The sequence below is a fragment of the Cupriavidus sp. 01L46 genome (genome assembly GCF_056399905.1).
Genome location: NZ_JBFTSF010000087.1, coordinates 1 through 49,289, shown reverse-complemented (window position 1 = coordinate 49,289; position 49,289 = coordinate 1). Strand labels below are relative to the sequence as shown.

Genomic DNA, 49,289 nt, shown 5'->3' with positions numbered 1-49,289 from the left:
GCGCGCTACCTGTTTTGTCTGGAGCTTGCATGGCTGACTTCCTATCGATTCCGTTCGCGGTTTTCTCCGCGCCGCCGTCCGGCGGCAATTCTGGTCCCACCTCCATAGATTCCCACTCAGGTTCGCCGCCGGCGTTCTGGATTTCCCTGCGCCACGTCACCGTGGCGCTGCCCGACGGGCGGGTGCTGCTGGACGACCTGAGCGACACCCTCCAGCCCCAGCGCATCGGCCTGGTTGGCCGCAACGGCACCGGCAAGAGCGTGCTGGCCAAGGTGCTGGCGGGCCTGGTCACACCGGATGCCGGGCGCATCGTCAGGCATGCCACCGTTGCCTATGTGCCGCAAGACGGCAGCTTGGCACCAGACGCGACGCTGGCGGACGTCGCGGGCCTGACGCCAGCTTTCGATGCGCTCGCCCGGGTGGAGCGGGGCGAGCCGGAGGGCACGGATTTCGACCTGCTGGAAGGGCGGTGGGACCTGCGCGACCAGCTGCGGCTGGCCTGCGAGGCGGCTGGCCTGGGGCATCTGGAACCGGAGCGGCTCGCCCGCAGCCTCAGCGGCGGCGAACTCACGCGCGTGGCGCTGGTGGGGGCCTTTCTTTCCAGGGCAGATGGACTGGTRCTCGATGAGCCCAGCAATCACCTCGACCTCGCCGCCCGGCAATGGCTGCGCGCTCAGTTGCGGCGATGGCGCGGTGGCCTCGTGGTGGTCAGCCACGACCGCGAATTGCTGGAAGACATGGACCACATTGCCGCGCTGAAGCCGGATGGCTTGCGCCACTACGGCGGCAGCTACACGCTGTATGCGGCGCAGCGCGACGCCGAAGCCACTGCCGCGCAAGCCGAGCTGGAGCACGCGCGTACCAGCCGCAACTCGGCCTTGCGCGACTTGCGGCGCCAGCATGATGCCCATCAGCGCCGTGCCGCGCGCAACGACCGCGCGGGCAAGATGGCCAACCTGCCCGGCATCTACCTCGGCCGGCTGAAGGACGGTGCGCAGGCGCATTCCGGCCGCGAGCAGCGGCGCCAGCAGGAAACCCGGGCGACGCTGGACGATGCCGTGCAGCAAGCCGCGCAGCGCATCGAGCCTGGCCCGCCGGTGGCGCTGATGCTGCCCGGCGCGGTGGTCGCCGCGGGCAAGCGCGTGGTGCACGTGCAAGACGCGATCCTGCCGTTTCCGGCCGGCTCAAAGCCGCTCAACCTGACGCTCTCGGGCCCGGTGCGCGTTGCCGTGACCGGTCCCAACGGCTGCGGCAAAACGACGTTGCTCAAATTGCTGGCCAGCGTCGAGAACCCGGTTTCCGGCACCTGTGCGGCAGGCATTCCCAAAGCCTGGCTCGATCAGCAGGCGGCGACCCTGCTGCCGCCGGCGATGTCCGTGCTGGAGCGGCTGCGCGAACTGGACAGCCCCTTGCCGGAGGGCGTGCTGCGCAGCCATTTGTCGTTGCTCGGGCTGGGCGCGGCGCTGGTGCGGCAGCCTTCCGGCGTATTGAGCGGGGGCGAGCGCCTGAAGGCAGCCCTTGCCTGCGCCTTATGGGCCGCGCAGCCCGCCCAAATGCTCTTGCTCGACGAGCCCACCAATCACCTCGACCTGGATTCGGTGCGCGCGCTGGAGCAGGCCTTGAGCGCCTATCCCGGCGCCATCCTGGTGGCGTCGCACGACCGGCGTTTCCTCGATGCGCTGGGGTTGACTCACATGCTGGCGTGGCAAGGCGGGGACTGGCAGCTGGCGGCTTGCCGGTAAGCCGCGCTGGCTGGCGTCACCCTTGCGTGTCGTCGGGCGTTTCATCGACCGAGCGCACCGCCGCGCGCCGCAGGGCGTCCAGCGCGGCGCTGACCGCGATACGGCCAAAGCCGTCGTCGCGCCAGTACATGGACACCGAGCCAAAGCCCGCCAGCCGCAGCGGCAGGATGCGCAGGGCGCCAAGGTGCTCCAGGCGCCGCGCGGTCCGGTGCGAGGCCACGCMAATCATATTGCTGTGGTTGAGCAAGGTCAGGTTGAGGATGACCGAGTTCGACTCCACGCAATCGGCCGGCATGCCCTGGCCAGCCGCGTTCAGCGCCGACTCCAGCGTGTTGCGGATGGGCGTGCCGCGTGGCCACACGATCCACCGGTACGCCTGCAGGTCGGCCCAGCCCGGTTCGGCCAGCTCAAACAGCGGATGCCGCGGGCGCGTGACGAAGTGGATCGGCTCCATGTAGAGCGCCTCGGCGCGCATCTGCCCGTCCTGCAGTTCCGGCGCGGAGCGGCCCACCACGATATCGACCTCGCCCCGGGCCAGCTGCGCCATCAGCAGGTTCATGGTGCTTTCCACCAGCCGGACATGGGCTTTCGGCAAGCGCTGCAAGAGCGAGGTGACGGCTAGCGGCACGGTATCGGCAGCCGACGCGCCGGAGGTGCCGATCACCACCAGGCCGCTGCCGCCTGCGCGCATCGCCTGCATGTCGTCGCGGGCGGTATCCAGGTGCGCCTCGATGCGCCTGGCATGGGCAATCATCGATTCGCCATAGGGCGTGGGACGCAGGCCGCGCGCATGGCGCTCGAACAGCGGCAGGCCGATGTCGTCTTCGAGTTCCTTGAGCCATTTCGATAAGGCGGGCTGCGTGGTGCTGAGCGCCGCGGCCGTCTGGCTCATGTTTCCGGTCTGCGCCAGGCTAAGCAGCATCTGCAGGTTGCGCAGCCGGAGCCGCTGGGTCCAATCCATCAGGGTATTCCCTTTGAGGTATATCCATATCCATATGGATAAGAGGAATTTGTCATTTTACAAGGTATATCTCCGGGCGTATAAATCTTCCATCGCACCCCGCAGCCCACAGCGGCTGCTCAGCGCCCCGACCGGGCGATGAAATCGGAGACAAGGCCATGCCAGATGCAAAGAAGAGCACCGACCGTTCTGCTTCAGACCGTTCAGCCTATTACAGCCGCATCGGCCGCAACCAGATGGCGCCCCTGTGGGAATCGCTGCACGCGCTGGTCCCGCGCGAGCCGCGCCCGCAAGCGCAGCCGGCGATCTGGAAATACGCCGAGATCCGCCCGCTGGTGATGCAGGCGGGCGAGGTCATCAGCGCGGAAGAAGCCGTGCGCCGCGTGCTGGTGCTGGAAAATCCCGGCCTGCCCGGCAAGTCCAGCATCACCTCCACGCTGTACGCCGGCTTGCAGCTGATCCTGCCCGGCGAGATTGCCCCCAGCCATCGCCATACCCAGTCCGCGCTGCGCTTTATCGTGGAAGGCCGTGGTGCCTGGACCGCCGTCAACGGCGAGCGCACCACCAYGCATCCGGGCGATTTCATCATCACGCCGTCGTGGACCTGGCATGACCACGGCAACCCGTCCGTGGCGCAGGGCGGCGAGCCGGTGGTTTGGCTCGACGGGCTGGATATCCCGCTGCTGCAGCACCTGGATGCCGGCTTTGCGGAGAACTACCCCGAAGCCTCGCAGCCGGTGCTGCGTCCCGAAGGTGACAGCTTTGCCCGCTTCGGCCACAACATGCTGCCGGTGCGCCACCGCGTCACCGATCCCACCTCGCCAATCTTCAGCTACCCCTATGCCCGCAGCCGCGAGGCGCTGGACCAGCTCTACCGCAACGGCGAGCTCGATGCCTGGGATGGCGTGAAGCTGCGCTATGTGAACCCGGCCACCGGCGGCTGGCCGATGCCGACCATGGCTACCTTCATGCAATACCTCCCCGCCGGTTTCCAGGGCAAAACGTATCGCAGCACCGACGCCACCGTCTACTCCGTGGTGGAAGGGCGCGGCACCGTGCGCATCGGCGAGGCGCAGTTCCAGTTCGAGCCGCGCGACACCTTCGTGGCGCCGTCCTGGCAGCCGGTGCAACTGGCTTCGGTCGAGGACACGGTGCTGTTCAGCTATTCCGACCGCCCGGTGCTGTCCGCGCTCAACCTGTTGCGCGAAGAGCGCACCTGATCCGGCCCGGTTCCTYGGCTGCTTTTGCTGCCCTTGCCGCTTTTGCTGCCTTTTCCCATTTCCTTGCTTCTTGCCTGAGGTCTTCCATGTCTTTCGTCATTACCCCTCCCGCCGCCGTGGCCCTGCCGGTCGTTGGCACCAGCGACCAGTTTCCCGTGCGCCGCGTCTACTGCGTGGGCCGCAACTACGCCGCGCATGCCCGCGAGATGGGCTTCGATCCGGACCGCGAGCCGCCGTTCTTCTTCTGCAAGCCGGCCGATGCCGTGATCCCGGTCGCCTACGGCGAGACCCTGACGCTGCCGTACCCGGCCCAGACCAGCAACTACCACTATGAATCCGAGCTGGTTGCCGCCATCGGCAAGGGCGGCTCGGATATTCCGCTGGAACAGGCGCTGGAGCACGTCTGGGGCTATGCCGTGGGCCTGGACATGACCCGCCGCGACCTGCAGATGAAGATGCGCGAGATGGGCCGCCCGTGGGAAATCGGCAAGGCCTTCGACGCCTCGGCGCCGATCGGCCCGATCCATCCGGCTAGCGATGTGGGGCATTTCGAGCAGGCCGCGATCTGGTTGACCGTCAACGGCGCCGACAAGCAGCGTAGCGACGTCACGCACCTGATCTGGTCGGTGGCCGAGACCGTGGCGGACCTGTCCAGGTACTTCCGCCTGGAACCGGGCGACCTGATCTACACCGGTACGCCGGAAGGCGTCGGGGCCGTCAAGCCGGGTGACCTGATGGTCGCCGGCGTGGAGCGCCTCGGCGAGCTGTCGGTACGCGTGGCCTGACGGCGTCGAGATTCCGGGATTTMGAGAAAGAGGGCTTCACCGTGCAGATCTATAGTTTCTTCAACAGCTCCACGTCGTACCGCGTGCGCATCGCGCTGGCGCTCAAGGGCCTGCCGTACGACTACCAGCCGGTCAATATCCGCGTGGGCGAGCATCGCGTCCCGGACTATGTGGCGGCCATCAACCCCTCGGCGGTGGTGCCGGCGCTGGTGGATGGTGACTTCCACCTGKGCCAGTCGATGGCGATCATCGACTACCTCGACGCCCGCCATCCCGAGCCACGGCTGATCCCGCAAGCGGCGGAGCTGCGCGCGCGGGTGCTGGAGCTGGCCAATGTGATTGCCTGCGATATCCATCCGGTCAACAACCTGCGCATCCTGCGCTACCTGCAGGACACGCTGGGCGTGACGCCGGAGCAAAAGGACGCCTGGTACCAGCATTGGGTGGACGAAGGGCTGGGCGCGGTGGAGCGGCTGCTGGCGCAGCACGGGCGCGGCCCGTGGTGTTTCGGCGACCAGCCCACGCTGGCCGACTGCTGCCTGGTGCCGCAGATCGCCAATGCGCAGCGCATGGGCTGCCGTACCGAACGCTTCGAGCGCGCCATGGCGGTCTACCGCCATGCCTGCGAGCACCCAGCCTTCCAGCAGGCAGAACCTCAGCGGCAGCCGGACTACACGGCGCGCTAACCAACGCTACAGGGCACCCCGGGGCCGGATGGCCACCGGGTGCGCACCCAAGGAGACGAACATGAACAACACGCGCAGCACGGACCGCAAGGTGATCGTGGTCGGCGGCGGCATCGGCGGCCTGGCCGCCGCACTGGCGCTCGCCCGGCAGGGCATCCGCGTTGAATTGCTGGAACAGGCGGCCCAGATCGGTGAAATCGGCGCCGGCATCCAGCTTGGTGCCAACGCCTTTGCCGCGCTGGATGCGTTGGGCGTGGGCGAAGCCGCGCGCAAGCGCTCCGTTTTCACCGACTACCTGGTGATGATGGACGCGATCGACGCCACCGAAGTCGCCAAGGTGGATGTCGGCGAGCGCTATCGCCAGCGCTTTGGCAACCCCTACGCGGTGATCCATCGCGCCGATATCCACCTGTCCATCCTGGAAGCCGTGCGGGATCACCCGCTGATTCAGTTCCGCACCGCCACCACGGTGTGCGCGCTGGAGCAGGACGAGCGCGGCGTGACGGTGATCGACCAACACGGCGAACGCCACCAGGGCGATGCCGTGATCGGCTGCGACGGCGTGAAATCCGCCGTGCGCCAGGCCTTGCTCGGTGACGAACCACGCGTGACCGGCCACGTCGTGTACCGCGCCGTGGTGGATGTGGCCGACATGCCGGCCGACCTGCAGATCAATGCGCCGGTGGTGTGGGCCGGCCCCAACTGCCATCTGGTGCACTACCCGCTGCGCGGCGGCGAGCAGTACAACCTGGTGGTGACCTTCCATAGCCGCGAGAAAGAAGTCTGGGGCGTGCGCGATGGCAGCAAGGAAGAAGTGCTGTCGTACTTCGAGGGCATCCACGCCCGCCCGCACCAGATGCTGGACCGGCCCACCTCCTGGCGGCGCTGGGCCACCGCGGACCGCGACCCGGTGGAGCAATGGAGCTTTGGTCGCGCCACCATCCTGGGCGATGCCGCCCACCCCATGACGCAGTACCTCGCGCAGGGCGCCTGCCAGGCGCTGGAAGATGCCGTGACACTGGGCGCGGCCGTGGCCGAGACCGACGGCGATTTCGTGGCGGCCTTTGCCCTATACGAGAAGGCGCGCATCCCGCGCACCGCGCGCGTGCTGTACTCCGCCCGCGAGATGGGCAGGCTGTATCACGCCAAGGGCGTGGAGCGGCTGGTGCGCAATTCGCTGTGGGTCGGACGCACGCAGGACCAGTTCTACGACGCGCTGCAATGGCTGCACGGCTGGCGCGCGCAAGACTGCCTGGGCGGGGCGCGATAGGGGGGCGCCGGCCCGAAGTAACCCAAAGTGGCCAAAACAAGCAAAGAGCGGCCAAAGAGCCGCCAAAAAACGGCGAGCCGATCGCAAATCGGCCGCTTCGAAACACAACGCAGGAGACCGCTGTGCCCACGCAACCATCTATCGGCATCACCGAATTCATCGATCGCCAGCCGCTATCGGCCTTCCAGGTCACGATTGTCGCGCTTTGTTTTTTGATCGTCGCCATCGACGGATTTGATACCGCCGCGATTGGCTTTATCGCACCCGCGATCCGCGCCGAATGGGAGCTCACGCCGGCGCACCTGGCGCCGTTGTTTGGCGCCGGGCTCACCGGCCTGATGGCCGGCGCGTTCCTGTTCGGCCCGCTGGCCGACCGCTTCGGCCGCAAGAGCGTGCTGCTTTTCTGCGTGCTGTTCTTTGGCATCGCGAGCCTGGCCTCCGCGTTCTCCGGCTCGCTGTGGGGGCTGGTGGCGCTGCGTTTCCTGACCGGTCTGGGGCTGGGCGGCGCCATGCCCAATACCATCACGCTGACTTCTGAGTATTGCCCCGCCAAGCGCCGCTCCTTCCTGGTCACGACCATGTTCTGCGGCTTCACGATTGGCTCGGCCCTCGGCGGGCTGGCCTCGGCGAACCTGATCGAAGAGCACGGCTGGCGCGCCGTGCTGCTGCTGGGTGGCGTGCTGCCGTTGCTGCTGCTGCCGCTCTTGGTCTGGAAGCTGCCTGAGTCGGTCCGCTACCTGGTGCTGAGCGGCAGGCACCCGGAAAAGGTGGCGGCCATCCTGGAGCGGATCGCKCCGCGCGAGCGTGTCGCACCTGGCAGCATCGTGGTGGCGGACAAGCGCGCGCCCGGCTCGCCGGTTGCGCACTTGTTCAAGCCCGAACTGATGCGCGGGACCTTGCTGCTGTGGCTGACCTTCTTCATGAGCTTGCTGGTGATCTACCTGCTGTCCAGCTGGCTGCCCACCTTGCTGCGGGCGACTGGGATCTCGCTCAAGACGGCGGCCCTGGTCACCATGATGTTCCAGGTGGGCGGCACCCTCGGGGCCATCGTGCTGGGCTGGCTGATGGACCGGGCCAACCCGCACTATGTGCTGGCCGCAAGCTACGCGCTGGCAGGTGTGTTCATCACCGCCATCGGCAGCCTGACCACGGCGCCATGGCTGGCCGGGGTGGCGGTATTCGCCGCTGGCTTCTGCATCTCCGGCTCGCAAGTGGGCGCCAATGCCTTGTCGGCGGCCTACTATCCCACCGATTGCCGCGCCACCGGCGTGAGCTGGGCCAATGGCGTCGGGCGGATGGGCTCGGTGGTTGGCTCGGTTGGGGGCGGCACCATGTTGTCCATGGGCCTGACCATGCCGGCGTTGTTCCTGATGGTGGGAATACCGGCGGTGATGGCTGGCGCCACCATGCTCCGGCTCGGACGCCATCGCGCGGGCCAGGCACGGCGCATGGCGGTGGCGGCCTGAGGGCTTCCAGCGGCTACGTATGCGTTTCATCCTTGAGTATTCAAATGATAATCGTTATCATTTGAGATCTCGGGTTAGTGACACGATCTGAGTCAGCAAATGGGTTGCCGGACACGCCTCGTGTCCGGTTTTTTTGCGCCTCCGCCTTGCCGTGCCTTACCGTTCCTGCGTCTTAGCGTGCCCTTGCGCACGCACGCCGTGCCCGCGCTGCGCCGCTTGCGGTAGCATCTGGCCAGCGCCGGCAGCATTGTCGTCGCCGCGCGGGCCTTTTTTCGTTTTCCTTCGATCCAGCAGCCACCGATGCGGCTAGCGCGCATGGGGAAGCCAATGACGGCAGTCGGCAGGCCACCGCAAGACGCTACCTCGCCGGCACACGCCGAGAGGCTCGGTGCCGCTGCCGCCAGCGGCCGGCGTTGGGCATGGCTGCCAGAGCAGGGCGGCTGGAAATACTATGCGTTGCTCGGCGCCATCGGGGTCCTTGTCCTCGGCCCGCTGGGCGGGATCGCCGCGGCGTACATGAACTTCTCGCTCGGCTTCTTTGTCGGCGGGCAGGTGCTGGCGGGCATTCTCGGCTCCACGGTGACCTACGGCTATGGCGCGGACGGCCGCCATGGCGCGAACTATATCCAGACCATTGCCGCATCGGTCGCCGGCATGAGCGGCATGGCCGTGGTGGTCCAGGCGATGACCTGGATGGGCTTGCCCGAGCCGCCGATCTGGCAGTTGATGCTGTACATGCTTTGCGTGGGCATGTTCGGCGTGGGCGTGGGCATGTTGTACACGCCGATCCTGGTTGATCGGCTGCAACTCACGTTTCCCTCCGGGCTGGCGGTGGCCAACATCCTGCGCGCCCTGACGGACCCGGTGCTGCTCCGGCAGTCGGTGTCGCGGCTGGCCGGGGGCACGGCGCTGGGCATCGTCAGCGGCATCGGTGCGGCCCGCGTGGAGCGGCTTGCCGCGATCGATTTGTCCGCCTCCACCTTTGGCGCGGGCATGATCGTCGGGGCCCGCATCGGCGTGGCGGCGCTTGTTGCCGGGCTGGCGGGCCAGGCGCTGATCCCCTTCTTTGTCTCCATCGGCTGGCTGGCGCCGGGCGACCCCTTTCGCAAGATCACGTTCCTGATTGCGCTCGGCATGATCATGGGCGCCGCGCTGCTCGATATCTCGCTGATCCTGCTCAAGGTGTACCGGCATGGCCGGCAGCTGTCAGGCGGGATACGGCGCGGGCCTTCCGCGGCGGCAGGTGGCGCCAGCCTGTGGCGGATGGTGGCGTGGGTGCTGTTCTGGGGGCTCGCGGTGGTGGCGGTGGGCGTGGGCCTGCTGCATCAGCCCGCGGGCTACATGGTGCTGGCGGTGCTGCTGGTGTTCGTGTTCGCCATGGTCAACGGCATCTCGGTGGGCATGGTCGACCAGAACCCGATTTCTTCMGCCTTCGTGCTGTCCGTCATCCTGATGGCCGCGCTGGGTTTGCGCGACCCGAATGTGGGGCTGATCGCGGCGGCGGTGCTGCTGGTGTCGACCAGCGAGGCGTGCGACATGCAGCAAGACCGCTCCACCGGCTGGCGGCTCGGCACCAACCGCACCGTGCAGTTTCGCTTCCAGGTGGCGGGCATCGTTGCCGGCGCGGTGCTGGCGGTGTTGTTCGCCAGGCTGTTCATGCGGGCGTATCCGGCGCTGGCGCTCGACCAGACTGTGCTCTCGGCTGGCGCGCAGCCCCAGCACTGGGCTTCGGCCATGACTTACAAGATCGTCGGCGCGTTGCGCGGCCTGACCAACGACTTGCCGCACCAGCGCACGGCGGTTGTGCTGGGCATCGTCCTTGGGCTGGCCATCGCGGCGCTGCGCCTGCTGGTCAAGTCGTGGCCGCGCTACCAGCGCTTTGCCCAGGCGGGAAGGGGTGGCGGCGTTGCCGATTTCCTGCTGGATACGGTGGTGCTGCCGTCGCCCTATGCCTCGTCCTTTGGCGGATTTGTCAACTTGCCCACCTCGGCGTGGTTTGCGCTGGGCGGCGTCGTGGCCAGCGCGCTTAACAGCTTGCGCAAGCCCGAGGACGCGCCGGATGCCTTGCCCGAGGACATGAGCACGACATCACTGGTGGGTGGCGGGCTGATCGCAGGGGATGCGCTGGCAGCGGTCGGGCTTGGCGTTGCAGGGCTGCTATTTATGGCTTCGCGCTAGCGCGTGCGAGAAATCGATGGCCAGCCTGCCATCCGGCTCGAAGCGCTGCCCGGGCGGGCGGTCGCCGATGGCATGCTTGCGCTGCCGCGCCCCGTGTTCAATTCTCATAAGATGGGGTCGTGAGATGACGGTTTTTGGTGTTTGCGCCGGTCGCCCATGAAATCCATCGCCATTGGTTCACCGGCGACCCCGCGCGTGAGATCATGCGCTGGCATGCCCATGAACGCCACGGAGCTTCCCAGGACGCCGACACATTGAACGCCCTCGAAAACCCCTTGAACCTCATTGACGCCCCCGTCGCCGGCAGCACGCGGCGCGCCTGCGGAGCCCGCCGATGGTGATGGCCTGGTTGATCGCGCTTCCCTTGCTGGCAGCGTTGCTGTTGTTGCCGGTGCGGCGTCACGCGCGCTTCCTGGCCGCGCCCATCGTGGTGGGCACGCCGCTGATTGGCCTTGGCTTGCTGCTCAGCGTGCGCAGCGCGGTGTTCGAGGGCCGCGCCATTGCCTGGCKCCAGCCCTGGCTCGAGGACATCGGGCTAAGCCTCAGCCTGCGGCTGGACGGCCTGGCCTACGTGTTTGCGTTGCTGGTGCTGGGCATCGGGTTGCTGGTCATCCTCTATGCGCGCTATTACCTGCCGCGCAGCGAATCCACCGTACGTTTCTTCTCCCTGCTGCTGCTGTTCATGGCGGCGATGCTGGGCGTGGTGCTGTCTGGCAACCTGCTGCTGCTGGCGGTGTTCTGGGAGATGACCAGCATTGTGTCGTTCCTGCTGATCGGCTTCTGGTCCTATCGCTCCGATGCGCGCAAGGGCGCGCGCATGGCGCTGACGGTGACCGGCGGGGGTGGGCTGGCGTTGCTGGCCGGCGTGCTGTTGCTCGGGCATATCTGCGGCAGCATGGAGCTCTCCGTGGTGCTGGCCCAGGCCGGCACCGTGCAGCGCCACCCGCTGTATCCGGCGATGCTGAGCTTGATCCTGCTGGCGGCGTTTACCAAGTCCGCGCAGTTTCCCTTCAGTTTCTGGCTGCCGCACGCGATGGCGGCGCCCACGCCGGTGTCCGCCTACCTGCATTCCGCCACGATGGTCAAGGCTGGTGTCTTCCTGCTGGCGCGGCTGTATCCGGTGCTGGACGGCACCAACTGGTGGTTCTACATGGTCAGCCTCACCGGCCTTGCCACGCTGGTGCTTGGCGCGGGCATGGCCTTGCTGCAGCGGGACCTCAAAGGCCTGCTGGCGTATTCCACCATCAGCCATCTTGGCCTGATCACGCTGCTGTTCGGCCTGGACACGCAGCTGAGCACGGTGGCCGCGCTGTTCCACATCATCAACCATGCGGTGTTCAAGGCGTCACTGTTCATGGCGGCGGGCATCATCGACCATGAAACCGGCACGCGCGACCTGCAACGGCTGCGGGGCCTGCGCCCCTATATGCCGCACACGGCGTTGCTGGCCATCGTGGCGTCGCTTTCGATGGCGGGCGTGCCACTGTTCAACGGCTTCCTGAGCAAGGAGATGTTCTTCGGAGAGACGCTCGCACAGGGCTTGCTGGGCGATTTCAATTGGATCATCCCGGCGGCGGCGACCTTTGCGGGGGCGCTGACGGTCGCGTACTCGCTGCGCTTTATCTACGGCGTGTTCTTTGGCGGCGAGCCGGACGACCTGCCGAACTATCCGCCGCATGAGCCGCCACGCTCCATGAAGATCCCGGTGGAAGTGCTGGTTGCCATCTGCCTTGTGGTCGGGCTGTTCCCGGCGTATACGGTGGGGTCCTTGCTGGCGACTGCCGCCCTGGCCACGCTGGGCGGGCCGCTGCCGGAATACAGCCTCAGCCTGTGGCATGGCGTCAATCTGCCCCTGTTGATGAGCCTGGTCTCAATGGGCTGCGGCGGCGTGCTGTTCTTCTTGCGGCGCAACGCTTTTCATCGAACGCACGCGCGTTTTGCCCACCTGAACGCGCGCGATGCATTCGAGGCCGGCATCGACAGCCTGGCGCGGATGGCCGGCCGCGTCACCGGCGCATTCGAGACCGGCTCGCTGCAAGGCTACCTGGCGTGGATGCTGGCCGCCATGCTGCTGATTCCCGCCATCTTCCTGTCCGACCTGGACACGCTGGCTGGCCCGGTGCCAGCGATCCCGCTCGACCTCCTGACCGTGGCGGGGATGGGTTTGCTGGGGCTGGCGGCGATCGGCGTGGTGATTGCCCACAGGCAACGGCTGACCGCGCTTGTGCTGCTGAGCGCGTGCGGCTTGCTGGTGACGTTGCTGTTCACGCGCTTCTCGGCGCCGGACCTGGCGCTGACGCAGGTCTCGGTCGAGATCGTCACGATCCTGCTGCTGGTGCTGGCCTTGTACTTCCTGCCCGCCGGCCGGCCCGATTCGTCCTCGGTGGGCCGGCATGTGCGCGACGGCTGCCTGGCGCTGGGCGGCGGCACGTTGCTGGCCATCCTGGCCTACGCCGTGATGACCCGCCCTTACGACGCGATCTCCACGTTCTTCCTGGCCAACAGCGTGGAAGGCGGCGGTGGCCACAATGTGGTCAACGTGATCCTGGTGGACTTCCGCGGCTTCGATACGATGGGCGAGATCTGCGTGCTGCTGATCGCCGGCCTGGCGGTGCAGGCGCTGCTCAAGGGCATGCGCCTGACGGCGCCGCCAGCGGGGCCCAACGGGCTGCCGTGGTCGAGCCAGAGCCATCCCTTGCTGCTCGCCATCCTGGCCCGGCTGATGTTGCCGCTGACCATGCTGGTCGCGGTCTTCGTGCTGCTGCGCGGGCACAATCTGCCGGGCGGCGGCTTTATCGCCGCGCTGATCACGGCGGTGGCCTTGCTGCTGCAGTACGTGGCCAGCGGCGTGCTGTGGACCGAGGCGCGTATCACGCTGAACTATCGCGCGCTGGCCGGTAGCGGCATCCTGGTAGCGGGGCTGACCGGCCTGGGCAGCTGGGCATTTGGCTTCCCGTTCCTGACCACGGCCTTCGGCCATTTCCACTTACCGTTGCTGGGAGACATCGAACTGGCGACCGCCATGTTGTTTGACCTTGGCGTTTATTTCACGGTGGTCGGCACGACCTTGCTGATCGTGTCGCACCTCGGCGTGCGCGACAAGCGCATCAATGTCAACGGCAGTGTCAACGGCAGTGTCAATGCGAAGGAGGGGGACTGATGGAAGCCGTCTACGCCGGCACGGTCGGCATCCTGATGGCCTGCGGCATCTACCTGCTGCTGCGTGCGCGCACGTTTTCCGTGGTGGTGGGGCTGGCGCTGATCTCGTACGCCGTGAGCCTGTTCCTGCTGGGGATGGGGCGGCTCTCCACCGGCCGCCCGCCGATCATCGCCACGGGCGCGCAATATGCCGATCCCCTGCCGCAGGGCCTGGTGCTGACAKCCATCGTCATCGGCTTTGCCATGACGGCATTCGCGGTGGTGCTGGCCTTGCGCTCGCTCGGCATCACGGGCAGCGATCATGTGGACGGCAGGGAAGCGGGCCCGGCGCAGGGCGAGCCGCCGGCGGCCGGCACTCCCCGCGCCGACAGGGCGAGCAGCCAATGACCCACAGCCTCCAACTGTCGATTCTCCTGCCCATCCTGCTGCCGATGTTTGCCGGCGGCCTGCTGGTGGCCACGCCGGCGCGCTGGGCCCGGGCCCAGCGCGCGCTGAGCACCGCGGTCACGCTGCTGTTGCTGCCGGTCGCGGCCTGCATGGTCAGCGTGGCGGCCACGGGCGCCATCATGGTCGATCACATCGGGAACTGGCCAGCGCCGTTTGGCATCGTCCTCCAGCTCGACCGGCTGGGCGCCCTGATGCTGTTGCTGACCGCGGTGCTGGGCGCGGCCGCCGTGGTGGCGGCGGGCCGGGGCGATGCGCGCCTCGGGCGGCACTTCCATGCGCTGTTCCAGTTCCAGCTGATGGGGCTGAACGGCGCCTTCCTGGCCGGCGACCTGTTCAATCTCTTCGTCTTCTTCGAGATCCTGCTGATCGCCTCCTATGCCTTGCTGCTGCATGGCGGTGGGCGGGCACGCACCGGCGCCGGGCTGCACTATGTCGTGCTGAACCTGGCGGGATCGGCTTTTTTCCTGATCGCGATCGGCGTGCTGTATGGGCTGAGCGGCACGCTCAACATGGCGCATATGGGCGTGCGGCTGGCCGGCCTGGCGCCGGCCGATGTACCGCTGGCCACGGCGGCGGGCGTCATGCTGATGCTGGTCTTCGCGCTCAAGGCCGCGCTGTTTCCCATGGTTTTCTGGCTGCCCAAGGCCTACGCCAGCGCCACGGGCTCGGCTGCGGCGCTGTTCGCCATCATGACCAAGGTGGGCATCTACGCCATCCTGCGCTGCGCCGCGCTGGTTTTCGATGCGCCGGATGGCATGCTGGGCGTGTTCCTGCATGACTGGGTGTGGTGGCTGGCGCTTGCCACCATGGCGTTCGGCGCCCTCGGCGCGCTGGCCGCCCCGAACCTCAAATCGCTGACCTGCTACCTTGTGCTGGCATCGGTAGGGCTGCTGGCGGCCAGCGTGTCGATGCAGTCAGCGCAAAGCTGGGCGGGCGCGCTGTATTACCTGCTCAGCACCACGCTGTGCACGGCGGCGCTGTTCCTGCTGGCGGACGCGCTGGAGCCGGCGCCGCCTGCCGCCCCGGCGCGCGAGCCGGTGGCGGTGGTCCGTGGCTCGCGGCTGGCCGGCTTGCTGTTCCTGGTCGCGGCGGTGGCGGCGATCGGCCTGCCGCCGTTATCCGGCTTCATCGGCAAGGTCATGGTCATGCGCAGTGCCTCGCTGCCGGCGGCGGCCGTGTTGTGGCCTTGCATCCTGCTGTCCAGCCTGGCGCTGCTGATTGCGGTCAGCCGCACGGGCACGCGCCTGTTGTGGCGCCTGCCCCAGGATCACGATCCGGAGCGCCACGGCGCTTACCAGCGCATTGCGCCCGACGGCTGGAAACTGGGCTGCTGCGCGTTCCTGCTGGCCTGCAGCTTGGCGCTGGTCGTGTGTGCCCGTCCGCTGAGCCAGTATCTTGCCGACACGGCCGCCCAGTTGTTCGACCGTGGCGCGTACCTGCGCGCGGTGCTGCCGTCCGGGGGAGGCTGACATCATGTGGAAACGCATGTTCCCGCATCCTTGGCTCAGCCTGGCGCTGCTGGCGATCTGGCTGCTGCTGACCAATAGCGCATCGCCTGGCAACTGCGCGCTGGGTGCCTTCCTCGGCTGGGCGTTCTCGCTGCGGATCGGGTCGCGGCTCTGGCTGCCGCCGGTGCGGCTGTCTCGTCCCGACCTGATGCTGCGCTTGTTGGTGCATGTGCTCATCGACATCGTGGTGGCCAATGTGGAAGTGGCCATCCTGGTGCTGGGGCCGGTATCCCGGCTGCGCCCGGCCTTTATCCAGCTGCCGATCGATGTCGAGCACGAGCTGGCGCTGGCCGCGCTGATCAGCATCGTGTCGCTCAGCCCTGGCACCTTGTGCGCCGAACTCAGCGACGACCGCCGCCGCCTGCTGGTGCATGTGCTGGATCTTGATGATGAAGCCAGGCTGATCGCGCTGATCAAGACGCGCTACGAGACGCCGTTAAGGGAGATATTCGAATGCTTGCCGTCGTAATACCGATCTCGCTGGCGATCCTTGGCGTTGCCTGCCTGCTGGCCTTTATCCGCCTGGTGCGCGGCCCGGGCCTGCCCGACCGCATCGTGGCGCTCGATACGCTCAATATCAATGCCATCGCGCTGATCGTGGTGTTCGGCATCTGGCTGCGCTCGGCGCTGTTCTTCGAGATTGCGCTGCTGATCGCGGTGATGGGCTTTATCGGCACCGTCGCGCTGACCAAGTACCTGCAGCGCGGCGACATCATCGAACTCAAGTAACCGGCACCGGGAGACCCCATGGATTCGATGAGCCCCGTCGCGGAAATCGCCACCTGCGCGCTGCTGCTGATCGGCAGTGTCTTCACCCTGGTCGGCGCCATCGGCCTCGTCCGGCTGCCGGATTTCTTCATGCGCCTGCACGGCCCGACCAAGTCGACCACGCTTGGCGTTGGCGGCGTGGTGCTGGCGTCGGTGGTGTTCTTCAGCAACCAAGGCGACGGCCTGAGCCTGCATGAGTTGCTGGTTACCGCCTTCCTGTTCCWCACCGCGCCGATCGGCGCCCATATGCTGGCCAAGGCGGCCATGCAGCAGCGGCTGCCGGTGGACCCGCGCACGCGCGGGCGATTGTGGGATGCGCAGGACCGGGAGCGCGGCGAAGCGCCGGCGCAGGGCGTGGAGCCGGCTTCGCCCCGGGACGCTCAGGGCAACTGAGCGTGCAACCTTCGGCTTCTATCCCTGTTCCCACGCACTGCACCATCCCGCGGCAGCAACCTGCTTGTCGCCAAACAGCACGCAGCCGCCCGTTGCCGGGTTGGCGCCCTCCTGGAACAGCTGGCAGTTGGCGCAGGTCTGGCTGGCGGCATGCCTGGGATATTTCGCCTGGTCTACCTTGCGGGTATCCGCCTTGTAGCCCAGCTTGACCGCCTGCGGGTCGGCCTCGTCGAGCGTGGGCGCGGCGGCGTAAGCGCCACGCCAGGCCGGGACGGCGGCAAGGCTTGCGGCAACGGCCACCGGCATTGTTTTCAGGAATTGACGGCGGGAGGACATGGGGTTTCCTTTTTTCTCTGGGCCGGCGGATATTTTGCGGGGTGTTTCGGCATCCGGCCGGGCGATTGTGGCACAGGCGCTGCTGGCCCGTTGCGGGTTGAGGCGGCACCCACCCATCCGAGCGCTTCGCCGTGCCATATCTGTGGCAAACTCGGCGCTGACTTTTTTGTGCMTGCGCCGCTGGCACGCATTCAATCCCAGGCCCTCAAGCCCTTAAGCCCTCAAGCTCTATCAAGCCCATGACCGCGTCCACCAATACCGACACCCTCCGCCAAGCCCTGCAGGCGCCGCTGCCTTTGCAGCTCGCGCCCCTGATGGGCACTGCCTTTGCCGAGGCGGGCGAGGCAGAGCGGTTTGCCATCTATACGGAACCGCCGGAAGCGCCGGGGCGCGATGAGGTGCTCGCTGCGCTGCGCAGCCAGCTCGATGCGCACGCCAGCGACGAGCCGGCCGCTGGCGAAGTCCTCGACAGCGAGGACTGGGAGCCGGGCCAGGCATTCGAGATGGACATGGACACCGATGAGGTTTGCGGCCAGGTCCTGTTCTACCGCCTGATCCTCGCGCGGGACCTGGATCCGGTCGGGTACTGCGCGTTCGAGATCAATGCCGACGAAACCGGCGTGATCTTCGTCACGCTGGTCGAATCGTGGATTCGCCCGCCGTACCAGCCGCTTGGCCTACAGCGCGGCTTTGTGCAACTGCTGGCCAATGCCGTCTACGCCTTGCTGGGCGAGCTGGATGCGCGGCTGCAGGTGGCGGGCGAGCGCAGCGCGTCGTTCGAGGTGTTGCTGGGGCTGGACCAAACGTCCACTACGGGGGCGGCGCTGTTGCAGTCGGTCGCCGAGACGCTGAAGGCGTGGACGGTCGCAGCGGATGCTGCCGGGCGCGAGGCGCTGGGCATTACCAGCGTCCGTGTCTCGGTGCTTCCCGCCAGTTCGGCGGGTTGAGGCGAGGGCGGGGAACGCGCGGTGCCGCGCGGCGGCGTGTCGCATTTGGGCTGCCGCTTGTCGCATCCGGGTTTGGCCCGCCCAGGGCGTCTGAATAGACTCGTTGCTTCCATCCAGGGAGAACGCCATGTCATCTGCGCCACGACTGCCTTACCGATCTTTCCATCGACCTTTCCATCGACCTTTTCTGTCTTACGGAGCCCACGGGGCTTTGGCCGTCATCCTTGCCGCCCTGAGCTTCGGGACGGCCTTTGCGCAGGGCTGGCCTGCCCGGCCCATCACGCTGGTCGTCCCGTTCCCGGCGGCCGGGGGCACCGACCTTGTCATCCGGTCGATCCAGCCGCTGCTGCAAAAGGAACTCGGGCAGCCGGTCGTCATCGACAACCGTAGCGGGGCCGGCGGCACCATCGGCTCGACCTTTGTCGCGCGGGCCACGCCGGATGGCTACACCGCCGGGGTCGTCACCACCAGCTCCACGTGCCGTATCGCGGCGCGGCGCCGGCCTATACCGACCTGATGGGCGGGCAGGTCCAGTTGATGTTCGATAACCCGGTCGGCCTGGCGCCTTACGTGAAAGCGCAGAAGGTCACGGCCATCGCGACGACCGCGCCTACGCCGCTGCTGGCGGACGTGCCGACCTTCGCCAGGCAGGGCATTGCCAACTTCGAGCAGCAGCTCTGGTATGGCGTGGCCTTTCCCAAGGGCACGCCGCTGGCCATCGTCAGCCGCTTCAATGCGGCGCTGAACAAGGTGCTCTCGCAGCGCGATGTGGCGCGCGACCTGGCCACCAAGGGCGTTACCGCTCATCCGGGCACGCCGGCCGAGATGCAGGCAACGGTGAACAAGGACATTCCGTACTGGGGCGCTATTGCCAGATCCGTGGGGGCCACCGTTGAATAAGCCCGCCTCGATCAGCATGCCCACTACGCCCGGCGCGGTCACGGTCATGCGCGTGTTTGTGCGCGGTGCGAACGCGGCCCGTGGCGGCAACCCGGTTCCCCTTGTTGCCGATGCGCGCGGCATGTCCGACGCTGCCATGCAGCAGGTGGCGCTCAGCCATGGACATGAATCCGCCTTTGTCCTGCCGCCGAGCGATAGCCGATTCGACTGGCGCCTGCGCTTCTTTGTCCCGCAGCACGAGATGGAAATGTGCGGGCACGCCACCGTCGGCACGCTCTGGGCGCTGCGCCAATGGAAACGCTGGACCAGCCCCACGGCACGGGTGGAGACCTTGAGCGGCCCGGTCGTCGCCCGGTGGGATGAAGCGCACCAGCGCGCCTGGATCTCGCAGCCGCCCGTCAATCGCCGCGCGCTGTCGGAGCCGGAGCGCCAGCGCGTGGCCGACGTGCTTCGTTTGCCGGCCGGCGCCGCGCACTACGCCATGACCAACGCATCCACCAGCCGGGTCAAGACCCTGGTGGCACTGCCGGATGTGGCGGCGCTCAACCGGTTGCAGCCGGCTTTCGACGCGATGGCAGCGCTGTGCGAGTCGATCGGTTCCACGGGGCTCTATCCGTTTGCGATGGATGCGACGGCGCCGCACGTTGTGCATGCCCGGCAGTTCCCCAAATCCTCTGGCTACCCGGAGGACGCGGCGACGGGCATCGCCGCGGCCGCGCTCTGGGGGCATCTGATTGCGTCGGGCGCGTTTGCCAGCGACGGTGCTGGCTCGCAAGCGGTCACCGTCGTGCAAGGCGAAGCCATGGGCTGCCCGTCCGAGATCCAGGTGAGCCCTCGGTATTCGCCGGAAGGGGGGAGCGATGGTTGCTGGTTAAGCGGCAGCGTGGAATGGGAGGCGCCGTGAGCCATGCATCTCCGGAGGCCCGGCTGGCAGCCGCCGGCTTTGCATTGCCGAGCGCGCCCGTGCTGCGCGGCATGTATGCCCCTTCCTGCATGGTGTCCGGGCAGGAAGGGCGATGGATTGCCATCAGCGGCCAGAMCTGCCGGCAAGATGGGATAGCCATCGCGGGCATTTGCCACGGCGAGTACGACGTGGCCGACGCGCGCCTTGCCGCCGAAGTGGCCATGCTGAGGCGCTGCGGGATGCTTGCGGCGGCCAGCTGGACCGGGTGGCACAAGTGATGCGCTTGCGCGGCTTCATTCGTGCATCGGCGGATTTCGCGCACCATCCCGCGGTGCTGGACGCGGCCTCGGCCGTGCTGTGCGTGGCGTTTCCCGGCCAGTTGCTGCCTGCCCGCAGCGCGGTTGGCGTGGCGAGCCTGTCGAGCCATGCCTGGATCGAAATCKAGATCGATGCGTGGGCGCTGGCTGGCTAAACGCGTTGTCGGACGGCTGGCTAACGGGTTTGCTCGCCGGCCGTCCGCAGGAGCCTGGAGAGGTGCCCGCTGGTAGCGAATCCAAGCCGCTCGCTGACCCGGGCCAGTGAATGCCCCTCGCTCAGCAATGCCCTGGCATGCGCTGCCAGCAGCCTGCGCCGGATGCTGACGGGACTGGCGCCGTCCAGGCGGAGGGCCCCGAAATGCCGGCACGCGTGCAGGCTGTCGGGCGGCAGGTACAGCTCCCCGTGTTGTTGGCGGCCCGAGTCCGAGACGGTGAGGTGCGGGGCACAAACGGGAAGCAAGACGGCCGAACCCCGGACCAGCCTTGCGGCGCGGGAGTCCGCGAGGCCTGGGGCGCGATCGGAATCATGGCCTAGCGCCATCCACGCACTCTTGAGCTTGCCCAGGCGCGGCCACAGCAGCATGGCGCAATCGTGCGTATGCCATTCGAAGCGGTAGTCCGGCTGGCGGCTTTCGCGGAACGCGAATCCTTGGGCCGAGATCAGGGCAAGCTTTGAGGAGAGCGGCGCAGTGATGGGCATCGGAACGCGTTGCTGGTGTCGTGGCTTTCGAGCCTTTGCTCAGGTACGGGTGATCGATGCGCCACCATCCACCAGGGATGCGGTACCGGTCACGAAGGCTGAATCGTCGGATGCCAGGTACAGCACCGATCTGGCCAGTTCGTCCGCGCTGGCCACGCGCTTGAGGGCGTGGAGGTTGGTGATAAAGGATTGAGACTCCGCCGTGCTGTTCATGCTGCGGTACATGTCGGTGTCCACCGCCCCCGGCAGTATTGCATTGACACGCACCCCTTGTGGTCCGAACTCGGCGGCCAGCGCCTGGGTCAGGCCGATCAGGCCCGATTTGCTCGCCGCATAAGCTGCCACACCGGGGAACGCAAAGCTGTAGCCGACGAACGTCGAGGTGAAGATGACCGAGCCGCCGCCGTTCTTGAGCATCTGCGCGATCTGGTGCTTGGCGCCGAGGAAGGAACCCGTCAGGTTGATCGCGATGGCGTCATTCCAGCCCGCCTCGGAAACACTGGTGCTGGGACCGGATTCGCCCAGCGTGCCCGCGTTGTTGAACGCGACATCCAGCCTGCCGTAGCGCTCGACCGCCAGCGCAACCAGCGCCTCGGCATAGTTCTCCGCGCGCACATCGCCAGCCAGGGCGGTGGCGTCGCCGCCGGCCGCGCGGATCTGCGTGGCCAGTTTGTCCAGTTCGTCCTGGCGCCGCGCCCCGATGACGACCTTGGCGCCCTGGGCGGCAAACAGCTTCGCCGTGGCGAATCCGATGCCGCCGCTGGCACCGGTGACGATGGCGACCTTTCCGGCCAAGCGTTCCATGGCGTTTCTCCCGTTCGGCGCATGCGGAGGGCTCCGCCTGATTTCGCCTGGTTAAGCGAGTATGGTTGCCAAATGCGATTTCCAACAGGGCCGTATCGCAAAATTCACATAAGCGCATGACGCCATGCCGGCGCTGAAGGCAAGGAAGAATGTGCCCGCTGCCGGGTAAGAAAAGCCTGGCCCGTTTGAAAAGAGTTCCTATATTAGTAAGGCTCAAAGCATGGGGCGCGCTTCAGGCCGCCGCATGTGCACGCACGCGGGCGCCACGCCCACCAGGCGAATCCAGGACGAGGGCGCCACGCGTCCTCAATCCATCGGCACGTCCGTATCGGAGAACCACCATGGCTAACCCGAAGCTCGAGGTACTACCGTGGAGTCCGAGAGCTTTTCGGGCTTCACCTATCCGGAATTGCTCGATGTGTTTCCTGGCAAGACGCTGCTTGAGCGCACGTCGATGAACTCCTGGGATGACCAGAAGGTACGTGACGCGCTCGCGGCGAACGGGCGCAAGAAAGTCGTCGTCTCCGGCTTGTGGACCGAGGTGTGCAACAACAGCTTTGCGCTATGCGCGATGGCCGAGGGCAACTACGAAATCTACATGGTGGCCGACGCCTCGGGCGGCACTTCCAAGGAAGCGCACGACTATGCCATGCAGCGCATGATCCAGGCTGGCGTCGTCCCCGTGACCTGGCAGCAGGTGCTGCTCGAATGGCAGCGCGACTGGGCGCACCGCGACACCTATGACGCCGTGATGAAACTGGTCAAGGAGCATTCCGGCGCTTACGGCATGGGCGTGGACTATGCCTACACGATGGTGCACAAGGCCGAGCAACGGACCACCGACAAGCACGAGGCCCTGCCGGCAGTGCCCGCCCGCTGACTGCGCTTTGCCGAACCGGCGGGTGCCGCTTCGCCGCGGCCCCCGCTGCATGTCGTTGCCATCGACCGGAGCCTCGCCATGGATGCCACCGCCAAGCCCGAACTGATCCTGATGAACGGGCGCTTTGCCACGCTTGACCGCGCCAACCCGCAGGCCGATGCCGTTGCCATCCAGGACGGCAAGTTCGTTGCCGTGGGCACGCGGCAGGATGTGATGGCCCTGGCGCACAGCGGCACCCAGGTGATCGACCTGCATGGCCGCTGCGTTGTGCCGGGGCTGATCGACAGCCATATGCACATCATCCGCGGCGGGCTGAACTACAACATGGAGTTGCGCTGGGATGGCGTGCGCTCGCTGGCCGATGCCATGCGCATGCTCAAGGAGCAAGTGGCGCGCACGCCGGCACCGCAATGGGTGCGCGTGGTGGGCGGCTTTACCGACCAGCAGTTCGCGGAAAGGCGCCTGCCTACCATCGACGAGCTGAACGCGGCCGCGCCGGATACCCCGGTATTCATCCTGCACCTTTACGACCGCGCCATTCTCAATGGCGCCGCCCTGCGTACCGTGGGCTACACCAAGGACACGCCGAATCCGCCGGGCGGCGAGATCGTGMATGATGCCCAGGGCAATCCCACCGGGCTGCTGCTGGCCAAGCCGAATGCGACCATCCTCTATGCGACGCTGGCCAAGGGCCCCAAGCTGCCGCCCGAGTACCAGAAGAATTCCACGCGGCATTTCGTGCGCGAGGTCAACCGGCTTGGCGTCACCGGCGTGATCGATGCCGGCGGCGGCTTCCAGAATTATCCGGAGGACTACAGCATCATCGAGGCCCTGCATGCCGAAGGGCTGCTTACCATCCGGCTGGCTTATAACCTTTTCACGCAGAAGCCCAAGGATGAGCTCAATGATTTCAAGACCTGGGCCGGCAAGGTCAGGCCGGGGCAGGGCGACGACGTCTACCGGCACAACGGCGCCGGGGAAATGCTGGTCTATAGCGCCGCGGACTTCGAGGATTTTCGTGTCGAGCGTCCCGAGATGCCGCCCTCCATGGAGAGCGACCTGGAGCCGGTGATCCGGCTGCTGGCGGAAAACCGCTGGCCATGGCGGCTGCACGCCACCTATGACGAGACCATCTCCCGCGCGCTGGACGTCTATGAAAAGGTGGCAAGGGACGTGCCCTTCGACGGCCTGCACTGGTTCTTCGACCACGCGGAGACCATCACGGACCGCAACATCGACCGCATCGCCGCGCTGGGCGGCGGCATTGCCGTGCAGCACCGCATGGCCTACCAGGGCGAGTACTTCGTCGAGCGCTATGGCGCCAAGGCCGCTGAGAGCACGCCGCCCATCAAGCGCATGCTGGAGCGCGGAGTCAAGGTGGGCGGCGGCACCGATGCCACGCGCGTGGCGTCGTACAACCCCTGGGTGTCGCTGTCCTGGATGGTCACCGGCAAGACCCTGGGCGGACTCTCGCTGTATCCGCAGGCCAACCTGCTTGACCGCGAAGCCGCGTTGCGCCTGTGGACCGAGGCCAATACCTGGTTCTCCTCCGAACAAGGCAAGAAGGGCCAGATCCAGGCCGGGCAGCTGGCCGACCTGGCAGTGCTGTCGAGCGACTATTTCTCCGTGCCGGGCGACGAGATCCAGGACATCACCTCGGTGCTGACCATGCTGGGCGGCAAAGTCGTGTATGGCGATGGCGACTTCGGCAAGCTGGCGCCGCCGCTGCCACCCGCCATGCCAGACTGGGCGCCGGTGCGCGCTTTTGGCGGTTACCAGCCACGCCGAGCGCCGGGCGCGCAGACGCTGGCCGTGACGGCTGGCTGCGGCTGCGCGAGCGCCTGCGGCGTGCACGGCCATGCACACGCGGGTGCGTGGCAGTCCAGCGCGCCGGTGTCGGATTACCGCGGGTTCTGGGGCGCGTTGGGTTGCTCCTGCTGGGCATTCTGATTTCTGATAGCAGGGAACACCTTTTGCTTTTGGCCCGCACCACCATCCTGACCGGCGGCTACTTCCAGGGAGAAGCACCATGAAGCTGTTTCTTGTTTCGTTCGGCGCGGGGATTCTGGTCGGCATCATCTATGCGCTGCTGCAGGTCCGCTCGCCGGCCCCGCCCGCCATTGCCTTGATCGGGCTGCTTGGGATGCTGGTTGGCGAACAGGTGGTGCCTACCGCGAAGCGCTTGATGGCCGGCGAGCCGATCACCGTTGCGTGGTTCCGCTCCGAGTGCGTGCCCAAGATCAGTGGCGCGCCGCCCGCGCCGCCTGCGCCGGCACAGGCGGCGGCAACAGTGGCCAGCACAGGGGACAAGAGCGGCACGTAGTGCCGCTCCACGCGGGGCATGGCGCCAGGGACCTGGACTTATGTCCCGGCTTGCCCTTCTGGCTGGTGGATGCCATCTCGTGCCGCTCGGCTTCGCGCATCGGCTTGGCCATCTTCAGCGCTATGTCGAGCGAGGCTCTTGCCCGAAGCTGCTGCGGGTACGGATCTGTCCGTCCAGTCCGTGAATCAACAACTCGACCTGCTCGCGCTGGGCGTCGCGCGTGCCGGCCGCCACGGCGTCTTCCTGCGACGCGTGATGTGAGTTGGCATACCGCGCGCCCTCCTGGATCACGTCCCATCCGGAACCATGTGGCAAAACGTGGATGTTATGGGCTGTCATGACGATCTCCTGTGGGGGTCTTGCAGATAGCGGCTCACTCCATTCTGGTCCAGTGCCAGCACACGGCTATCGGAGATCGTCTGACTTTAGTCGTTGTGGGCGGGCGGGTCGCCGACCGGATCCGGGTGGATCTGCATGATGGCGTCGCGCTTTTCCAGCAAGTGGCGCTTGAGGATGGCGCCCAGCAGCTTGCCGTCACGCGCCTCCAGTGCCTTGATCATGTCTTCGTGATCATGCACGGCGCGGTCCCACTTGTCGGTCTGGTGGTTGGAGCGAAAGCGCAGCGMCTTCAGGCGGCGGTTGATGCCCTGGTAGGTCTGGCGCAGCGCGGTATTGCGCGCCGCCTCGTTGATGCGGTCGTGGATTTCCTGGTTGCGGCTGTAGTAGCCCGGCAGGTCGTTCTGCACGCGGCAGGCCAGCATCGAATAATGCAGCGCCTTGATCTCGGCCAGTTCGGCCGGCGTGATGCGCTCGCAAGCCAGCTCACCCGAGAAGGCCTCCAGGCCGCTCATCAGCTCGAACGTCTCCCAGACTTCCGCCTCCGTCATGCGCGAGACGCTGGCGCCCCGGTTAGGCGAGATGTCGATCAGGCCCTCCGCCGCCAGCACCTTGAAGGCCTCGCGCAGCGGCGTGCGGGAGATGCCCAGCGTTTCACATAGCTCACGCTCGTTGAGCTTCATGCCCGGGGATAGCACGCCTTCCACGATGAACTTGCGCAGGTGCTCGACTACCGTGTCGTGCAGCCGCTGGCGCTCGACCTTGGGGAGGACCGTGGCAGGGCGCGTGAGGTCGCTGCCAGATGGATTCTGCATTCAAAGTCCTTATCTTTGCGTTTTTCGCATTCTACTGCATCTCTTCGCAGGCACCCAAATTCGGGGTAAACACCCAGTGTTCAGGCCAAAACAGCGCTTGGAAGTGGTGCGTTTCGTCTGCTAAAGTATTTTGAATGCAAAATTCATAATTCACAAAGGAAGGACAATCCATGATCAAACTCGACTTCCACCCCGCCGGCCGCCACTTCCTGCAGATTCCCGGCCCGAGCCCCGTGCCCGACCGGATCCTGCGTGCCATGAGCTACCCGACCATCGACCATCGCGGCCCGGAGTTCGGCGCGCTGGGCCGCAAGGTGCTAGCGGACATCAAGAAGATCTTCAAGACCGAGCAGCCGGTCATCATCTATCCGGCCTCCGGCACCGGCGCCTGGGAGGCCGCGCTGACCAACACGCTGAGCCTCGGCGACACGGTGCTGATGTTCGAGACGGGTCACTTCGCCACACTGTGGAAAAAGATGGCGGAAGCGCTCGGGTTGAAGCCGGAATTCCTCGGGCTGCCGGGCATCGAAGGCTGGCGCCGCGGCGTGCAGGCCKACATGATCGAAGCCCGCCTGCGCGCCGACAGCGCGCACGCCATCAAGGCGGTGTGCGTGGTGCACAACGAGACCTCGACCGGCGTGACCTCCGATATCGCTGCGGTGCGCCGCGCGATCGACGCGGCCGGCCACCCGGCGCTGCTGCTGGTGGACACCATCTCCGGCCTGGCCTCGGCGGACTATCGCCACGACGAGTGGGGCGTGGACGTGACGGTATCGGGCTCGCAGAAAGGGCTGATGCTGCCGCCGGGGATCAGCTTCAATGCGCTGTCGCCCAAGGCCATCGCGGCCAGCAAGGCGGCAAAGCTGCCGCGCGCGTTCTGGGCCTGGGACGAGATCATCGAAGCCAACAAGAACGGCTACTGGCCGTACACCCCGAACACCAATCTGCTCTACGGCCTGTCCGAGGCGCTGGACATGATCCTGGAGGAGGGCCTGGACAACGTCTTCGCGCGGCACCAGCGGCTGGCCGAAGCCACGCGCCGCGCGGTGCGGGCCTGGGGCCTGGAAATCCAGTGCGCGGATGCCTCCGTGTACAGCCCCGTGCTGACGGGCGTGATGATGCCCGACGGCGTGGATGCCGACGCAGTGCGCAAGCGCATCTATGAACGCTTCGACATGTCGCTGGGACAGGCGCTGGGCAAGATCCGCGGCAAGATGTTCCGTATCGGGCATCTCGGCGACTGCAACGACCTCACGCTGATGGCCACGCTGTCCGGCTGCGAAATGGGGCTGAAGCTCGCCGGCGTGCCGGTGGCGGCCAGCGGGGTCGTGGCGGCGATGGAGTACCTGGCCTCGCATGCGGCTGGCCCGGTGCTGAAGGCCGCGGCATAAGCCAGCGCGGGAGGGCCGGGCGGCCTTCCTGAACCCGCGCAACGCAATAGCAAGCGAACAAGTGCAATCAGGCATGGCTTCACCCCTGGGGTGAGGCCAGGGACAGGTGTTGCCCAATTTTGCCGTTCGGCAGCCATGCCACCGCCTGTGCGCAGCAGCGGGAACCGGCCATAGAGCCGGCCGGCCGCGATGAATTTGCCTCGGCCCCGGCGCCCCGCCGGGCGGGCAGGAACAACACAACGGAGACAAACCATGAAGCGCCTGCGTGCAACCAGCGTCGTGCTGGGGATGCTATGCATCATGTATTTCATCACCTAGCTGGACCGCGTCAATGTGAGTACGGCCGCGGCCGGTTTTGGCCAGGAGTTCAACCTCAGCAAGACCGAAATCGGCCTTGCGATCATCTCGCCGGTGCTCTCGGGCTACCTGATCGACCGCTTCGGCAGCTGGGAGCTGCCGTTTATCGGCAGCATGGTGCTGATGGGCATCGGCGTGATCCTGGCCTTGCGCATGCAGCCAGAGAGCAAGTTCGAAACCGAGCCCGCGGATGCCGCGAAGCCGTTGCGCGCCTGAGCCACGCAGACATGCCAACCGACCCGCAAACCATGCGCCGGCGCTATCCCCATCTCTATTCCTATCCCGAGCAGGAGCTCGCCAGCCGCCGGTTGAGCTGATCCTCGCATGACACGGCGCACCGGCACGGCAACCCCTCCACACAAGCCCTGGCAGAAAGCCATGAACCAATCCTCCTCCCCGATGCTCGTCAAGCCGATCCATCTTGTGCCGTCGCCGGGCCGCGCCGGCCCGGCACTGTCGCCGCTCTCGGCCCGTTTGCGCAAGGAACTGCGCGGCGACGTGTTCTTCGACCGCGCCAACCGGGGCCGCTACGCCACCGATGCCTCGATCTACCAGATCACGCCCATTGGCGTGGTGGTGCCGCGGGACCAGGCGGACCTGCTGCTGGCGCTGGAGATCGCCCGCGACGAAAAAGCCCCGGTGCTGGCACGCGGCGCCGGCACCAGCCAGTGCGGCCAGACGGTTGGCGAGGCGCTGGTGATCGACAACAGCAAGTGGCTGAACAATGTGGTGGATTTCGATCCGGTGGCCGCTACCGTCACGGTTGAGCCAGGCATCGTGCTGGACCACCTCAATGCCTGGCTGAAGCCGCACGGCCTGTGGTTTCCGGTGGATGTATCGACGGGGGCGCAATGCACCATCGGCGGCATGGCCGGCAACAACTCATGCGGCTCGCGCTCCATCGAGTACGGCAACATGGTGCACAACGTGCTGGGCATCGATGCCGTGCTGGCAGATGGCAGCCAATGCCATTTCGGCTCGCTGAAGGCGCCCGTCTCCGATCCGCGCGTGGCGGGCATCCTGAATGGCTTGCAACGCATCGCCACGCGCGAGCGGGACGAGATTGCCGAGCGCGTGCCCAAGGTGCTGCGCCGTGTGGCCGGCTACAACATCGACCTGTTCGCATGCCAGAATCCGCGCGCGTATACCGACGACGGCTACGCCAATCTCTCGCATATCCTCGTGGGTTCGGAGGGCACGCTGGCTTATAGCCGCCAGGTCACGCTGAAGCTGTCTGCGCTGCCGCGGCACAAGGTGCTGGGCGTGGTGAATTTCCCCACGTTCTACCAGGCCATGGACATGACGCAGCATATCGTCAGGCTCAAGCCGGTTGCGGTGGAGCTGGTGGATCGCACCATGATCGACCTGTCGATGGAGAACCCGGCGTTCCGCCCCGTCATCGAGAGCGCCTTGTCCGGCGAGCCACAGGCCATCCTGCTGGTCGAGTTCGCTGGGGAGGAACACAGCGCGCTGCTGGCGCAGCTCGATGACCTGGCGGCGCTGATGAGCGACCTTGGGCTGCCCGGCTCGGTGGTCAAGATGGCCGACGCCAAGTCGCAGAAGGCGTTGTGGGACGTGCGCAAGGCCGGGCTCAACATCATGATGAGCATGAAGGGCGACGGCAAGCCGGTCTCCTTCATCGAGGATTGCGCCGTGCCGCTGGAGCACCTGGCCGAGTACACCCGCCGGCTTACCGCCGTGTTCCACAAGCACGAGACCGAGGGCACCTGGTATGCCCATGCCAGCGTGGGCACGCTGCATGTGCGCCCGATCCTGGACATGCGGCGCGACGGCGCGGCGCGCATGCGCGAGATCGCCGAGGAAGCGGCGGAGCTGGTGCGCGAGTACAAGGGCGCGTACTCCGGAGAGCACGGCGACGGCCTGTGCCGGGGCGAATGGGTGGCCTGGCAGTACGGCCCGCGCATCAACGCCGCCTTCGGCGAGATCAAGGCGCTGTTCGATCCGGACAACCGCTTCAACCCGGACAAGATCGTACGCCCGCCCAAGATGGACGCGCGCGAGAACTTCCGCTTTGCGCCGGGCTATGCCGCCTTGCCGCTCACGCCGGCGCTCGACTGGTCCGCATGGAACGTCAGCCGTAACCCGCTGACCGGCGAGGAGACGGCGCCCGGCACGGGCACCGACCGCGCCGGCGGCCTGGCCGCGGCGGTGGAGATGTGCAACAACAACGGCCACTGCCGCAAGTTCGATGCGGGCACCATGTGCCCGAGCTATCGCGTGACCAAGGACGAGCAGCACGTCACGCGCGGCCGTGCCAATACGCTGCGGCTGGCCGTGTCGGGGCAGCTGGGCGATGACGGCCTTGCCAGCCCCGAAGTCAAGGAAGCGCTCGATCTGTGCGTCTCCTGCAAAGGCTGCAAGCGCGATTGCCCGACCGGTGTGGACATGGCCAGGTTCAAGATCGAGGCGCGCCATGCCTGGGCCCGGCGGCACGGCATCACCCTGCGCGAGCGCATGGTGGCGTTCATGCCGCGCTATGCGCCCGTGGCGAGCCGCCTTGCCGGGCTGCTAGCGCTGGCCGATAGTATTCCCGGCATCTCCGGCGTGGTGAAGCGGGCCATGGGATTCGCGCCCCAGCGCTCGCTGCCGCGCTTCAAGGCCGCGTTCCTGTCGAAAGCCAAGGCAACGCACCAAGGCGGGGGGGCGCGCGAAGTCATGCTCTTCGTCGATACCTTCAGCAACTACATGGAGCCGGAGAACGCACTGGCGGCGCAGCAGGTGCTGGAGGCGGCGGGCTACACGGTGCATTTCAACCGCCACGAAGGCGAGCGCCCCTTGTGCTGCGGCCGCACCTTTCTAGCTGCGGGGCTGGTGGACCAGGCCAAGGAGGAGGCGCGGCGCCTGCTGGATGCGGTCAAGCCCTATGTCGATCGCGGCATCCCCATCGTCGGCCTGGAGCCTTCGTGCCTGCTGTCCTTGCGCGATGAGTTCCTCAACTATGGCTACGGCGACGAGGCCAGGAAGCTGGCCGCACAAGCCTTCCTGTTCGAGGAGTTCCTGGTGCGCGAGAAGGAAGCCGGCCGCCTCTCGCTCGATCTCGATGCCTTGCAGACGAGCGAGGCCGTGGTGCACGGCCACTGCCACCAGAAGGCATTCGACGCCTTCACCCCGGTGCAGGCCGTGCTGGGCTGGATCCCCGGCCTGAAGGTCTCCCCGGTGGAATCGTCCTGCTGCGGCATGGCGGGCAGCTTTGGCTACGAGKCCGAGCACTACGAGGCGTCCAAGGCCATGGCCGAGCTGTCGCTGCTGCCAGCGGTGCGCAAGCGCGCCGCCAATGCCATCGTGGTGGCCGACGGCACCAGCTGCCGCCACCAGATCCTGGACGGCGCCGACACCGAGGCCATGCACGTGGCGCGTGTGCTGGCGATGGCGCTGAAGCGATAGGGCGGGCCTGAGGCCCGCGCAGTTCACCGTAGTGCCGCTCTGGCAATGCCGCAATCGCTGCCTGAACCTGGGGCGTGGATGCGTTGAAAGCGTCAGATAGGGGCAGGCAAAGTCATCGTGATGCCCCTGCAGCGCGGTGGGTGATTTGGCGCGCCGCCAGTGCGGCCAGCGCGGGCGCCAGGGCAAAGCTGGCAAACAGCCAGGCGGCGGCGGACTGCGCGCCTGCCGTGCCGCCGGGGGTGATGAGCCCGGCTGCATTGGCGACCAGCCCCGCGACCGCCGCGCCGATCGCCATGCCGTAGAGCTGGACCGTGGTGATCGCGGCCGAGGCCATGCCTTCCTCGCCGCGCGGCGCCAGCGTCAATACATGTGTCAGCAGATGCGGCCAGCCGATGCCCACGCCGGCCCCCGCGCCGGCCAGTGCCAGGCCGCTCAGCAGCGTGCGCACCACCGGCGCGAGGCTTGCGCCCGCAGGCACGACCAGCGCCAGTGCGAGCAAGCTAGCCGCGCATAGCACCGGCCCCACGCGCAGCAGGCGCGCCGCGCGCTCGCCGTCCTGGCCGGAGGAGAGCAGCGCGCCMAGGCTCCAGCCGCCCGCCATGGCCGCGGTGAGGTATCCCGCGGCCAGCGGCGTGTGGCCGTGCAAGGTTTGCAGGAAATACGGCACGAAGACCTCGGTGGTGGTGCCAACCAGCAGCAAGGCCACACTGGCGTAAACCGCGCCCAGCGGCGTGCCGGGCTTGGTGCCACCGGTTGGCAGCAATCGCACTGGTGCGCGCCGGTCCCACGCCACCGCCATGGCGCCCAGCACCAGCCCTGCCACCATGCCGGCGGCCTGCCAGGCCATCTCGTCCGACAGGCTGCCCGCGGCCACCGCCAGCACGGAAGCCGCCAGCAACGCGATCTGCACAGCAGGAACGCTTGGCGCCGCGCCCGACGCAGCCGGCTTGCCGTTGGGCCGCAACTGCCCGGCCACCAGCACACCCTGCATCAGCGACACCGGCAGCAGCGCCCAGAACGCCCAGCGCCAATGCCCGACTTGCGCGAACAGCCCGCCGACAGCCGGCCCGCACAACGTGGCGACGCCCCACATGCCCGAGACCAGCGCCACGGCGCGCGGCCACAGCGGCGGGGCAAACACGACGCGGATCAGCGCATAGCTCAGCGCCGCCAGCGTGCCTCCGCCCAGGCCTTGCACGCCGCGGCTGGCCAGCATCCAGGGCATGGACGACGCCAAGGCACAGCCAGCGGAGCCCAGCGCGAACACCGCCAGCGCGGCGATGGACGCGCCGCGCGGGCCCAGCGCGGCCAGCAGGCGCACGGACAATGCCGCGCCGACGATGGAGGCCACGACGAAGAGGGTGGTGTTCCAGGCGTACCAGTCGAGCCCGCCGATGTCCTGCACCACCGATGGCAGCACGGTGGTGACAATGTGAACGTTGATGGCATGGAGCGCCACGCCGCCGGTCAGGGCCAGGGCGAGCAGCCCGTTCTTTGCGCGCAGCAGGTTGCGCCAGGTGCCGGTAGCGGCTTGGTCAGGAGACATTGAGAGAGGGGCGACAGGCTGGCTGTCATTGCCTTATTATCCAAATTAATTCTTGGATAATAAGGTGCCGCCTTCAATTACACAAGTATGTGCTTTGTAAATTCGGGCAAACGGGAGGCCCCCCCTTGCCGGCGTCGGCGTCCTACCGCAAGCCCGCGGCCCAATCCACCGCCGCGTCGAAGAGCTGCTGCCCCGGCGCCGCAAGGTTGCTGAACGTGTCGTTGTCTAGGAAGAACATGACGCGGCGTGCCGGGGCGATCGATTCATAGTCCATCGTCGCGCCCTTTTCGTAGGYGAAGATGGCGGCCTTCTCGGGCTGGCCATATAGCGTGGCGATGATGCTGGCACCCAGGCCGGGCTTGCCCCAGCTCATGCCGGCCTGGCGGTTGTAGACGCTGATCGCTCCGGCCGGCAGGCCCGCTGCCATGGGGTGCGGCGCATTGACCAGCCACACATAGCGCTCCTTCGGCGCCTCGCCAAAGTCCACATCGTGGCGCTTGCCGGTCATGGCGAGGTCGTCCAGCAAGTCGTTCTCCCAGGTCAGTAGCGGCTTGGGCAACTGGCGCCATCCGGCCGCGACGCGCTTGGCTGAGATGGTGGACGACATGACGATGAGATCCGCGTCGCGCGCTGCGTCGGGCGATTGATCCTGCTCAATCAGGCTGACCGCGTAGCCGCGTGCTTCCAGGTGCGATTTGATCTTCTGGTCGACGGGCATGTCGGGCCCTGCGGCCTGGACGATCAACGCGATCCTCTTGCCTTGCCCGTTGGGCTGCGCGGCGTGGGCGGACATGCCGGCACCGCAGGCGGCCACCAGCACGGCGGCGATCGCCGCGCGGAGCGCTCTGGCCATGACGCTGGCGCAGGCAGTGGGGCGGTAGTTGTCGAGGTGCATGGTGTCAGTCTTGCTCATCGGGTAATCGGGTAATCGGGTAATCGTAATCGGTGGCTCAGAATTCAAAGGTGGACAGGAGCGTGACCTGACGCGCATCGCCCACGGATACGAAGTACTTGTTGACGCTGGACGGGTAGTAGGTGCGGTTGAAGAGGTTCTTCACGTTGAGCTGGAACCTGAGCTTGCGCTGCCCGATCTTGGTCTCGTAGGTGGCGAAAGCGTCGGCCACGGTATAGGCCGGCAGCGTGAAGCTGTTGGCCGAATCGCCCGGGCGGTTGCCAACATAGTGCGCGCCCGCGCCCAGGCGCAGCTTGTCGCCGCCAAAGATCTGGCCGAAATCGTAGACGGCTGACAGGGACGCCGTGTGCTGCGCCACATTCCACAGGCGATTGCCCGCGTACAAGGGATCCTCGGTGGTCTTGGCGTCGATATAGGCGTAGCTGCCGATCAGGTTCCAGTGCTCGCCGATCTGGCCGGCCACGTCCAGCTCGATCCCGCGCGAGCGCGCGCGGCCGGAGGTGCGCCAGTCGGTCAGCCGGGTCACGTCGTTGTACTGGGACACCAGCACGTTCTTCTTGTCGATATTGAAGAACGCCAGCGAGCCGGTCATGCTGCCCGGAAGGTCCAGCTTGGTGCCCAGTTCCCACGATCGGGCCTCTTCCGGCAGCACGCCCGAGTCGATCACCACGCCGGAGCTGAGCGGCGCGATGGTCGAGGTTGGCTTGAGGGACTGGGTGTAGCTGCCATACAGCGACACGGCCTTGGTCCATTTGTAGACCAGGCCGGCGCGCGGCAGCCATTTGTTGCCGTTGATGTCGGTGTTGACGTTGAACGGACGGCCGCGTCCGGCGACCTGGCTGTATGACAGGAAGCGGGCGCCGCCCACCAGGATCCATTTCTCGCTCAGGTGCAGGCTGTCCTGGAAGAACAACGAGGTGTCGTGCAGCGTGTCCGTCTGGTCGCTGTCGCTCGCCGAGACCGTGCTGGATGGCGACTCCAGGCCGTAGACCGGGTTCAGGTAGTTGAAGGTGCGGGTGGTGTTCTGGCGCAGCAGGTCCGCGCGGTAGATCCTGCGGTACTCGCTGTCGACACCGACCTGCAGGTCGTTGCGCAGCCCGGCCACGGTGAAGTTGCCATCCACATAGGCAATGCCGTAGCTGTCCGTGCTCAAGGCGCCATGGGTGGCGTCGTTGCTGCGCGACAGCACGCCGGTGGTGGCGTTGACCCCGAACACGCGCAACTGGTTGGCGTCGTAGCTCTCGCGGTTGTAGCTGTACCCGAAGTGTCCTTTCCAGTCGGCATTGAACTGGTGGTCGACCGCCAGCTGCACCAGGTGGGACTGCCCGTCCATGCTGTTGAACGGCTCATCCAGCCGGCGCCGGCTGGGGATGGCAAGGGGCTCGTTGGTCTTCGGGTCGATGGCCGTGCCGCGATCGAACGGATACAGGAACTTGCGGTATTCGTAGGACAGGACCACCTGCGTGTCCTTGCCGTACCAGGCCAGCGAGGGCGCTACCAGCGTCTGGCGATGCTCGCCGAAGTTGCGCCAGTATTGCTCGTTGACCTGGTCCACCACCAGCCGATAAGCCAGGCCCGAGGTACCGATGGGGCCGGTGGAATCCAGCGTGGCGCCCGCGCCGTTCTTGCCGTGGCCATAAGTGGAGCCGAGCACGGAGATGGCGTTGTATTGCTGCAGCATGGGCCGCTTGCTGACGATATTGATCACGCCGCCCGGATCCATGATGCCGTACAGCAGCGAAGACGGGCCCTTGAGCACCTCCACGCTGTCGGCCGCCGCGTTGAGCCCGCGGCCCTGAATCAGCGGCATGCCGTTGTGCATCACCGAGCCGTCGCGATTGCCGCCAAAGCCACGCTTCATGATGGTGTCCTGCGTGCCGGCCAGCGTATTGCCTTGGGTGATGCCGCTGACGTTGCCGAGCGCGTCGTCCAGGTTGCGGGGGCGCTGATCGCGAAGCGCCTGCGCCGGCACCACGTTCACTACCTGCGGGGCGTCGAGCAACGGCGTGTCAGAGCGCATCACGGATGCCGTGGGCGCAGGGCGGTAGCTGTCTTCACGGGCAGCATCGGCGCGCACGGTGACCGGCGGCAGGGCGGCCTCATGGCCGCTCGCGGCAGGTGCCGTTGCCGAGGGCTCGATGCGCCTGACCAGCGCATAGCCGCCATTGGCCTGCGCCACGGCGGCCAGGCCGGTGCCTTGCAGCAGTTGGGCCAGMGCATCCGGCACGTTATAGCGGCCGTGCAAGCCCTTGCTTTGCAGGCCGGCGGTGGTTTCCGTGGGGAAGGCAAGCAAGATGCCGGCTTCGCGTCCCAGGCGGTTGAGCGCGCCCTCCAGCGGGCCGGCGGGGATGTCGTAAGCCCTGGCAGCGGCTGGCGCCCCAGGTGCGTCCGCCGCCCACGCCATGCCGGGAAGCAGGCTGGCCGTGGTGAGGCCCATGGCGAGCGCGGCGTGCCCGATGGCGGACGCTAGCGTCTGCCGCTTGAGGCGGCCGAAGACGCCGGCGTTTTGATGAGGTTCCATATTCGATGGCTCGGTGGAGGATGGAAGATGTGGTGCGCTTACCTCCTATGTCACGCGAGAATCAAGAACAGACCACCTCCGGCAAAGATTTCTTCGGGGAAAGGAACGGATGCCTGAAGCTAAGATCGCGCAGGCCGCACGGTTGCCCAGTAGCGTGTCATGAAGCGGATTTCCACCGGCAGCGTGGTACGCAGCATATCGAGGACGCGGTCGGTATCCGCCAGCGGGTACGTGCCGGAAACGCGCAGGCCGGCGATCGCCGGATCGCAGTGCAGCAGCCCCGGACGATGCCGGCCGAGTTCGGCCAGGAACCGGTCCAGGCGCATGCCGCTGGCCACGAGCATGTTGTCGACCCAGGCGGTATCGGCGTCGTTGGCCTGCGCGGGCTCGCCGATTGCCGTGCCGGTGAAACGCGCCTGCTCGCCGGCTTGCAGCGTGCGTGCCAGGCCATGCCCGTCGCGCGGGCGGATGGCCACGGCGCCTTCGAAAACGGCGACGCGGCTGGCGTCGGGCTGCAACCGCACCGTGAAACGTGTGCCGAGCGGTTGCAGTTCTCCGTGCGCTCATCCGCCACCCATTCCCGCCACGGTGTGCGCTCTTGCACCATCCACGCGCCGCCGCCGGCAAACACCAGCAGCGCCAGCGTCTTGACGGCCTCGCGGCGCCGGGGTGAGCGGGGCGGCGCCAGCGTGGCGTGGGCCACGGCCGAGGCCTGCGGCGACGAGAGCGCGCGCAGCCTGCCATTGACCGCTTCGATGCGTTGCCAGGCGCGGGCGTGATCGGGGTGGGCTTTCAGCCACTGCTGCCAGGCAAGCGTCGTGGCGTCGGTGGCATCCTCGGCTTGCAGCGCGAGCAGCCATTCGACCGCGCGCGTGGCGACCTCAGGGGGAATCCCCGTGGGTGTGTTTAGCGGCATGATGTCAAGCCACCGGCAGCGCGAAATAGCACTGCGTGCCGGCACGGACGAGGTAGCGCTTCACGGTAGTCACGGAGATGCCAAGCTGCGTGGCGATCTCGGCCTGGCCAAGGCCGTCAAGCTGCGAGAGCAGGAACGCCCGCTTGACCGGCGTGGGGAGGCCGGCCAGCAAGCGGTCGATTTCAAACAAGGTTTCCAGCAGGATGGCGCGGTCCTCGGGCGAGGGTGCCAGCGGTTGCGGCAACTGCGCCAGCGCTTCGAGGTAGGCGCGTTCGATTTGCTCGCGCCGCCAGTGATTGGCCAGCACCCGCTGGGCAACGGTGGTCAGAAACGCGCGCGGCTCCTGGATCGCGATGGCTTCTTCGCGGGCAAGCAGGCGCAGGAAGGTGTCGTGGGCCAGATCCGCGGCGCGATGCGTGCAGCCGAGCTTCTTGCGCAGCCAGCCGCACAGCCAGCGGTGGTGGTCACTGTAAAGCGTGAGCAAGTCGCGCTGACGCGGAGAATCGGCGGCCGGCATGGGCACTGTCTACTCGGGAGGGGGTGCGCGGCACCGGACAAAATAAATGAGAACGATTCTCAGTATAACAAAGCGGGGATGCCCGTGGCAATGGCCATCATGGCCGCTGGTGAGGGGGAGGCGCGAGCCGGGCAGATGTGCTGTGTGAGTGGCCTGGGTGCGCGAGGGCGCACCAGCGCATGGCCGGGCGCCGGGCGGCGCCCAGTCGATCCCACTGAACCGGGATCAGCCGGTATCAGTCTGGATCAGCCGGTATCAGACGGTATCAGCCGGGAGCACCCATGGCGGACTGCAGGTAGTTTTGCAGGCCAACCTTCGCGACAAGCGCCAACTGCGTCTGGAGCCAGTCGATGTGCTCTTCCGTGTCGTCCAGAATCCCGACAATGATTTCCCGCGACACGTAATCGCTGACGGATTCAAAGTACTTGATGGCTTCTTTACAACTGGCTTGTGAAACAAGTTCAAGTTTCAGGTCGCAGGCCAGCATCTCTTCGGTATTTTCTCCAAGCAGCAGCTTGTCGAGGTCCTGGAGGTTCGGAAGCCCATCGAGCATGAGGATGCGCTCAACGAGCTTGTCCGCGTGCTTCATCTCTTCAATCGACTCTTCATACTCGTGCTTGCCAAGCGCGCTCAGGCCCCAGTGCTTGTACATGCGCGCGTGCAAAAAGTACTGGTTGATTGCAGTTAATTCATGCTTCAGCTGGCCATTGAGAAGTTGAAGAACCTTCTTGTCGACTTTCATGATATTGATTCCCAGTAGCTGATTAAAAACTGGATAATTCAATCAATATATTAATTTCAGTGTCCTGGAAGGCAAGGTATTAATTGAATCGATTTTTTAATATTGCAAATGCTAATTGCTCTGATTTTCATTGTGGTTGGCGCCCCACGGCGRCTTTGCCAGCGTCTCCCCAGATGAATCCTTGCATGGCGGCGCGCGCCATGCCGCCGGGGGCGAGGGTGGTGCCGGCGCGCCGGGCGATCTTCAGCATTGTGCGGGCAGCATCTTCACGCGCGACCTTGCTGCACCTTGCCGAAGGCGCATCAGTGCGTTGGGGAGGCGCGCCAGTTCGTCGGGGTTTCGGTGCGGGCGCCGCCGGAGGTCGTCAAGGTGGCCGTGGCGCGATGGCGGATGGCTGCGTAGGGCGTCCCGTCGAACGTGCCTGCCGTGCGCTCCAGGTGGATGACGTGCAGGATGTACTGGCCCCGCCACGGGAACTTGAAGCGGACCAGGCCCTGGCTGTCGGTCGCCACTTCGCGGGTCCAGGCATTTGGCGCGATGATCCGCACGTCGGTCGCGGGAAGCGGTGCGCCCTGAAACACCACGCGGAACTCCCCGGCCTTGCCCGTCGGCAGGATATCGAGCGCCTGGATCGTGTCGGGTGGCACCGCGGGCATGCCTGCCTTGGCCTCGCCCAGCAGGCGGGCGTAGAACATTGGCTTGACCACGCCGATCCCCGCATGCGTCCAGTCCTTTACGGCGTACCGGCCCTCGCTGGCCACGACGGCACCACGCTGGGCCGGCATGGCAAAGCTGAAGCCTTGCGGGCCACGGGTGGCATCGAGCGCGACGGTCTTGCCGGTGCCGTCCGGGGCGCTGATTTGCGGCGCGGGCATTTCGTCCAGGCGCCCCGGCGAGCGCTCGCGCAAGCCTTCCTCGAACTCGCCGAAATAGAGGTGCGCGAGGGGCTTGCCGGGCTCCAGCCACAGGTAATGCGCGCCTGCCGGCGCCGCCAGGGAAATGCCGGCAAGCGTCAGGGCGATGCGCGCGATCACGCCCGGACGGCGGCGGGCGCTACGGACACTATGGGTGCCATGAGTGCTATGAGTGCTATGGGCCAAGGTGGTCATCATCATCATGTCCTTACTGGAAACGATAGCGTGCGGTCAGCATCGCGCTGCGCGTGTCGCCCGGGAGCGCGCCGGAGAAGGTCGGCGAGATGTAATAGGTCTTGTCGGTCAGGTTGCGCAGGTTGAGCGTCACGTCCCAGGTCTTCTGGCGATAGTAGACCGCGGCATCGAGCACCACGTAGGCCGGCACGCGGTACAGGTTCAGGCTGTCGGCGTAGCTGTCGCCTTTATAGGTCAGGCCGAGGCCGACCCCCCAGCCGTGCAGCGCCATTTGCTGGAAGTCGTAGGTGGTCCACAGGCGTCCGCCGGTGCGCGCCACGCCGCTCGGGCGCGTGCCGGCGATGCTGCGGTTGGCGACGCCCATCTGCGCGTTCGAGGCCAGGGCATTGGATTCGACCTTGACGTTCTGCACCACAAAGTTCGCCAGCACCGACCAGCCGGCCACGGGCCGCGCGGTGACTTCCAGCTCCAGCCCGCGCGAGCGGTCGCGTCCGTCGGGGGTTGGGTTGAGCGCGCCGGGCAGCGTGATGTAGTAGTTCTTGCGCTCGGTCTCGAACAGCGCGACGTTGGTCTGCAGGCGTCCGTCCAGGAAGTCCGCCTTGACGCCGATCTCCTTTTGCAACGCGCTCTCCGGCTGCGGGCTCAGGGCCGCAGGCTCGGTGGAGACGTTGATGAACTTGCTGGTCGAAACCCCGGCATAGAAGGACAGCGATTGACGGGGCTGCCAGATGGCGCCGAGGGAGCCGGAAGTCAGGTTCTGGGTGTCGCCGATGGAGCGGAAGGCGATGCCCTGCAAGCCCACGTCGCTGAACTTCACGCGGTCGGTCCGCACCGCCGCACGCAGCTTGAACTGCTCGCCAAGCGCCAGCTGGTCTTGCAGGTAGACGCCAAAGTCCTCTTGCTTGAGCTTGCGGTTGAAGCCCTGCGCCGGCACCGGCGCGAGGCCGTTGAGGGTGGTCTCCGGCACCACCGGCGCGTTGATATTGAGGATATTGGGCAGGTTGTAGCCCGTGCGGACCGTGTCGATGCGCGTATCGGAGTATTCCAGGCCGAACAGCACGGTGTGATCGACCGGGCCGGTGCGGGTCTTCCAGACCAGTTCGTTTTGCACCAGCGCGAACTGGCTGTCGTCCACCTGGGTGCGCACCGCGCGCCCGGTCATCTGGTTGGCGGCATTGCCGCCGTTGCCGCCGGCATTGCGCGTCATGTTCAGGCCGCGCTCGTCGTAGATAAAGGCGGTGCGCATGCTGAGCGCGGGGTCGATGTGCCAGTCGTGGCTCAGCGTGACCCGGTCGATGGTCTGCCGGGAGTCGTTGAACGGGCTGTAGTAGCGCGAGTCGCGCGGGGCCGAGGCGATGTTGCCCTGGGCATTGAACACGATGCCGTAGTTGTCCGGCTTGACGCGGATATCGCGGTGGTCGTAATCCAGCGTCAGCGTCTTGTTGTTGTCATACGCCCAGCTCAGCGAGGGCGAGACCTCCTTGATGTCGCGCGACAGTCCGCGGTAGCCGTCGCTCCTTTCCACGTCGGCGATCAGCCGGGTGGCGAGTTGCGAGCTGACCGGCCCGCCCACGTCCACGTACGTGCCCCAGGTGCCGAAGCTGCCGCCGAACGCACCGATCTCCGCGCCGAACTTAGCGAGCGGCGCCTTGGTGACGACGTTGACGGTGCCGCCGGGCTGGCCGGAGCCGTACAACGCCGAGCCTGGGCCCTTGAGCACCTCGATCCGGTCCACGTCGTACATGGTGCGGTAGTAGCCGTTCTGGGTGGGACCGTCGAGGTAGCCGTCGCGCAGGAAGCGCATGCCCAGGCCACGGATGGTGTAGTTGTTGGCGAAGCCGTAGCCGCCAGCCAGCAGAGGCTGCACACCGGCGGAGTTCTGCAGCGCGTAGTTCATGTCCACCGCGCCTTGCTCGCGCAGCACGCTGTCGGGAATGACGGTGATGGCGGCCGGGATGTCGCGCAAGGGGGTGTCCGTCTTGGTGCCGGTCGTCACCGTGTCGCGCAGGCTGCCGGGCGCCACCTTGCCGGCGGAGGTAGTGACCTGGGGCAGGGTCTGTTCGGCCTGCGAAGCCTGGGCGCCCTGTGCCCGCGCTGCCAGCGGCAGGCCGGCGATCAGCGCGGAAGCCAAGGCCGCAATGGCGTGTGGGCGTGGGACGAAGCCGGGACGGGAAGCACGTGACATGAAAGAGAAACTCGCGGAAAAGTTGGCTGGATGCAGAGCGTGAAGAACCCGCTCGCAGAGGGCTGGCAATGCCATCGGAGCAGAAGACAGCGGAGGTTAATGCGAATCATTCTTGTATTCAATGGAAGTTCACGCGGGTGGGACATCTGCCCTGCGTCCACAGGCGGTTTGCCGCGTGAGCATTAGCCTTGCGGGCGTTGCGCAAGGGCTGCGGGACATATGCCCCGGTACCGATAGGTAGCGGATAGATAACTTTTCCTGCCAGGCCGAGGCGGCGCCGCACGTTGCGCTTTTCTTGGTAACGAGAATCAGTTACATTTCGTTTTTCGTGTCGTCAGCGCAGGCGGGTCTTCGTTGTCCGCATGCCTGGAATCCATCACCCATGTCGCCCAAGCTATTACTTTTGCTCGCCTTCTTCCCGGCCTACCAGGCCTGGGACCTGAGTCAGATCCACCTCACCGGCGGCGTCAATTACCACCTGGTGACAGAAGCCATCGCCACGCTGGTCTTCGTGTGGATCCTCTATCTGTTTGTGCGCGAACGGGAGCGCGCCGCGCGTGACCTGGCGGAGTTGCGCAACGCGGCGCACGCGCGCGAGCGCGCGATGGCCGAACGTGGCGACGCTGCCCGCGTTTCGACGCGCCATTTCCTGCAGCTGATGCAGGATCAGTTCGAGGCCTGGAAGCTGACCCCGGCGGAAAAGGATGTGGCGCTGCTGCTGGTCAAGGGGCTGTCGCTGGAAGAGATCGCGGCGCTGCGCGAGAGCCGCGCCAAGACGGTTCGCCAGCATGCCGCCAATGTCTACGCCAAGGCGCAACTGGAAGGGCGCCATCAGCTCTCCGCGTATTTCCTCGAAGACCTGATGGCGCCGGCCTGAGCGCGGTGAGCGCCGATGCCGATGCCGATGGCACTATCCGCTGCGCGGGTCATGCTGACCGGCAGGATGCCGGGCTGCGCATCGACCGTTCGCGGCGTTCAGCGGCCAGGCGAAGGCGGCACCGGAAAATTGGCCACCACGATGCGCCGCTGGTCCTGCGCAACCAGGTGCATGGGCACCTGGCGCGTGGTCAGCTCGCGGTAGGTATCGGCGGACATGATCGCCAGCGCCGGCGGCCCCTCGTGCCAGCGCGCGATAAAGCTGTCGAGTGTGGGCAGCCATTTCTGCGGCTCCTGCTGGGTGCCGAACTCCAGCTCGTCGGGGTGTTCCACCATCACCGTGGTGTGGCGCAGATAGTACGGCAGGGTGTGGTCCAGCGTGCGCACGCCGTAGATCGGCATGTCATCCTTGAGCACCGCCCGGATGGCCGGCACCAGGCTGGCGCCCGAGGCCGGGCCGCCGATCGATTCGTGCCCGAGCAGCGCGGTGGTAAAGCCGGTGAACAGCGCTAGCGTGTAGACCACGATGCTTGGCATCAGCCCGTGGGTGCGCAGCAGCCGGCGCGCCAGCCACGTGCCCGCCAGCATCACGACAAACGCGGTGGCTATCCAGACCGCGTAGCGGCGGTAGTCGGCGGTCGCGGTGTGGTTGGAATGCAGCGTGGCCACCACCGGGCTGGCCAGCAACCCGATCGCCATGATCACCAGCATGGCGTTGAGCTGCTGGTGCCAGCCGCGCTCGCCGATGCGCTCCAGCGCCTTGGCTGCCAGCATGCCGAGCGCCGGGAAGACCGGCACGATATAGCCGGGCAGCTTGGAGCCGGACAGGCTGAAGAAGACAAAGATGGCGATGGCCCACACGGCCAGCAACAGCGCCGGCCGGAGGCGCCGCATCGGCGCAGCGCGCGCCGCGGCGCCATCGTCGCGGACCACCTCCCACATGCGCGGCGCCAGTCCCAGCCAGGGGATGAAGCCCGCCACCAGCAACGGCACGAAGTACCACAGCGGACCCTTGCGCGAGTGTACCGTCGAGGTGTAGCGCTGCCAGTGCTCGTGGATAAAGAAGAAATTCGGGAATTCTGGGTTGCGCGCCGACACCAGCCAGAACCAGGGCACCGTGACGATCAGCATCAGCACGATGCCGGTGATCAGGTGCAGCCGCCGCCACAGGCCGAAGTCGCGCGAGATCAGGGTGTAAATCACCAGCACCAGCCCGGGCAGGGCAATGCCTACCAGCCCCTTGCTCAGGATCGCCACGCCCATGGCCACCCAGCAGGCCCACATCCAGTAGCGGCGGGCCGCAGGCGTTGCGTCGGGATGCTGTGCCACCAGCATGAAGGCCAGCACGCAGGCCATGGCGCCCGACAGCGTCATGTCCAGCGAGTTGAAGTGCGAGGCCACGCTCCACATCGGCGCGGCCACCAGCACCAGGCCGGTCAGCAGGCCAGCGCGAATGCCGTACCAGCGCGTTGCCGCAAACATCGACGCGATGAGGCCAACCATGCCGGACAGCGCCACGCACAGCCGCGCCTGCCAGTCGCCCACGCCGAACAACGTATACGACAGCGCCGTCACCCACATATGGAAAGGCGGCTTCTCGAAGTACTTGAGCGCGTTGTAGCGGATCGTTACCCAGTCCCCGCTGGCAAACATCTCGCGCGAGATCTCGGCGTAGCGCCCTTCATCGGAGCTGAGCAAGTGGCGAAAGTCAAGCGTGCCGAACCACAGCAGCAGGATCAGCAGGCCGGCAAGCAGCCACAGGGCGATGGGCAGGCCGGCCACCTGCCGGGCGAAGAACGCAGGGGAGCGAGAGTCGGGTTGGGGATGCATCGGGGCTCCGGAGAAGAATGAAGTCTTGCCGTGCACGACCGGCGTTGCCTTTCACGCACCATTTTGCGCCGGGAATACCACGGCCACCGTGAGCCCGCGGCCCGCTGGGCCGTCCTCCAGCAACACCGTGGCGCCATGGCGCGCGGCAATGCTCTGCACGATCGCCAGGCCGAGCCCGCTGCCATGCGCGTCGCTGGCGTCGCCGCGATGAAAGCGGCGGAACACATTGTCGCGCTCGGCCGGCGCGATGCCCGGGCCGGTGTCGCTCACGCCCAGCATGGGCGCGCCGTTGCGCCATTCGATGCGCAGGTCGACCCGGCCGCCCGGACTGGTGTAGCGGATCGCGTTGTCGGCAAGGTTGCGCAGCAGGATGAAGAGATCGCCGCCCGCGCCACGCACCTGGCATTCGGGCGCGCTCGCATCCAGGCCGAGGTCCACATCCTTGGCTTCGGCCATGGGCAGCAGCTCGCGCACCACCTGCACCGCCACGTCGCGCAAGCGCACGTCGGCGAGCTGGGCCTGGGTGGCAGGGGCGCCGTCCTCGCTGCGTGCCAGCGTCAGCAACTGCGCTACCAGGTGGGTGGTGCGGTCCAGGCGCTCGCCCAGCTTGGCGAGCGCCAGTTTCTGCTTGTCTTCGCTGTCGGCGCGCAGGGCCAGCTGCAGTTGCAGCTTGAGCGCGGTGAGCGGCGTGCGCAGTTCGTGCGCGGCGTCGGCGACAAAGGCGCGCTGGGTGTCCATGGATTGCTGCAGGCGGGCCAGCAGGGCATTGAGGGCTTCCACCACCGGCGCCAGTTCCGGCGGCCAGCCGTGCGCGTCCAGTGGCGCCAGGGCGTCTGCCGAGCGGCTGCCGACCGCGCGCGCGATCTCCTCGACCGGGCGCAGCGAGCGCCTGACCACCAGGTGGATCAGCAAGCCAAGCGCTGGCACCAGCGCCAGGATGGGCAGCAGCGCGCCAAGCGACAACGAGGCCGCCAGCTTGCGGCGGAACACGACCGATTGCGCGGCCTGCACATAGCGATCCCCGGCGAGCACACCGTAGATGCGCCATTCGCTGCCGAGCGCCTTCAGGTCATGAAAGCCCGGCAGGTCCGCGCGCGGCAGCGTGACCGGGTGCGAGGCGTAGATCTGGCGGCCCTGCACATCCCAGGCCTGCACCACGATCTCCTCGTCAAGTTCGCTGCCGCCAAGCGGCGGCGTGGCGTCGCGCTCCAGATGTGCCGGCAGCATGCGTGCGGCTTGCTGCAGTTGCGCATCAAAGACCTCGTTGGCTTCGCGGCGCACTTTGAAATAGGCGGCCGCGCCCGCCACCAGGGCGCAGGCGAGCATGGCCCCGAGCAGGCCGGCCAGCAACTGGGCKCGTATCGTTCTCATGCCGGGCCGCCCAGCTTGTAGCCGACACCGCGCACATTGCGGATAAAGTCGGCGCCGAGCTTCTTGCGCAGCGCATGGATATGGACTTCCACGGTATTGCTGCTGATTTCCTCGTTCATGTTGTAGACCGCCTCGCGCAGGCGCTCGTGGGTCACAACGTGGCCCGGCTGCTCCATCAAGGCCTGCAGCACCATGAACTCGCGCATCGACAGCGCTACGATCTCGCCGGCGCAGCGCACCTCGCGCGTGGCGGGGTCCAGGCGCACCGGGCCATGCGCCAGCTCGGTGCTGACGCGCCCGGCACTACGGCGCAGCAAAGCCCGGATGCGCGCGAACAGCTCATCGAGGTCGAACGGCTTGACCAGGTAATCGTCGGCGCCGGCATCCAGGCCGCGCACGCGGTCAGCGGTGGCGTCGCGCGCGGTCAGGATCAGCACCGGCAGCGCCAGCCCGCGGGCGCGCAGTTGCCGCAGCACCGCCTCACCGGAGCGGCCGGGCAGGCCAAGGTCGAGCAGCACGGCGTCGTAGGTGCCGGGTGCATTGGCGGCCAGCGCGGCATCGGCGAGGCGGCCATCCCTGACCCAGTCGACCGCGTAGCCTTCGGCCCGCAGGCCTTCCTCTACGCTTTCGCCGATCATCGGGTCGTCTTCCACCAGCAGCAGGCGCATGGCATGGGTTCCTTGGTTGGTGATGAGTGAGTGCCCTGGGGTCAACGGCGTTGCAGCCGGTCCAGGCGCAAGCGGTGGCGGTGGTCGGTCAGGCGCCGGACCGCCAGCGTGGCGGCCAGGATCACGCCCAGCATGCTGCCGCCGGCGAGCAGGAACATCAGCAGGATCTGGTACCGGGCGGCGGCGATCGGGTCCATCCCGGCCAGGATCTGGCCGGTCATGACGCCTGGCATGGTGATGATGCCGGCCGCCGCCATGGTGTTCATGGTGGGCAGCATGCCGCTGCGCACCGCCTGGCGCACGATCACGCGTAGGGCCGCCTGGCGGTCATCGCCAAGCGCCAGGCGCGCATCGATGGCGGCGCGCTGGTGCCARACCGCGGTAAAGGCGCCGTTGAGGGCCAGGCTCGCGGCGTTCATCACGTTGCCCAGGATGATGCCGGCCAGCGGGATCGCGTGGCGGGCGTCGTACCAGGGCGTTGGGCGCAAGGCCGTGGTCAGCGCCAGCACGGTCACCAGCAGCGTCGGCAGGCTCACGGCGGCGGCGCCGATCAGCGCGTGCCAGGGCCCCGCCAGGCGGCGCTCCTGCCGGCTGCCCACCTCGCGGGCGGCGGCTGCGATCATGGCGGCTACCGTCAACGCGGTCACCAGCGGCGACGACAAGCCAAACACCGTGCGCAGCACCAGGCCGACCAGCAGCAGTTGCACCACCATGCGGCCCGCGGCCCAGAGCAGGCTGCGGTGCACGTCCAGCGACATCGCCAGCGAGGCGCCCGCGCCGGCCAGCACCAGCAGGCTGGCCAGCGCCAGGTCATAGGCTGTGAGCGGGATCGGGCTCATGCCGGCACCGCTTCCAGCCCGGCGGCGCCGAGGCGATAGTGGCGGTCCTGCAGGCGTGCCGCCTGCGCGGGATTGTGCGAGACGATCAGCAGCCCCAGCCCCTGTGCCTTGCAGTCGTGCAGCAGCGCTTCGACGGCCAGCGTGGTCTCGGCGTCCAGCGCCGAGGTCGGCTCATCMAGCAGCAGGAAGCGCGGGCGGCGCACCAGCGCGCGGATCAGCGCGAGGCGCTGGCGCTCGCCGGTGGACAGGCGGCCAACGGGCGCCTGCAGGATGTCCGCGGGCAGGCGCAGCCGCGCCAGCAGCGCCTTGGAGGCCGGCACGTCCGTCATATGTTCGAGCACGTCGTCGCCCCACCAGCCGGATTCGGCCGCCACGTACATGACCTGGCGCCGCCAAGCCGGTCCGCTCATGCTCTCGCGCGGGGACTGGCCTAGCCGGACTTGCCCGCGATTGGGATCGAGATCGGCAATCATGCGCAGCAGCAGGCTCTTGCCCGCGCCGGACGCGCCGGACAGGATCACGCAACTGCCGGGCGCGACGGTGAGGCTGAACGGCCCGCGGCCAGCGCCTTCGAGGCCGCTGATTGCCAGGCTGGCATCGGCACCGCGCGTTGATGGCAGGGCGCCAACGGTGGCAAGGGGTGGCATCGTGTCAGCCAATGTCATGGGTTGAGCCATCCGCGTGCGATGGGGTAGGCCAGCAGGTGCCGGTAAAGCTGCTCCGCGCGCACCGTGGCAGCGGCAAGCAGCGGGCGCGTCAAGGCAGACGTAGCCACGGCCGCGCAGCATGCCGCTATCGCAAATGCGCCGACGATGTCCAGTGGAAAGTGTACGCCGAGGAAGACGCGGGCCCAGCCCGTTAGCGCCGCGGCTACCAGCAGGCCGGCCCCGCTCAGGCGCTGGGCCCTGCCAGGCGCGCGCAGCAGGACGAAGGCCAGCGTGGCCAGCAGCGTGACGTGGTCGCTCGGAAAGGAGGGGTCGGCGGCATGCGCCAGGTAGGTATGCCCGATGCTCGCCATGAAGGGCCTCGGCATCGGCAGCAGCAGGCCGAACAGGGTCGAGCAGAGCCCGCCCAGCGCCACGGCCGCCAGTGCGCTCGTCGCCATCTGGCGCTCGCCCGGCCGCGCGCGCAGCCAGCCCGCGGCCAGCACCAGCGGCGCGGCCGCGATCAGCCCTTCGGCAAGGAAGGCGGCCACCCAGAGGCCGGCGCCAGACAGCCCTGCGGGGGCGTTCAGGCGCTGGAACAGCGTGAGGTTCAGGGCAAGGAGCGTCGACATCGGGAACGTTGGATTCTGGCGATGCGGCAAGGATAGTGCACAGCGGCTTAAGGAACGCTTAAGGCTGGCCGGCTGGCTGGCCGTGCCCGGCCCGCGCTCCATGCCGACGTCGTGGACCCGGGCAAATCATGCGCGTCGCGCAACGCAGCGTGGCTTTGGCCTGTTCGGCGGCTTCTGCCGGTGCTTCAGGTTTGTCAGCAGCCTGGAAGGGGGTTCGCGCGTCTATGCATAGACGAAAATCGTCCTTCGATGGCCAGTGCCGTTGCGTTATCGTGAGGGACTTGTAAGCGCTTGCCTAAGACGGCTGCGGTGGCGACACCCCTCTCTCCACACTGTTGCACCAGCAACAGCAGATCGACAGTGTGCTCCGGGAGAACGGTGCAGACCCGCGTCAGGAATGGCGCGCAGGCAAAGAACATGGCCATTCACGCGGGCTTGCTTCTTGCCTGATGCATTGCCGGCAACGAAATGCGCCCCGCGCGTGAATCCACAAACCATCGACATCGACAGGAGGTTCTTCCCATGGCTACACCGCTGAACGTGGTCGCCGTCAACGGCAGCGCGCAGCAGCCCTCGCGCACGCTTGCGCTCGTGCAGGCACTGCTCACGGAACTGGATAGCCGGCTGCATTTGCAAAGCCATATCGTCAACCTGGGCGACATCGCGCGTCCGCTGGGCGCGGCGCTGTCGCGGGCAGAGTTGCCGGCCGAGATCGAAAGCGAGCTGGCCGCCATCGAGTCCGCGGACCTGCTGGTGGTGGCCGCGCCGGTATATCGCGGTTCTTATCCTGGCCACTTCAAGCATCTGTTCGACCTGGTGGGGCAGGAGGCGCTGGTGGACAAGCCGGTGCTGCTGGGGGCCACGGGCGGCAGCGACCGCCACGCGCTGGTGCTGGAGCATCAGTTGCGGCCGCTGTTCGGCTTCCTGCAGGCGCTCACGCTGCCCATCGGCGTGTACGCTCACGCTGCCCATCGGCGTGTAC

At 66.9% G+C, this 49,289-nt stretch carries 44 protein-coding genes and 3 pseudogenes; 27 read left to right on the top strand and 20 right to left on the bottom strand.

Annotation, left to right across the window (positions count from 1 at the left end; translation table 11 throughout):
• Positions 1-29 precede the first annotated feature (29 nt).
• Positions 30-1,742: an ABC-F family ATP-binding cassette domain-containing protein gene (locus tag AC1DS3_RS17590; RefSeq protein WP_441631584.1), complete on the top strand. Its 1,713-nt coding sequence runs from the start codon at positions 30-32 to the stop codon at positions 1,740-1,742.
• Between the two features lie 16 nt (positions 1,743-1,758).
• Here the strand turns inward: AC1DS3_RS17590 and AC1DS3_RS17585 are convergent, their stop codons facing one another.
• Complete coding sequence (locus AC1DS3_RS17585; protein WP_477127612.1) at positions 1,759-2,703, bottom strand: LysR substrate-binding domain-containing protein; 945 nt, start codon at positions 2,701-2,703, stop codon at positions 1,759-1,761.
• Positions 2,704-2,861: 158 nt separating this feature from the next.
• Between AC1DS3_RS17585 and gtdA the strand changes: the two genes are divergently transcribed.
• From gtdA to AC1DS3_RS17525, 12 genes are all read left to right on the top strand, one after another.
• Complete coding sequence (gene gtdA, locus AC1DS3_RS17580) at positions 2,862-3,923, top strand: gentisate 1,2-dioxygenase (protein ID WP_477127611.1); 1,062 nt, start codon at positions 2,862-2,864, stop codon at positions 3,921-3,923.
• An 86-nt stretch (positions 3,924-4,009) separates the two neighbouring features.
• Entirely contained in the window at positions 4,010-4,708 is a 699-nt protein-coding gene (locus AC1DS3_RS17575) for a fumarylacetoacetate hydrolase family protein (protein ID WP_441631589.1), read from the top strand.
• 41 nt (positions 4,709-4,749) lie between these two features.
• Positions 4,750-5,394, top strand: a complete 645-nt coding sequence (gene maiA, locus AC1DS3_RS17570) for a maleylacetoacetate isomerase (protein WP_477127610.1) — start codon at positions 4,750-4,752, stop codon at positions 5,392-5,394.
• A 61-nt stretch (positions 5,395-5,455) separates the two neighbouring features.
• Entirely contained in the window at positions 5,456-6,664 is a 1,209-nt protein-coding gene (locus AC1DS3_RS17565; protein ID WP_441631593.1) for a 3-hydroxybenzoate 6-monooxygenase, read from the top strand.
• 122 nt (positions 6,665-6,786) lie between these two features.
• A complete protein-coding gene (locus AC1DS3_RS17560; RefSeq protein WP_441631595.1) occupies positions 6,787-8,130 on the top strand; it encodes an MFS transporter in 1,344 nt (447 codons plus the stop codon).
• Between the two features lie 327 nt (positions 8,131-8,457).
• Positions 8,458-10,308, top strand: coding sequence for an OPT/YSL family transporter (locus AC1DS3_RS17555; RefSeq protein WP_441631597.1), 1,851 nt, complete (start codon positions 8,458-8,460; stop codon positions 10,306-10,308).
• A 334-nt stretch (positions 10,309-10,642) separates the two neighbouring features.
• On the top strand, positions 10,643-13,468 hold the full coding sequence (locus tag AC1DS3_RS17550; protein ID WP_477127609.1) for a monovalent cation/H+ antiporter subunit A: 2,826 nt from the start codon (positions 10,643-10,645) through the stop codon (positions 13,466-13,468).
• Positions 13,468-13,854: a Na+/H+ antiporter subunit C gene (locus tag AC1DS3_RS17545; protein ID WP_477127608.1), complete on the top strand. Its 387-nt coding sequence runs from the start codon at positions 13,468-13,470 to the stop codon at positions 13,852-13,854. Before AC1DS3_RS17550 ends, AC1DS3_RS17545 begins: the two co-directional genes overlap by 1 nt.
• Entirely contained in the window at positions 13,851-15,383 is a 1,533-nt protein-coding gene (locus AC1DS3_RS17540) for a monovalent cation/H+ antiporter subunit D (RefSeq protein ID WP_441631602.1), read from the top strand. The genes AC1DS3_RS17545 and AC1DS3_RS17540 overlap by 4 nt, the downstream gene beginning before the upstream one ends.
• 4 nt (positions 15,384-15,387) lie before the next feature.
• A complete protein-coding gene (locus tag AC1DS3_RS17535; protein ID WP_441631604.1) occupies positions 15,388-15,891 on the top strand; it encodes a Na+/H+ antiporter subunit E in 504 nt (167 codons plus the stop codon).
• A complete protein-coding gene (locus AC1DS3_RS17530; RefSeq protein ID WP_441631606.1) occupies positions 15,876-16,151 on the top strand; it encodes a K+/H+ antiporter subunit F in 276 nt (91 codons plus the stop codon). Before AC1DS3_RS17535 ends, AC1DS3_RS17530 begins: the two co-directional genes overlap by 16 nt.
• A gap of 27 nt (positions 16,152-16,178) precedes the next feature.
• Complete coding sequence (locus tag AC1DS3_RS17525) at positions 16,179-16,583, top strand: Na+/H+ antiporter subunit G (protein ID WP_477127614.1); 405 nt, start codon at positions 16,179-16,181, stop codon at positions 16,581-16,583.
• Positions 16,584-16,601: 18 nt separating this feature from the next.
• On the opposite strand, the gene AC1DS3_RS17520 is transcribed toward AC1DS3_RS17525, so the two are convergent.
• A complete protein-coding gene (locus AC1DS3_RS17520; protein WP_441631608.1) occupies positions 16,602-16,919 on the bottom strand; it encodes a high-potential iron-sulfur protein in 318 nt (105 codons plus the stop codon).
• 239 nt (positions 16,920-17,158) lie between these two features.
• On the opposite strand from AC1DS3_RS17520, the gene AC1DS3_RS17515 reads away from it, so the two are divergent.
• The 6 genes from AC1DS3_RS17515 (at position 17,159) to AC1DS3_RS17490 (ending at position 20,142) form a co-directional block, all read left to right on the top strand.
• Complete coding sequence (locus tag AC1DS3_RS17515) at positions 17,159-17,866, top strand: hypothetical protein (protein ID WP_441631610.1); 708 nt, start codon at positions 17,159-17,161, stop codon at positions 17,864-17,866.
• Positions 17,867-18,077: 211 nt separating this feature from the next.
• The gene (locus AC1DS3_RS17510; protein WP_441631612.1) at positions 18,078-18,383 is read left to right on the top strand and encodes a Bug family tripartite tricarboxylate transporter substrate binding protein; all 306 of its coding nucleotides are present in this window, start codon (positions 18,078-18,080) and stop codon (positions 18,381-18,383) included.
• Positions 18,344-18,766, top strand: coding sequence for a tripartite tricarboxylate transporter substrate-binding protein (locus AC1DS3_RS17505; RefSeq protein WP_441631614.1), 423 nt, complete (start codon positions 18,344-18,346; stop codon positions 18,764-18,766). The genes AC1DS3_RS17510 and AC1DS3_RS17505 overlap by 40 nt, the downstream gene beginning before the upstream one ends.
• Before the next feature lie 16 nt (positions 18,767-18,782).
• A complete protein-coding gene (locus tag AC1DS3_RS17500; RefSeq protein WP_441631616.1) occupies positions 18,783-19,670 on the top strand; it encodes a PhzF family phenazine biosynthesis protein in 888 nt (295 codons plus the stop codon).
• Entirely contained in the window at positions 19,667-19,948 is a 282-nt protein-coding gene (locus tag AC1DS3_RS17495; RefSeq protein WP_477127607.1) for a hypothetical protein, read from the top strand. The genes AC1DS3_RS17500 and AC1DS3_RS17495 overlap by 4 nt, the downstream gene beginning before the upstream one ends.
• Positions 19,949-19,953: 5 nt before the next feature.
• Positions 19,954-20,142, top strand: coding sequence for a RidA family protein (locus tag AC1DS3_RS17490; protein WP_477127606.1), 189 nt, complete (start codon positions 19,954-19,956; stop codon positions 20,140-20,142).
• Between the two features lie 20 nt (positions 20,143-20,162).
• On the opposite strand, the gene AC1DS3_RS17485 is transcribed toward AC1DS3_RS17490, so the two are convergent.
• Complete coding sequence (locus AC1DS3_RS17485; protein ID WP_441631622.1) at positions 20,163-20,687, bottom strand: hypothetical protein; 525 nt, start codon at positions 20,685-20,687, stop codon at positions 20,163-20,165.
• 39 nt (positions 20,688-20,726) lie between these two features.
• Complete coding sequence (locus AC1DS3_RS17480; RefSeq protein WP_441631624.1) at positions 20,727-21,491, bottom strand: SDR family oxidoreductase; 765 nt, start codon at positions 21,489-21,491, stop codon at positions 20,727-20,729.
• Between the two features lie 364 nt (positions 21,492-21,855).
• Here AC1DS3_RS17480 and AC1DS3_RS17475 point away from each other — a divergent pair.
• The 3 genes and pseudogenes from AC1DS3_RS17475 to AC1DS3_RS17465 all read left to right on the top strand — a co-directional run.
• A pseudogene (locus AC1DS3_RS17475) lies at positions 21,856-22,371 on the top strand (isochorismatase family protein); the annotation flags it as partial.
• 78 nt (positions 22,372-22,449) lie between these two features.
• Positions 22,450-24,321: an amidohydrolase gene (locus AC1DS3_RS17470; protein WP_477127605.1), complete on the top strand. Its 1,872-nt coding sequence runs from the start codon at positions 22,450-22,452 to the stop codon at positions 24,319-24,321.
• 79 nt (positions 24,322-24,400) lie between these two features.
• Positions 24,401-24,694, top strand: coding sequence for a XapX domain-containing protein (locus tag AC1DS3_RS17465; RefSeq protein ID WP_441631630.1), 294 nt, complete (start codon positions 24,401-24,403; stop codon positions 24,692-24,694).
• 120 nt (positions 24,695-24,814) lie between these two features.
• Here AC1DS3_RS17465 and AC1DS3_RS17460 read toward each other — a convergent pair whose 3' ends face one another.
• Positions 24,815-25,033 carry a DUF2188 domain-containing protein gene (locus AC1DS3_RS17460; protein ID WP_459376245.1) on the bottom strand — a complete coding sequence of 73 codons (219 nt, stop codon included), beginning with the start codon at positions 25,031-25,033 and terminating at the stop codon, positions 24,815-24,817.
• 86 nt (positions 25,034-25,119) lie between these two features.
• Positions 25,120-25,845, bottom strand: a complete 726-nt coding sequence (locus AC1DS3_RS17455) for a GntR family transcriptional regulator (protein WP_477127604.1) — start codon at positions 25,843-25,845, stop codon at positions 25,120-25,122.
• A gap of 170 nt (positions 25,846-26,015) precedes the next feature.
• On the opposite strand from AC1DS3_RS17455, the gene AC1DS3_RS17450 reads away from it, so the two are divergent.
• The 3 genes and pseudogenes from AC1DS3_RS17450 to AC1DS3_RS17440 all read left to right on the top strand — a co-directional run bounded on the left by AC1DS3_RS17450 (position 26,016) and on the right by AC1DS3_RS17440 (position 30,998).
• Positions 26,016-27,236 carry a pyridoxal-phosphate-dependent aminotransferase family protein gene (locus tag AC1DS3_RS17450; protein ID WP_477127603.1) on the top strand — a complete coding sequence of 407 codons (1,221 nt, stop codon included), beginning with the start codon at positions 26,016-26,018 and terminating at the stop codon, positions 27,234-27,236.
• A 396-nt stretch (positions 27,237-27,632) separates the two neighbouring features.
• Positions 27,633-27,809 (top strand): annotated as a pseudogene (locus AC1DS3_RS17445) (MFS transporter); the annotation flags it as partial.
• Positions 27,810-27,971: 162 nt separating this feature from the next.
• On the top strand, positions 27,972-30,998 hold the full coding sequence (locus AC1DS3_RS17440) for an FAD-binding and (Fe-S)-binding domain-containing protein (protein ID WP_477127602.1): 3,027 nt from the start codon (positions 27,972-27,974) through the stop codon (positions 30,996-30,998).
• A gap of 112 nt (positions 30,999-31,110) precedes the next feature.
• Here AC1DS3_RS17440 and AC1DS3_RS17435 read toward each other — a convergent pair whose 3' ends face one another.
• From AC1DS3_RS17435 to AC1DS3_RS17400, 8 genes and pseudogenes are all read right to left on the bottom strand, one after another.
• Positions 31,111-32,544: an MFS transporter gene (locus AC1DS3_RS17435; RefSeq protein ID WP_441631640.1), complete on the bottom strand. Its 1,434-nt coding sequence runs from the start codon at positions 32,542-32,544 to the stop codon at positions 31,111-31,113.
• A gap of 142 nt (positions 32,545-32,686) precedes the next feature.
• Positions 32,687-33,439, bottom strand: a complete 753-nt coding sequence (locus tag AC1DS3_RS17430; protein WP_477127613.1) for a hypothetical protein — start codon at positions 33,437-33,439, stop codon at positions 32,687-32,689.
• 55 nt (positions 33,440-33,494) lie between these two features.
• A complete protein-coding gene (locus AC1DS3_RS17425) occupies positions 33,495-35,978 on the bottom strand; it encodes a TonB-dependent siderophore receptor (protein ID WP_477127601.1) in 2,484 nt (827 codons plus the stop codon).
• A gap of 119 nt (positions 35,979-36,097) precedes the next feature.
• A pseudogene (locus tag AC1DS3_RS17420) lies at positions 36,098-36,894 on the bottom strand (DUF4880 domain-containing protein).
• 4 nt (positions 36,895-36,898) lie between these two features.
• The gene (locus AC1DS3_RS17415) at positions 36,899-37,411 is read right to left on the bottom strand and encodes a sigma-70 family RNA polymerase sigma factor (RefSeq protein WP_441631646.1); all 513 of its coding nucleotides are present in this window, start codon (positions 37,409-37,411) and stop codon (positions 36,899-36,901) included.
• A gap of 265 nt (positions 37,412-37,676) precedes the next feature.
• Complete coding sequence (bfr, locus tag AC1DS3_RS17410) at positions 37,677-38,153, bottom strand: bacterioferritin (RefSeq protein ID WP_441631648.1); 477 nt, start codon at positions 38,151-38,153, stop codon at positions 37,677-37,679.
• A gap of 302 nt (positions 38,154-38,455) precedes the next feature.
• Positions 38,456-39,187 (bottom strand): DUF4198 domain-containing protein, encoded by a 732-nt coding sequence (locus AC1DS3_RS17405; protein ID WP_441631652.1) that lies wholly within the window; start codon positions 39,185-39,187, stop codon positions 38,456-38,458.
• An 88-nt stretch (positions 39,188-39,275) separates the two neighbouring features.
• Complete coding sequence (locus tag AC1DS3_RS17400; protein WP_441631654.1) at positions 39,276-41,447, bottom strand: TonB-dependent receptor; 2,172 nt, start codon at positions 41,445-41,447, stop codon at positions 39,276-39,278.
• A gap of 382 nt (positions 41,448-41,829) precedes the next feature.
• Here AC1DS3_RS17400 and AC1DS3_RS17395 point away from each other — a divergent pair, with 382 nt between their 5' ends.
• Entirely contained in the window at positions 41,830-42,324 is a 495-nt protein-coding gene (locus AC1DS3_RS17395; RefSeq protein WP_441631656.1) for a helix-turn-helix transcriptional regulator, read from the top strand.
• 98 nt (positions 42,325-42,422) lie between these two features.
• Here AC1DS3_RS17395 and AC1DS3_RS17390 read toward each other — a convergent pair whose 3' ends face one another.
• The 6 genes from AC1DS3_RS17390 to AC1DS3_RS17365 are packed head-to-tail and all read right to left on the bottom strand — an operon-like array spanning position 42,423 to position 48,307.
• The gene (locus tag AC1DS3_RS17390; RefSeq protein WP_441631658.1) at positions 42,423-44,153 is read right to left on the bottom strand and encodes a glycosyltransferase family 39 protein; all 1,731 of its coding nucleotides are present in this window, start codon (positions 44,151-44,153) and stop codon (positions 42,423-42,425) included.
• 51 nt (positions 44,154-44,204) lie between these two features.
• Entirely contained in the window at positions 44,205-45,524 is a 1,320-nt protein-coding gene (locus AC1DS3_RS17385) for an ATP-binding protein (protein WP_441631660.1), read from the bottom strand.
• Positions 45,521-46,192: a response regulator gene (locus tag AC1DS3_RS17380; RefSeq protein ID WP_183036434.1), complete on the bottom strand. Its 672-nt coding sequence runs from the start codon at positions 46,190-46,192 to the stop codon at positions 45,521-45,523. The genes AC1DS3_RS17385 and AC1DS3_RS17380 overlap by 4 nt, the downstream gene beginning before the upstream one ends.
• A gap of 41 nt (positions 46,193-46,233) precedes the next feature.
• Positions 46,234-47,031: an ABC transporter permease gene (locus tag AC1DS3_RS17375; RefSeq protein WP_477109157.1), complete on the bottom strand. Its 798-nt coding sequence runs from the start codon at positions 47,029-47,031 to the stop codon at positions 46,234-46,236.
• Positions 47,028-47,696 (bottom strand): ABC transporter ATP-binding protein, encoded by a 669-nt coding sequence (locus AC1DS3_RS17370; RefSeq protein ID WP_441631665.1) that lies wholly within the window; start codon positions 47,694-47,696, stop codon positions 47,028-47,030. The genes AC1DS3_RS17375 and AC1DS3_RS17370 overlap by 4 nt, the downstream gene beginning before the upstream one ends.
• Positions 47,693-48,307: a phosphatase PAP2 family protein gene (locus tag AC1DS3_RS17365; protein ID WP_441631667.1), complete on the bottom strand. Its 615-nt coding sequence runs from the start codon at positions 48,305-48,307 to the stop codon at positions 47,693-47,695. The genes AC1DS3_RS17370 and AC1DS3_RS17365 overlap by 4 nt, the downstream gene beginning before the upstream one ends.
• A gap of 522 nt (positions 48,308-48,829) precedes the next feature.
• Between AC1DS3_RS17365 and msuE the strand changes: the two genes are divergently transcribed.
• Positions 48,830-49,289, top strand: a 460-nt coding sequence (gene msuE / locus AC1DS3_RS17360) for an FMN reductase (RefSeq protein WP_477127600.1), incomplete at its 3' end; no start/stop codon positions are given.

Bases quoted from the DNA above. Each gene is read 5' to 3' on its own strand.
- AC1DS3_RS17575 (WP_441631589.1), top strand. From the start codon at position 4,010: ATGTCTTTCGTCATTACCCCTCCCGCCGCCGTGGCCCTGCCGGTCGTT.
- AC1DS3_RS17565 (WP_441631593.1), top strand. From the start codon at position 5,456: ATGAACAACACGCGCAGCACGGACCGCAAGGTGATCGTGGTCGGCGGC.
- AC1DS3_RS17540 (WP_441631602.1), top strand. From the start codon at position 13,851: ATGACCCACAGCCTCCAACTGTCGATTCTCCTGCCCATCCTGCTGCCG.
- AC1DS3_RS17535 (WP_441631604.1), top strand. From the start codon at position 15,388: ATGTGGAAACGCATGTTCCCGCATCCTTGGCTCAGCCTGGCGCTGCTG.
- AC1DS3_RS17530 (WP_441631606.1), top strand. From the start codon at position 15,876: ATGCTTGCCGTCGTAATACCGATCTCGCTGGCGATCCTTGGCGTTGCC.
- AC1DS3_RS17520 (WP_441631608.1), bottom strand. From the start codon at position 16,919: ATGTCCTCCCGCCGTCAATTCCTGAAAACAATGCCGGTGGCCGTTGCC.
- AC1DS3_RS17515 (WP_441631610.1), top strand. From the start codon at position 17,159: ATGACCGCGTCCACCAATACCGACACCCTCCGCCAAGCCCTGCAGGCG.
- AC1DS3_RS17500 (WP_441631616.1), top strand. From the start codon at position 18,783: ATGCCCACTACGCCCGGCGCGGTCACGGTCATGCGCGTGTTTGTGCGC.
- AC1DS3_RS17485 (WP_441631622.1), bottom strand. From the start codon at position 20,687: ATGCCCATCACTGCGCCGCTCTCCTCAAAGCTTGCCCTGATCTCGGCC.
- AC1DS3_RS17480 (WP_441631624.1), bottom strand. From the start codon at position 21,491: ATGGAACGCTTGGCCGGAAAGGTCGCCATCGTCACCGGTGCCAGCGGC.
- AC1DS3_RS17465 (WP_441631630.1), top strand. From the start codon at position 24,401: ATGAAGCTGTTTCTTGTTTCGTTCGGCGCGGGGATTCTGGTCGGCATC.
- AC1DS3_RS17460 (WP_459376245.1), bottom strand. From the start codon at position 25,033: ATGACAGCCCATAACATCCACGTTTTGCCACATGGTTCCGGATGGGAC.
- AC1DS3_RS17415 (WP_441631646.1), bottom strand. From the start codon at position 37,411: ATGCCGGCCGCCGATTCTCCGCGTCAGCGCGACTTGCTCACGCTTTAC.
- bfr (WP_441631648.1), bottom strand. From the start codon at position 38,153: ATGAAAGTCGACAAGAAGGTTCTTCAACTTCTCAATGGCCAGCTGAAG.
- AC1DS3_RS17400 (WP_441631654.1), bottom strand. From the start codon at position 41,447: ATGTCACGTGCTTCCCGTCCCGGCTTCGTCCCACGCCCACACGCCATT.
- AC1DS3_RS17395 (WP_441631656.1), top strand. From the start codon at position 41,830: ATGTCGCCCAAGCTATTACTTTTGCTCGCCTTCTTCCCGGCCTACCAG.
- AC1DS3_RS17390 (WP_441631658.1), bottom strand. From the start codon at position 44,153: ATGCATCCCCAACCCGACTCTCGCTCCCCTGCGTTCTTCGCCCGGCAG.
- AC1DS3_RS17380 (WP_183036434.1), bottom strand. From the start codon at position 46,192: ATGCGCCTGCTGCTGGTGGAAGACGACCCGATGATCGGCGAAAGCGTA.
- AC1DS3_RS17365 (WP_441631667.1), bottom strand. From the start codon at position 48,307: ATGTCGACGCTCCTTGCCCTGAACCTCACGCTGTTCCAGCGCCTGAAC.